The sequence below is a fragment of the Arthrobacter sp. MYb23 genome (assembly GCF_002979775.1).
In the GTDB taxonomy this organism is placed as follows: domain Bacteria; phylum Actinomycetota; class Actinomycetes; order Actinomycetales; family Micrococcaceae; genus Arthrobacter.
Genome location: NZ_PCPR01000007.1, coordinates 115,344 through 173,014 on the forward strand (window position 1 = coordinate 115,344; position 57,671 = coordinate 173,014).

The 57,671-nt window shown below is 61.5% G+C and carries 51 protein-coding genes and 1 tRNA gene (2 of these 52 cut by a window edge); 16 read left to right on the forward strand and 36 right to left on the reverse strand.

The annotated features are described in order from the left end of the window. The 3 genes from CQ020_RS10175 to CQ020_RS10185 all read right to left on the reverse strand — a co-directional run. Positions 1–76: the beginning of a tRNA (adenine-N1)-methyltransferase gene (locus CQ020_RS10175; protein ID WP_105691736.1), read on the reverse strand. 989 nt of this gene lie to the left of the window's left edge; the window shows 76 of its 1,065 coding nt (coding positions 1–76); its start codon is at positions 74–76; the stop codon falls past the left edge of the window. Positions 77–193: 117 nt separating this feature from the next. After that, complete coding sequence (locus CQ020_RS10180) at positions 194–1,360, reverse strand: site-2 protease family protein (RefSeq protein WP_105691737.1); 1,167 nt, start codon at positions 1,358–1,360, stop codon at positions 194–196. Further along, positions 1,361–2,173: an HAD family phosphatase gene (locus CQ020_RS10185; RefSeq protein WP_105691738.1), complete on the reverse strand. Its 813-nt coding sequence runs from the start codon at positions 2,171–2,173 to the stop codon at positions 1,361–1,363. A 30-nt stretch (positions 2,174–2,203) separates the two neighbouring features. On the opposite strand from CQ020_RS10185, the gene CQ020_RS10190 reads away from it, so the two are divergent. Next, positions 2,204–3,109 carry a PAC2 family protein gene (locus tag CQ020_RS10190; RefSeq protein ID WP_105691739.1) on the forward strand — a complete coding sequence of 302 codons (906 nt, stop codon included), beginning with the start codon at positions 2,204–2,206 and terminating at the stop codon, positions 3,107–3,109. A gap of 71 nt (positions 3,110–3,180) precedes the next feature. On the opposite strand, the gene mshC is transcribed toward CQ020_RS10190, so the two are convergent. Both mshC and CQ020_RS10200 read right to left on the reverse strand, forming a co-directional pair. Beyond that, entirely contained in the window at positions 3,181–4,458 is a 1,278-nt protein-coding gene (gene mshC, locus CQ020_RS10195; protein ID WP_105691740.1) for a cysteine--1-D-myo-inosityl 2-amino-2-deoxy-alpha-D-glucopyranoside ligase, read from the reverse strand. 15 nt (positions 4,459–4,473) lie between these two features. Further along, positions 4,474–5,307, reverse strand: a complete 834-nt coding sequence (locus tag CQ020_RS10200) for an undecaprenyl-diphosphate phosphatase (RefSeq protein ID WP_105691741.1) — start codon at positions 5,305–5,307, stop codon at positions 4,474–4,476. 52 nt (positions 5,308–5,359) lie between these two features. On the opposite strand from CQ020_RS10200, the gene CQ020_RS10205 reads away from it, so the two are divergent. Then, complete coding sequence (locus tag CQ020_RS10205) at positions 5,360–6,292, forward strand: aldo/keto reductase (RefSeq protein ID WP_105691742.1); 933 nt, start codon at positions 5,360–5,362, stop codon at positions 6,290–6,292. 6 nt (positions 6,293–6,298) lie between these two features. Here the strand turns inward: CQ020_RS10205 and rfbA are convergent, their stop codons facing one another. Continuing rightward, entirely contained in the window at positions 6,299–7,165 is an 867-nt protein-coding gene (gene rfbA, locus CQ020_RS10210) for a glucose-1-phosphate thymidylyltransferase RfbA (RefSeq protein WP_105691743.1), read from the reverse strand. 53 nt (positions 7,166–7,218) lie between these two features. Here rfbA and rfbB point away from each other — a divergent pair, with 53 nt between their 5' ends. From rfbB to CQ020_RS10230, 4 genes are all read left to right on the forward strand, one after another. Beyond that, the gene (rfbB, locus tag CQ020_RS10215; protein ID WP_105691744.1) at positions 7,219–8,217 is read left to right on the forward strand and encodes a dTDP-glucose 4,6-dehydratase; all 999 of its coding nucleotides are present in this window, start codon (positions 7,219–7,221) and stop codon (positions 8,215–8,217) included. Between the two features lie 3 nt (positions 8,218–8,220). Further along, positions 8,221–9,630, forward strand: coding sequence for a sugar nucleotide-binding protein (locus CQ020_RS10220; protein ID WP_105691745.1), 1,410 nt, complete (start codon positions 8,221–8,223; stop codon positions 9,628–9,630). A 191-nt stretch (positions 9,631–9,821) separates the two neighbouring features. Beyond that, a complete protein-coding gene (locus tag CQ020_RS10225; protein WP_258141820.1) occupies positions 9,822–11,720 on the forward strand; it encodes a WecB/TagA/CpsF family glycosyltransferase in 1,899 nt (632 codons plus the stop codon). Beyond that, on the forward strand, positions 11,717–12,553 hold the full coding sequence (locus tag CQ020_RS10230; RefSeq protein WP_105691747.1) for a glycosyltransferase: 837 nt from the start codon (positions 11,717–11,719) through the stop codon (positions 12,551–12,553). The genes CQ020_RS10225 and CQ020_RS10230 overlap by 4 nt, the downstream gene beginning before the upstream one ends. Here CQ020_RS10230 and CQ020_RS10235 read toward each other — a convergent pair whose 3' ends face one another. From CQ020_RS10235 to CQ020_RS10295, 13 genes are all read right to left on the reverse strand, one after another. Beyond that, complete coding sequence (locus CQ020_RS10235) at positions 12,554–13,891, reverse strand: hypothetical protein (protein ID WP_258141815.1); 1,338 nt, start codon at positions 13,889–13,891, stop codon at positions 12,554–12,556. Next, a complete protein-coding gene (locus CQ020_RS10240; RefSeq protein ID WP_105691748.1) occupies positions 13,888–14,766 on the reverse strand; it encodes a chain-length determining protein in 879 nt (292 codons plus the stop codon). Before CQ020_RS10240 ends, CQ020_RS10235 begins: the two co-directional genes overlap by 4 nt. Next, positions 14,748–16,217, reverse strand: coding sequence for an O-antigen ligase (locus CQ020_RS10245; RefSeq protein ID WP_105691749.1), 1,470 nt, complete (start codon positions 16,215–16,217; stop codon positions 14,748–14,750). The genes CQ020_RS10240 and CQ020_RS10245 overlap by 19 nt, the downstream gene beginning before the upstream one ends. Continuing rightward, positions 16,214–17,461, reverse strand: coding sequence for a glycosyltransferase family 1 protein (locus tag CQ020_RS10250; RefSeq protein ID WP_105691750.1), 1,248 nt, complete (start codon positions 17,459–17,461; stop codon positions 16,214–16,216). The genes CQ020_RS10245 and CQ020_RS10250 overlap by 4 nt, the downstream gene beginning before the upstream one ends. Then, complete coding sequence (locus tag CQ020_RS10255; protein WP_219844503.1) at positions 17,458–18,366, reverse strand: DUF6492 family protein; 909 nt, start codon at positions 18,364–18,366, stop codon at positions 17,458–17,460. The genes CQ020_RS10250 and CQ020_RS10255 overlap by 4 nt, the downstream gene beginning before the upstream one ends. Further along, positions 18,363–19,853, reverse strand: a complete 1,491-nt coding sequence (locus CQ020_RS10260; protein ID WP_105691751.1) for an oligosaccharide flippase family protein — start codon at positions 19,851–19,853, stop codon at positions 18,363–18,365. Before CQ020_RS10260 ends, CQ020_RS10255 begins: the two co-directional genes overlap by 4 nt. Then, positions 19,850–20,896, reverse strand: coding sequence for a glycosyltransferase family 2 protein (locus CQ020_RS10265; RefSeq protein WP_181151835.1), 1,047 nt, complete (start codon positions 20,894–20,896; stop codon positions 19,850–19,852). Before CQ020_RS10265 ends, CQ020_RS10260 begins: the two co-directional genes overlap by 4 nt. Positions 20,897–20,919: 23 nt before the next feature. Further along, positions 20,920–21,582 carry an acetyltransferase gene (locus CQ020_RS10270; RefSeq protein WP_105691753.1) on the reverse strand — a complete coding sequence of 221 codons (663 nt, stop codon included), beginning with the start codon at positions 21,580–21,582 and terminating at the stop codon, positions 20,920–20,922. Then, the gene (locus CQ020_RS10275; RefSeq protein WP_105691754.1) at positions 21,579–22,742 is read right to left on the reverse strand and encodes a DegT/DnrJ/EryC1/StrS aminotransferase family protein; all 1,164 of its coding nucleotides are present in this window, start codon (positions 22,740–22,742) and stop codon (positions 21,579–21,581) included. Before CQ020_RS10275 ends, CQ020_RS10270 begins: the two co-directional genes overlap by 4 nt. Beyond that, positions 22,739–23,746, reverse strand: a complete 1,008-nt coding sequence (locus tag CQ020_RS10280; RefSeq protein WP_105691755.1) for an NAD-dependent epimerase/dehydratase family protein — start codon at positions 23,744–23,746, stop codon at positions 22,739–22,741. Before CQ020_RS10280 ends, CQ020_RS10275 begins: the two co-directional genes overlap by 4 nt. Continuing rightward, entirely contained in the window at positions 23,743–24,852 is a 1,110-nt protein-coding gene (locus CQ020_RS10285) for a Gfo/Idh/MocA family protein (RefSeq protein WP_105691756.1), read from the reverse strand. The genes CQ020_RS10280 and CQ020_RS10285 overlap by 4 nt, the downstream gene beginning before the upstream one ends. Before the next feature lie 71 nt (positions 24,853–24,923). After that, positions 24,924–26,603 (reverse strand): sugar transferase, encoded by a 1,680-nt coding sequence (locus CQ020_RS10290; protein WP_105691757.1) that lies wholly within the window; start codon positions 26,601–26,603, stop codon positions 24,924–24,926. Positions 26,604–26,871: 268 nt separating this feature from the next. Next, positions 26,872–27,129, reverse strand: a complete 258-nt coding sequence (locus CQ020_RS10295; protein WP_105691758.1) for a hypothetical protein — start codon at positions 27,127–27,129, stop codon at positions 26,872–26,874. Positions 27,130–27,168: 39 nt separating this feature from the next. Here CQ020_RS10295 and CQ020_RS10300 point away from each other — a divergent pair, with 39 nt between their 5' ends. Then, positions 27,169–27,402: a DUF5703 family protein gene (locus CQ020_RS10300; RefSeq protein ID WP_024816711.1), complete on the forward strand. Its 234-nt coding sequence runs from the start codon at positions 27,169–27,171 to the stop codon at positions 27,400–27,402. 52 nt (positions 27,403–27,454) lie between these two features. Here the strand turns inward: CQ020_RS10300 and CQ020_RS10305 are convergent, their stop codons facing one another. Further along, a complete protein-coding gene (locus CQ020_RS10305) occupies positions 27,455–28,615 on the reverse strand; it encodes an acyl-CoA dehydrogenase family protein (protein ID WP_105691759.1) in 1,161 nt (386 codons plus the stop codon). A gap of 15 nt (positions 28,616–28,630) precedes the next feature. Beyond that, positions 28,631–29,935 (reverse strand): M20/M25/M40 family metallo-hydrolase, encoded by a 1,305-nt coding sequence (locus tag CQ020_RS10310; RefSeq protein ID WP_024816709.1) that lies wholly within the window; start codon positions 29,933–29,935, stop codon positions 28,631–28,633. A 268-nt stretch (positions 29,936–30,203) separates the two neighbouring features. Here CQ020_RS10310 and CQ020_RS10315 point away from each other — a divergent pair. Next, a tRNA-Leu gene (locus CQ020_RS10315) sits at positions 30,204–30,289 on the forward strand. A 162-nt stretch (positions 30,290–30,451) separates the two neighbouring features. Here the strand turns inward: CQ020_RS10315 and CQ020_RS10320 are convergent. Genes CQ020_RS10320 through CQ020_RS10330 form a run of 3 tightly spaced genes read right to left on the reverse strand, consistent with a single transcriptional unit; the run spans position 30,452 to position 34,090 of the window. After that, positions 30,452–31,378, reverse strand: a complete 927-nt coding sequence (locus tag CQ020_RS10320; RefSeq protein ID WP_105691760.1) for a MaoC/PaaZ C-terminal domain-containing protein — start codon at positions 31,376–31,378, stop codon at positions 30,452–30,454. Next, positions 31,375–32,727 carry a 3-oxoacyl-ACP reductase gene (locus tag CQ020_RS10325; protein ID WP_105691761.1) on the reverse strand — a complete coding sequence of 451 codons (1,353 nt, stop codon included), beginning with the start codon at positions 32,725–32,727 and terminating at the stop codon, positions 31,375–31,377. Before CQ020_RS10325 ends, CQ020_RS10320 begins: the two co-directional genes overlap by 4 nt. Positions 32,728–32,737: 10 nt before the next feature. Next, entirely contained in the window at positions 32,738–34,090 is a 1,353-nt protein-coding gene (locus CQ020_RS10330; RefSeq protein WP_105691762.1) for an acetyl-CoA C-acetyltransferase, read from the reverse strand. Between CQ020_RS10330 and CQ020_RS10335 the strand changes: the two genes are divergently transcribed. After that, positions 34,089–34,853 carry a TetR/AcrR family transcriptional regulator gene (locus tag CQ020_RS10335; protein WP_105691763.1) on the forward strand — a complete coding sequence of 255 codons (765 nt, stop codon included), beginning with the start codon at positions 34,089–34,091 and terminating at the stop codon, positions 34,851–34,853. The genes CQ020_RS10330 and CQ020_RS10335 overlap by 2 nt on opposite strands. A 46-nt stretch (positions 34,854–34,899) precedes the next feature. Beyond that, positions 34,900–36,999, forward strand: coding sequence for an acyl-CoA dehydrogenase (locus tag CQ020_RS10340; protein WP_105691764.1), 2,100 nt, complete (start codon positions 34,900–34,902; stop codon positions 36,997–36,999). Positions 37,000–37,119: 120 nt separating this feature from the next. Here CQ020_RS10340 and glgA read toward each other — a convergent pair whose 3' ends face one another. Next, positions 37,120–38,316, reverse strand: coding sequence for a glycogen synthase (gene glgA / locus CQ020_RS10345; RefSeq protein ID WP_105691765.1), 1,197 nt, complete (start codon positions 38,314–38,316; stop codon positions 37,120–37,122). A 93-nt stretch (positions 38,317–38,409) separates the two neighbouring features. Here glgA and glgC point away from each other — a divergent pair, with 93 nt between their 5' ends. Beyond that, positions 38,410–39,822, forward strand: a complete 1,413-nt coding sequence (gene glgC / locus CQ020_RS10350; RefSeq protein ID WP_181151837.1) for a glucose-1-phosphate adenylyltransferase — start codon at positions 38,410–38,412, stop codon at positions 39,820–39,822. A 73-nt stretch (positions 39,823–39,895) separates the two neighbouring features. Then, complete coding sequence (locus CQ020_RS10355) at positions 39,896–41,347, forward strand: SDR family NAD(P)-dependent oxidoreductase (RefSeq protein WP_105691766.1); 1,452 nt, start codon at positions 39,896–39,898, stop codon at positions 41,345–41,347. Between the two features lie 85 nt (positions 41,348–41,432). Here the strand turns inward: CQ020_RS10355 and CQ020_RS10360 are convergent, their stop codons facing one another. The 3 genes from CQ020_RS10360 to CQ020_RS10370 are packed head-to-tail and all read right to left on the reverse strand — an operon-like array spanning position 41,433 to position 44,819. Beyond that, positions 41,433–42,284, reverse strand: a complete 852-nt coding sequence (locus CQ020_RS10360) for a transglutaminase family protein (RefSeq protein WP_105691767.1) — start codon at positions 42,282–42,284, stop codon at positions 41,433–41,435. Continuing rightward, positions 42,281–43,207, reverse strand: coding sequence for an alpha-E domain-containing protein (locus CQ020_RS10365; RefSeq protein ID WP_024816699.1), 927 nt, complete (start codon positions 43,205–43,207; stop codon positions 42,281–42,283). Before CQ020_RS10365 ends, CQ020_RS10360 begins: the two co-directional genes overlap by 4 nt. A gap of 55 nt (positions 43,208–43,262) precedes the next feature. Next, positions 43,263–44,819 carry a circularly permuted type 2 ATP-grasp protein gene (locus CQ020_RS10370; RefSeq protein ID WP_105691768.1) on the reverse strand — a complete coding sequence of 519 codons (1,557 nt, stop codon included), beginning with the start codon at positions 44,817–44,819 and terminating at the stop codon, positions 43,263–43,265. Positions 44,820–44,929: 110 nt separating this feature from the next. On the opposite strand from CQ020_RS10370, the gene CQ020_RS10375 reads away from it, so the two are divergent. Both CQ020_RS10375 and pepN read left to right on the forward strand, forming a co-directional pair. Continuing rightward, a complete protein-coding gene (locus CQ020_RS10375; RefSeq protein ID WP_105691769.1) occupies positions 44,930–45,979 on the forward strand; it encodes a YeiH family protein in 1,050 nt (349 codons plus the stop codon). A 4-nt stretch (positions 45,980–45,983) separates the two neighbouring features. Continuing rightward, complete coding sequence (pepN, locus tag CQ020_RS10380) at positions 45,984–48,587, forward strand: aminopeptidase N (RefSeq protein WP_105691770.1); 2,604 nt, start codon at positions 45,984–45,986, stop codon at positions 48,585–48,587. A 27-nt stretch (positions 48,588–48,614) separates the two neighbouring features. Here pepN and CQ020_RS10385 read toward each other — a convergent pair whose 3' ends face one another. The 5 genes from CQ020_RS10385 to CQ020_RS10405 form a co-directional block, all read right to left on the reverse strand. Then, entirely contained in the window at positions 48,615–49,715 is a 1,101-nt protein-coding gene (locus tag CQ020_RS10385) for a biotin/lipoate A/B protein ligase family protein (protein WP_181151838.1), read from the reverse strand. 85 nt (positions 49,716–49,800) lie between these two features. Beyond that, on the reverse strand, positions 49,801–50,058 hold the full coding sequence (locus CQ020_RS10390) for a type B 50S ribosomal protein L31 (RefSeq protein ID WP_017200906.1): 258 nt from the start codon (positions 50,056–50,058) through the stop codon (positions 49,801–49,803). A gap of 141 nt (positions 50,059–50,199) precedes the next feature. Next, on the reverse strand, positions 50,200–51,009 hold the full coding sequence (locus CQ020_RS10395; protein ID WP_105691772.1) for an RNA methyltransferase: 810 nt from the start codon (positions 51,007–51,009) through the stop codon (positions 50,200–50,202). Between the two features lie 6 nt (positions 51,010–51,015). After that, positions 51,016–51,801 (reverse strand): sulfite exporter TauE/SafE family protein, encoded by a 786-nt coding sequence (locus CQ020_RS10400; protein ID WP_105691773.1) that lies wholly within the window; start codon positions 51,799–51,801, stop codon positions 51,016–51,018. A 19-nt stretch (positions 51,802–51,820) separates the two neighbouring features. Next, positions 51,821–52,606, reverse strand: a complete 786-nt coding sequence (locus tag CQ020_RS10405; protein ID WP_105691774.1) for an ABC transporter ATP-binding protein — start codon at positions 52,604–52,606, stop codon at positions 51,821–51,823. A 111-nt stretch (positions 52,607–52,717) separates the two neighbouring features. Here CQ020_RS10405 and serB point away from each other — a divergent pair, with 111 nt between their 5' ends. Continuing rightward, positions 52,718–53,605, forward strand: a complete 888-nt coding sequence (serB, locus tag CQ020_RS10410) for a phosphoserine phosphatase SerB (protein ID WP_105691775.1) — start codon at positions 52,718–52,720, stop codon at positions 53,603–53,605. 310 nt (positions 53,606–53,915) lie between these two features. Continuing rightward, a complete protein-coding gene (locus tag CQ020_RS24470; RefSeq protein WP_258141816.1) occupies positions 53,916–54,500 on the forward strand; it encodes a hypothetical protein in 585 nt (194 codons plus the stop codon). Positions 54,501–54,576: 76 nt separating this feature from the next. On the opposite strand, the gene CQ020_RS10420 is transcribed toward CQ020_RS24470, so the two are convergent. The 3 genes from CQ020_RS10420 to fabG form a co-directional block, all read right to left on the reverse strand. Further along, entirely contained in the window at positions 54,577–56,079 is a 1,503-nt protein-coding gene (locus CQ020_RS10420; protein WP_105691776.1) for an ATP-binding cassette domain-containing protein, read from the reverse strand. Between the two features lie 321 nt (positions 56,080–56,400). Then, on the reverse strand, positions 56,401–57,153 hold the full coding sequence (locus CQ020_RS10425; protein WP_105691777.1) for an SDR family oxidoreductase: 753 nt from the start codon (positions 57,151–57,153) through the stop codon (positions 56,401–56,403). 116 nt (positions 57,154–57,269) lie between these two features. Then, on the reverse strand, positions 57,270–57,671 hold the 3' portion of the coding sequence (fabG, locus tag CQ020_RS10430; RefSeq protein WP_105691778.1) for a 3-oxoacyl-ACP reductase FabG. It continues 324 nt past the right edge of the window; the window shows 402 of its 726 coding nt (coding positions 325–726); the start codon falls outside the window, past its right edge; it ends in the stop codon at positions 57,270–57,272.

Below are 57,671 nucleotides of genomic sequence, written 5' to 3' on the forward strand. Positions count from 1 at the left end.
TCGGCTGTACAGCCGAGCCGATGGCTGGCTTGTCAGTGCCTGTGCTTGCTGCGGGGGCGGCGGTTTCGCTGCTCATGTGGTGTTCCTCGCTCCTGTACGGCTGGGCCGCGATGTGTGACCGGCTGGTGGCCGCCAAAAAATTGATGGGTCTCTTCTGTGTAACCGCCGGCATGTAACTCTACCGGCAACGCAGTCAGGAGCGCCCGCTCCTGCGTGCTTCCTTACCTGTTATGGCAGTCACGACTGCTTGCTGCCGAAGCAGTCCGGTGACGATTCCGTTGTGGTCAACCACAGCGTATTCGCCGCCGTCCAGCCGAGCCAAGTACTGGATCAATTCCTGCCCCTTGGACCATTCCGGGACGTAAGCCCCGGCCGCCAAGGCATGCGCCACGGCGGTGACTGGAGTGGTGGTCGCGTTTGCGGCGGGCACACCCCGCGTTGCATCGAAGTCCACCACTCCCTGGGGCTTGCCGTCCGGACCGCAAATCACGACGGCGGGACTTCCGGCCGGTGAAATGTCCAGGACGTCAGCCACAGTGGCCGAGTTCGGCACGCCTACTGCTCGATCAGCCAGGCCTGCGGCACTCACGAGGTAAAGACGGCTGCGCAGCTTCGCGTGGTGAATGGAACTTGAAGCACCCATCCAAAGGAAACCACAGACGAGGACGGTGATGAGGGTGAGGCTGATGTCCAAGGGCGTGCCGTTGAGGAGCGGCAGGCCAATGACCCAGATCACCAATGCGGCGACGATGATGCGGCCGGACCAGCCAGCGGCGATGGTGCCTTTGTCCTGGCTGCCTGTGGCTTTCCACACTGCGGACTCCACCAAGCGGCCGCCATCCAGGGGCAAGCCGGGAAGGACGTTGAACAAACCGATCAGGAGGTTGGCCCACATCAGGATGTTCGCGAGGGTGTCCGGGACACCGCTGAGGGCGCCGGTGGAAAGCACGGCCCACATCCCGCCGGCCAGGACGAAATTAGAAGCAGGGCCGGCCAGTGCGACCACTACCGAGCGACCCGGTGAAGCCGTGAAACTCTCAAATTGAGTGTGGCCGCCCCAAAGGTTAAGCACGATTTTTTCCGTAGGCCAGTTGAAGGCCTTTGCACTGAGCGCATGCGCCAATTCGTGGACCAGCACAGACACGGCAAGCAGCAGGGCGTAGGCCAAGGCAACGAAGTATGCTCCGATGCCGAGACCGGGTGTCCGAACCAGCAACGCCGGGCCGTACACGATGACCGTGAAGCCAGCGATAATGAACCACGAATAGGCCAGGTAGACCGGAATGCCGGCAATCTTCCCAAGGGGGATGCCGTCCCGCTTTTTGCTTTGCGAGTGATGCGGTGTGGAGGGGTTGGTCACCTAGTTGGCCCCTTCAAGCAGGTTCGCTGCGGCAAAACGGTCAGCCACCAGCTGCTGCAGATCGGGTGCGGCACGGCCAACCAGCGTAGGCCACATGATCATTTGGGGGTGTTCCGGAAGGGGCACCTGATGGGGAATGCCCACAGTGATCACGCCCGATGCAATGGCCGCCGTGGCACCAGGGATGGAATCCTCAAGGGCGACGCAGTGGTGGATGCTCACAGAGGGGTCTTCCAGCCTGAGCCGTTCCACTGCCGTCAGGTACGCCTCAGGGTGTGGTTTTCCGTGGGTGACGGTATCGCCGGTGACCATGAACTCGAAGTAGGGCTTTGGAAGGCTCTCCACCACCACGCCGGCCAGTGGGCCTTCGGACATGGTTACCAAGGCGCAGCGAATTCCTGCCTCGTGGAGCTGATCCAGCAGTTCGCGGGCGCCGGGACGCCACGGGACCTCTTTGCGGACCTGCGCGATCACCTGTGCACTCAAGGTGTCAACGATTTCACGGGCCTCAAGCCTGACGCCGGCGGCTTGGAGGACTGCAGCGGAGTGCAGCAAGGACTGCCCCACCAGTTGCATGGCCTGATGGTGGGACCAGGTTCCGCCATGGGACTCCACCAGCTCCCGCTCGGCCGCGATCCAATAGGGTTCGGTGTCCACGAGTGTGCCATCCATATCCCAGAGCACGGCTTTGAGGAGGGGCTGGCTGGGTGAGGAATGCATGGTTTCCAGTCTACGTGGAACCTGACGGGCGGCCGTCCGCGGGTTGCGCTGTGGGCGAATCGCGGACACGCTTCGGCGTGAAATGCCATGCATCCATCAGGGTCTTGGACGTAGGGTGAGTGGATGAACAGTGTGGACGGGACCCCCGAAGGGCAGGACATCACCGCGGAGCCCGAGCGTTTCCTCAAGGAACCCGCGGACGGCCAGCGTGTCACCGTAATGCTCGCCGCGTTTGAGGGCTGGAACGACGCCGGCGAGGCCGCCAGCGATGCGCTGCACTACTTGAACAAGCTCTGGGACGGCAAGAAGGTTGCCACCGTTGACGCCGAGGAGTATTACGACTTCCAGTTCACTCGCCCCACCGTGCGGCGTACGTCCTCGGGCGCCCGAAAGGTGAAATGGCCTTCAACACGGATTTACAAGGCCGAAGTTCCTGACAGCAATGTGGATGTGTTGCTGGTCCTCGGTACCGAGCCGTCCTACCGGTGGCGCGCCTACACCACCGAACTGCTGGTTCATGCTGAAGCGCTCAAAGTGGACTCTGTGATTTTGCTGGGAGCTCTTCTTGCCGACGTTCCGCACAGCCGGCCTATTCCGGTGAGCACCACCACCGAGGACAGTTCCTTGCGGGAGCGCCTGAATTTGGAGGCTTCACAGTATGAAGGGCCGGTAGGCATTGTGGGCGTGCTCGCAGAGTTCGCGTTGCTGGCAGGGCTTCCGACGGTGTCATTGTGGGCTGCGGTTCCGCATTACGTTGCGCAGCCGCCCTCCCCCAAGGCGCAGCTGGCCATCCTCCACAGGATCGAGGACCTCTTGCAGGTTCCTTTGGACAGCCTGGCATTGGCTGAAGAATCTGAGGCCTGGGAACGTGGAGTGGACGAGCTCGCAACAGAGGACCCTGAGATTGCCGCCTATGTACGGCAACTGGAAGAAGCGAAGGACACGGCTGACCTGCCGGAGGCGTCAGGTGAGTCCATTGCCCGTGAATTCGAACGGTATTTGAAACGGCGCGGCAAAGAGCGTCCCTAAGCGAGCGATCCCCCCAACGAGCAACGGCCCTGACATGACGTCAGGGCCGTTGCCGTTTCCTTGGGTGTTTCTCAGAGTTCAACCCCGAGCAAAGCATCGATTGCGTCAGTAACAAGCGCGGCATCCTGCGCTGAGTTGTCCTCGGCGGAGCGAATCGCTTCTTCTGCCCAGTGGTCGACGACGGCGATGGCTCCGGGAGCGTTGAGGTCGTTGGACAGCTCGTTACGCACGGCGGCCACCAATGGCCCCGCCGAACCGGCCGGTGCGTGATCGATCGCTTCACGCCACCGTGCAAGGCGGTCCTTGGCTGCGGCGAACTCCTCATCGGTCCACGACCAGTCTGAACGGTAGTGGTTGGCGAGGATGGCAAGGCGGATGGCTGCAGGGTCCTCACCGGCCGCCCGGAGCTTGGAGACCAGAACCAGGTTGCCCTTGGATTTGCTCATCTTTTCCCCGTCCAGGCCCACCATGCCAGCGTGGGCGTAGTGGCGTGCCAGGGGGACGCCGGAAAGGGAGTACGCGTGACCGGCTCCCATTTCGTGGTGCGGGAAAATGAGGTCCGATCCTCCGCCCTGGACCGTGAAGGGCGCTGGCAGGTACTTCTGAGCGATGACCGTACACTCGATGTGCCAGCCTGGCCGTCCATCGCCGAGGGTCGCTCCGGGCCAGTTGGGCTCGCCGTCACGGGCAACACGCCAAAGCAGGGGGTCAAGGGCATTGCGTTTGCCCGGCCTGGCGGGATCACCGCCACGTTCCGCGAAGAGTGCAAGCATTTCGGTTTCGCCAAGCCCGGATACGTCGCCCAGGGTCCAGGCATCGGTGGCGTCGGAGCGTTTGCCGGCCATTTCGACGTCGTAATAGACGTCGCCGTCCGGCTCGCCATCGCCTCCTTGAACGCGGTAGGCAACGCCGTCGGCAATGAGGCGTTCAATGGCGGGGACGATGTCCGGAATTGCCTCGACTGCGCCGATGTAGTGATTTGGCGCCAGGACGTTGAGCGCGTCCATGTCTGTCTGAAACAGGTCGATCTGACTCTGCGCCAGTTCCCGCCAGTCCACACCGGTGGCCGTGGCCCGCTCCAGGAGCGGATCATCGACGTCCGTCACGTTCTGGACGTAAGACACCCGGATACCTGCGTCGCGCCAGACCCGGTTCAGGAGATCGAAAGCCACGTAACTGGCTGCATGTCCCATATGCGTCGCGTCATACGGGGTGATGCCGCAGACATACATCGACTGCTCCGGCTGTTTCTCAATGTCCACCACACGGCCGAGGGCTGTGTCATACAGCCGTAGTTGCGGCAGGCTGCCGGGCAGCTCAGGTACAGGGCGGGAGGTCCACGTTTTCACGACTTAACCTTAGTGCTAGGCGCTGATCACACCGAAACCGAGCAGGACATACAAAGCCAGGCCAAGGAGGATCCGGTACCAAACGAACAGCCGGTAGCTACGGGTGGAGACGAACTTGAGGAACCAGCCAATAATGACGTAACCCACCACAAAGGCAATGACCGTAGCCAACGCGGTCTCCGGAAGGCCGTACGGGCCGGACAAGCCGTCGTTGGAAACCGTCTTGTAGAGCTGGTAGAGCCCGCTGCCAAACACGGCCGGAATGGCCAAAAGGAACGAGTACCGGGCAGCGGCCTCACGGGTGTAGCCCATGAGCAGGCCGGCCGTTATGGTGCCGCCGGAACGTGACACGCCAGGAATCAAGGCCATGGCCTGGGCGAAGCCATAAAGGATGCCGTGCTTGTAGGTCAATTGGGTGAGATCCCTCTCCTGCCGGCCAATGGCGTCGGCAACAGCAAGGATCATGCCGAACACGATCAGCATGGTGGCAACGATCCACATGCTGCGCAGCACTGACTCGATCTGGTCTTGGAACAACAGACCGAGCACGATGATCGGCAGGCTGCCAAGGATGACCAGCCAACCCATGCGGGCATCTGGATTGTTGCGCTCCACCTTGCCTGTAAGGGAGCCGAACCAAGCCCGGACGATCCTTACGATGTCGCGCCAGAAGTAGACAATCACAGCGGTTTCAGTTCCCAGCTGCGTAATGGCCGTGAAGGCAGCGCCGGGGTCAGCGGCACCCGGCAGGAATGAGCCGACGATCCGCAGGTGTGCGCTCGAGGAAATCGGGAGGAATTCGGTGAGGCCCTGCACCAGGCCCAGCAAGGCTGCTTCTATCCAGTTCACGTGAATAGACCCTACGTCATGAAGTCCTCTAACTCCCCGTAAGCTAACTGCTATGCAGCAGCGTTATGTCGGAAACAGTGGATTCCGTGTGTCCTCATTGTCCCTTGGAACCATGTCCTGGGCCCAGGAGACCGACGAACAGGACGCTGCTGAACTGCTCCACGGGTTCGTTGCCGGCGGCGGCACAGTGGTGGACACGGCAGCGTCCTATGCGCAAGGCCGCGCAGAAGCAATGTTGGGATCCATGCTGGGTGATGTGGTGGCCCGTTCCGAGATTGTGATTTCCACCAAAGCCGGCGTGTCGTCGTCGGACTCCAGGCGAAGTGTCAACGCATCCCGCGGCGCGATGCTGTCCGCCCTTGATGCGAGCCTTGCCAGGCTTGGCACCGACTACATCGATATCTGGTTCGCTCACGAGTGGGATCCGAATGTGCCTTTGGATGAAACTCTCTCTGCCTTGGAGCTCGCCCAGCGAAGCGGGCGTGCACGCTACGTGGGGATCTCCAATTACAACGGCTGGCAGACAGCCAAGGCAGCGGCAGTGGCCGGCTTCACTCTCGTGGCAAACCAGTCCGAATACTCACTCGTTCAGCGCAAAGCCGAGGAAGAACTCATTCCTGCGGTGGAAGACGGAGGACTGGGGCTGATGGCCTGGGCGCCGCTGGGCCGAGGCGTGCTCAGCGGTAAATACCGTGGACAGATTCCTGCTGATTCCCGTGCCGCCCAAAGCCGGTTGGCTGGTTACGTAGAGCCGTATCTCGAGTCGCGGGCCTCCAGGGTAGTGGAAGCCGTGGCGATGGCAGCCCGCGGACTGGGCAGGACCCCGATGGACGTTTCCCTCAGCTGGCTGCTCTCCCGGCCAGGTGTTGCGACCACCATCGTGGGCCCAAGAAACGCTGTTCAGCTCAAGGAACTGATGGACGCGCAATTGACGGTTCTACCCGCTGAGATTGCCCGCGCCCTCGAAGACGTCTCAGCTGTTTAGTTCCGCCTATTGGCGGTCCAGAATGTCCAATAAATAGTTTCCATAGCCACTTTTGGCGAACTTGGCAGCCTGCTGGCGGAGCTCATCGTCGCTTAAGTAGCCCATGCGCCAAGCCACTTCCTCGGGTGCACCAATCTTCAAACCCTGCCGGTTCTCCGTGGTACGGACGTAGTTTGAGGCATCGTTGAGGTCACTGAAAGTACCGGTGTCCAGCCACGCGGTGCCCCGCGGAAATTTCTGAACATGCAAGCGGCCAAGTTCCATGTATTGCCTATTGATATCCGTGATTTCCAGTTCCCCCCTGGGAGAGGGCTGAAGGTCCTTCGCCATGGCAACCACGTTGTTGTCATAGAAATAAAGACCTGGAACGGCATAGTTGCTTTTAGGGACTGCGGGCTTTTCTTCGATGGAAACAGCCATTCCGTGATCGTCGAATTCCACCACCCCATAGGCGGACGGATCTTTAACCCAATAGCCGAAGATTGCACCGCCGTCGACGTCGGTATAGTGCCGGAGCTGGTTGCCCATGCCGGGTCCGTTGAAAATGTTGTCACCCAGGATCAGCGCCACGTTGCCGGTTCCGATGTGGTCCTCGCCCAGGATGAAAGCCTGGGCAAGCCCGTCCGGCGTCGGCTGCTCTGCATAGCTGAGGTTGATGCCGAACTGTGAACCATCTCCGAGGAGCCGCTGGAACTGCGCGGCATCTCCGGGGGTGGTGATGATCAGAATGTCTCGGATTCCCGCCAGCATCAGGGTGCACAGGGGGTAATAAATCATTGGCTTGTCAAACACCGGAACCAGCTGTTTGCTGATTCCGAGCGTGATGGGGTGAAGCCTTGAACCCGTTCCACCTGCAAGAACAATTCCTCGCAAACCTGCCGTCCTCACCTGTGCCCAGTATTGCCGTGGGCGGTTACTCTAGGGCCATGCAGAGAATCCTTGTCACCGGCGGGGCCGGATTCATCGGATGCAACTTTGTCCACTACATCATGGAGCACACTGGCCTCCATGTCACGGTGTTGGACAAACTGACTTATGCCGGAAACATCGAATCCCTCTCCGGGCTGCCGCCGGAGCGCTTCACTTTTGTCAAGGGTGACATTTGCGATGCCGGGCTGGTTGACGGGCTGACGGAATCAGTTCAAGCGGTGGTGCATTTCGCAGCAGAGTCACACAACGACAATTCGCTGCAGGATCCCCGCCCCTTTTTGGACACAAATCTTTTGGGAACGTTCACCTTGATCGAAGCGGCCCGAAGGCACGGCACGCGCTTCCATCACATTTCCACCGACGAGGTCTATGGCGACTTGGCTCTGGACGACCCCCACCGGTTTACGGAGAACTCCGTTTACCGGCCAACGAGTCCCTATTCGGCAACGAAAGCCGGCTCGGATATGTTGGTCCGCGCGTGGGTTAGATCATTTGGCCTTAAGGCGACCATCAGCAACTGCTCCAACAACTATGGCCCTTACCAGCACGTGGAGAAATTCATTCCGCGGCAGATCACCAACATCCTGGACGGGAACCGACCCCACCTTTACGGAAACGGGCGGAATGTTCGTGACTGGATCCATGTGGAAGACCATTCCTCCGCAGTGTTTGCCATCCTGGAGGGTGGCGGCGTAGGCGAAACCTATTTGATCGGTGCAGACGGTGAACGGAACAACCGGGAGGTGGTGGAGATGCTGCTTTCACTCGCCGGCCAACCCCGCGACGCCTATGACCTGGTGACGGACAGGCCAGGTCATGATCTCCGGTACGCCATCGATTCCAGCAAACTCCGACGCGAGCTCGGGTGGGCTCCCCGGTATTCAGACTTCGACGCCGGACTGGCTGACACGGTCCAGTGGTACAGGGACAACGAACAGTGGTGGAGGCCGCAGAAAGCGGCCACGGAGTCCAAATACGCCGGTCAGGGGCACTAAAGCGTGGAACAGGGACGTCAGCTACGTTCGAGAACCACACCCATCCCTGGCCTGTTGCTGTTTGAGCTTCCTGTTCACGGGGATGGCAGAGGCTGGTTCAAAGAGAACTGGCACCGTGACAAGATGCGGGCTTCCGGACTTCCGGACTTCGGCCCGGTGCAGAACAACATTTCCTTCAACGCAGTGCGCGGAACGGCTCGCGGAATCCATGCAGAGCCATGGGACAAGTTCATTTCGCTGGCCTCGGGACGGATCTTCGGGGCCTGGGTGGACCTGCGCGAGGGTCCAACATTCGGGACGGCATTCACCGCGGAGCTGACCCCGGGCGAGGCAGTCTTCGTCCCGCGTGGTGTGGGTAATGCTTTCCAAACACTGGAGGATGACACCGCGTACACCTACCTGGTCAACGACCATTGGACCGCGGAGGCACAGAAGGACTACACGTTCCTGAACCTTGCAGATGAGCACGCAGCCATTCCGTGGCCCATCCCCTTGGAGAACTCCATTGTTTCGGCACAGGATGGGAAGCATCCCCGATGGGCGGAAGTTGTTCCCATGCCGGCGAGGCGCACGCTGGTCCTCGGCGCGGACGGCCAGTTGGGAACTACCCTGCGGCAGGCCTTCGTGGGCGACCCGACCGTGGAGTTCGCCGGCCGCGCACAATTCGATATCACCGCCGAAGACTCGTATACGGCGGTGAACTGGCGGGATTACTCCACGATCATCAACGCAGCAGCGTTCACTGCGGTAGACGCCGCCGAAACACCGGAGGGACGTGCGGCCGCGTGGAGCATCAACGCAGTGGCCGTTTCCCGTATGGCACGTGCTGCGGTAGAACATTCACTGACTCTGGTCCACCTCTCCAGCGACTACGTGTTCGACGGCACAGCGGAGGTTCACTTCGAAGATGAGGTTCCCGCTCCCCTGGGCGTTTACGGCCAGAGCAAGGCCGCCGGCGATCTCGCGGCGGCCACTGTGCCAAGGCACTACATCATCAGGACCAGTTGGGTGGTGGGCGGGGGACGGAACTTTGTTCGCACCATGGCATCGTTGGCGGCGAAGGGCGCTTCGCCATCGGTGGTGGATGACCAATGGGGTCGGCTGAGCTTCGCGTCCGACCTCGCCTTGGGCATCCGTCATCTGCTCCTCAGCGAAGCTCCCTACGGGACGTACAACCTCAGCAATAGCGGGAAGCCACAGTCCTGGTACGAGATCGCCTGTGACGTCTACCGGCTTCTGGGCGCAGATCCAAACCTGGTGCGACCCATCAACACCGCTGACTACTCCAAACCCAACACTGCTCCGAGGCCGCGCAGCAGTGTCCTGGATTTGTCGGGAATCCGGGCCACCGGATTTGATCCACCCGCGGCAAGCCAGCGCCTGGCTGAATACCTCAGGGGCTTGGAGCTCTAGCGGAGTCCGGCGAAACGTCCTAAAGTAGCCGTACGGCAGCCTCTTGCAGGAGGCCGGGAGACAACTCAAATGAACATGTTGACGCGGCGGCACAGGTCCGCCACCGACGATCCAGGCAGTGCAGCAGCCTTGGATCGTCGGCCACATGGTGATGCCTTGAGTTGGAGCCGAGAATGCTGCTACCGAAGATTATGCCCGTGGGAGATCTCCTCCACAGGGCAGTCCCCCACTTTTACCCCCGACGCGGCACCGCCGTCGGCAAACTCCAAAGTAAGCGGCACCACAGTGTGGCCCCATCCGACGTGCCGAAGCCTGAGACGCCCTGGGTGAATCTGGGCGGAGTCCCGGTGAGGCTTATGGAGGCTGACGGCGCACTTCGGGAAATTTTTGCTCGTGCCAGCTCCACCGGTGGGCCACCTTTGGGCGTTTGCTCCGCAAATCTGGACCACGTCCGGCATTTTGGAGCCGGAAGCCGCTGGATTGGCACTTTGGACCAGCCGGCGCCCGTTGAATGGTTGACCCTGATCGACGGCGCACCCTTGGCCACCGAGGCCCGGCGCCTCACATCCAAAACGTGGCCCCGGCTTGCCGGAAGCGATCTCATACACCCCTTCCTGACCGCCGCAGCGGCCCGGGGGTTGCGACTCGGTTTCCTGGGTGGGTCTGAGGAGACTCAGAAACTGATTGCCGGGAAATTGGAGACAGAGCGGCCTGAGCTGACGGTGGTGGGATGGTGGGCACCTGACAGGTCCACTCTGGGCGATGCCGCAGCTTCCCGGAAGCTCGCCGGGGAGATACGCGAGGCATCCCCTGACGTTCTGGTGGTGGGTTTGGGAAAACCGCGCCAGGAATTGTGGATAGCCGAGTACGGTCACCTGACCGGCGCCAAGGTTCTGCTGGCGTTCGGTGCTGTGGTGGATTTCCTCGCGGGGAATGTCCGGCGCGCTCCCCAATGGGCCAGTTCGCATAGCCTCGAATGGGCATGGCGCCTCATGCTGGAGCCACGCCGGTTGGCGCGGCGCTATCTGGTGGAGGGGCCGGAGGCGTACGTGAAGTTGCGGACCTCGAGCAGCTGCGACATCGAGCCAAGCAGTCGGGTTTTCACCACTGCATCCGCCGTCCCGGAACCCGAGCCCAGCCGGGTTCCGGGATTGTTTGTTCCAGTCACCGAAGTGGCCGACGTCGCCGTCGTGGTTGTCACCTACAACAACGCTGAGGACGTCGGGCCGCTGGTGGCAAGCCTGCGCAAGGAAGCGGCCGGTGTTTCGATCAAAGTGGTGGTGGCGGACAATTCCCCGGACGATAGCACCGTGCTGGAACTCGCACATCACCCTGACATCACGGCGGTGCGAACCGGAGGAAACCTCGGCTATGCCGGCGGAATCAATGCCGCGATGGCCGTGGCAGGGGAAGCCGGAAGCTATCTCATCCTGAACCCGGACCTGCGTGTGGAACCTGGTGCGGTGGCCGCCATGCTCAAGCGCATGACCCACCAGGGCGCCGGTGTGGTGGTACCGGTCCTGTTGGACGACGACGGCAGCATCTACCCGTCATTGCGCCGCGAGCCGGCCGTACTGCGAGCGCTGGGAGACGCGGCTTTGGGTAGTCATGTAAAGGGCAGGCCCGGGTGGTTGTCGGAGATGGACTTTGACCCGGAGAGCTATTTGCACGGGCATCGGGTTGATTGGGCTACGGGTGCGGCTTTGCTGATTAGTGCTGCGGCAGCGAGGGTGGTGGGTGCTTGGGATGAGCAGTTCTTTTTGTATTCGGAGGAGACGGACTATTGCCATCGGGTGAGGGATGCGGGTTTTTCCATCTGGTTTGAACCCGCTGCCCGGATGTGGCACGAACGTGGGGGCTCGGGGGCCTCGCCGCAGTTGGCGGCTTTGATGTCGGTCAACCGGGTACGGTATGCGGTGAAGTATCTGGGGCGTGGGCGGGCGCTTGCTTTCCGTGGTGCTGTTCTGGCTGCCGAGGTGGCCCGGCTGAATAAGCCCGGGCATCGGGATGCGGCCTTGGCGGTTCTTAGCCAGCGTCGTTGGGAGGCGCTCCCCCATGCGACGCGGACAACCCCGGCAGTCATGTCATGACAGCGTCCCATCCTTCCGGTGCAGTGATCATCCCGGCACATAATGAGGCCGGTGTTATCAGCAGGACGCTTGAGGCCCTGCGGGAGGTAATCGGGTGGGGCACGGTTGATGTGGTGGTGGCCTGTAATGGGTGCATGGATGGCACGGAGGCCATTGCGTCCCGGTACCGGGGAGTTCTGGTGCTTCACGTGCCGGAGGCGTCCAAGACTGCGGCGTTGAACGCTGCCGACCAGGCGACGCACCGCTGGCCGCGTCTTTACCTGGATGCTGATATTGAAGTCAGTGCCCCTGCGCTTCGTGCGGTTTTTGTTGCTTTGGAAGGCGAGACTTTGCTGGCTGCCCGTCCGGCTTTTCGCTATGACACCCAGGGTGCTTCGGCTTGGGTGCGGGCGTACTACCGCGCCCGTTCCCGTATACCGGGCAACTCCGAGGGGCTGTGGGGTGCTGGTGCTTATGCGCTGAGTTTTTCAGGCCACCAGCGGTTGGGGACGTTTCCTGCGCTTACCGGTGATGACTACTACGTGGATCGGCTGTTCTCTGCCCATGAGAAGGCGGTGCTGCCTACAGAGCCCGTGGTGGTGCGGACGCCCCGGACGTGTTCGGCGCTTTTGTCCGTGTTGAGGCGTACCTATCGGGGGAATGCCGAGCAGGATCGCGTGTCCGGTGGTGCCTCTACGGCGGGGACCGCACGGCAGTTGCTTGCCTCGGTCAGGGGGCCGTTGAGTGTCTTTGATGCCGTTGTCTACATCGCGTTCGCTGGTGTGGGCCGTCGTCGTCCGCTGTTGGGCCGCAAGGCGGTTACCGCTTGGGAGCGGGACGATAGCAGCCGGTAGTCAGTGGCCGCAGCTGGTTCCGCCGTCGATGCTGTACAGATGGACTGCGTTGCCGTCGGCGAAGGTGTCGGTGAAGGTTCCGTCAACTATCGGAACGGTCCGGTTTTCGTTGATGACGACGGCGGTGCTGCCGCCGCATTTCACGGTGAAGGTCACCGTTCCGCCGGTGTTCTTGTTTGCTCCCGCGAAGACGTAGACCTTGCCGTTGTGGAGTTTGGTGGCGACGTCCACAGCTCCGGTGACTGTGGTGGCGCCGTCGAGGAAGGGGGCGTTGAGGACGGGGGCGAGGTCTTTGAGGTGTTTGTTCAGGTCTGTGACGGTTTGCCGGATGTCGCCTTTGCAGTCGCGCAGGACATGCTGGGTTGGGCACTGTCCGCCGAAGCTGTGATTGAAGTAGATGACTCCACGGGCGCCGTGGATGAGGCTGCTCCAGACGGCTGCACGGATTTGCGGCCCTGTGATGGTGGCGGCCTCCGGCGCGTCTTGAAAGGGGTGTCCGACCTCAACGAAGGCCCAGACGGGTGAGGCAGCTTTGTTCAGTTTCCTGATCCTTTCCACCGTCCAGCCGTAGTTGGCTGCGAGCCTGCACTCTTCTGGTGTGAGGTCGCGGGTGTAGCCGATGACTGCTCCACCTTCGGTCCGGGCGCAAATGTAGGGGTCGGTGAACCAGTAGGTATCGGCGGAGACCAGATCCTGGGTTTGGTTGAAAAAACCCAGGGCTTCTTCGTCGGATTCCCAGAAGGCGACGCCCTTTCCGTAGTTGGCGTAGAGCATGGCTCCGGGGGTGGCTGCCGCACGGCGTTCTTTTTGAATGGTGTAGCCGCACTCTGTGTTCTCTGCCGAGCAGATGGGTCCCTCTCCGGGGTATTTTCCGGACCAGGCTGCATTTCCAGGGCCGGCCCACATGTCCACTTCGTCGCTGAGGACGAATCCGGATGCTGCTGCGTGGGGAAAAGCCGGGATGGCGTACATGCCGGAGTCGCGGGCTAGTTGAACGTCGGAATCGGCGGTGAGTTCAACATAGGTGTTCAGTCCGGCTTCGGCGTCGAGTGTGACGTTGCTGCGGTCCACCACGCTTTCGAGCCAGACGCCAAGGGGGAAGAACGCCGGGTCTGTTGGCAGTCCCCCGGTAAACCGGGAGTAGTAGGCGGGGCCGCCGTCCACAGGGCGCAGGGTGACTCCGGCTGGGCTTGGTGCAGTGGACGGTGGTGCCGCAGATGCAGGAGCCGTGGCTGTGGGTCCTGTCATGGGCACTATGCCGCTGGCTGCGGCGGCGGCAGCGCCAAGGATTCCCACCACCACCGCTGCGCCGGCCAGTGCTGTCCGGGTTTTCATCATTTACCCACGGGGCTCTTCATTCCCGGGTAGCGTTTGGCATCCAGAACTCCGCGAGGCTTTCCTTCGTCCCGCTCGGTGTTTCTTGCCGGTGATTCATTGATGGTCTCGTTGTGAGGGAGGGGGCTTACGGCCAATCCTTCGAGCCCTTCGAGGCTGACTGTGGGCTGCTCCTTCTTGACCGAGTCTTCGGTGGTCCCCCGCCGTGCCTTGCGGTTCTCCCGTTGGGGGCGGCCGTCCGGGCGGGATTTGTTCCGGGCTGTCTCCAGGGCCCGTGCGGCGGAGACGGCACCGAAGGTCAGGACCAGGCCTCCAACCACCACCACGATCAGTGAGCGCAACCTGCTGGAGAACAGCTCGGTGGCGTTATCGGGTGATGTCACCATCAGTGAGGTGAAGAGGAAACGATCCGCTGCCCCGTTGACCACTTGGATTTGGCGGAGGTCCTCTTCCATTCTTGTGCCCAGGGCGCGCACTGTAGCGGTGGCGGTCTCCTTGTTCTCTGAAACAGCGGAGACATCTATGAGGAAGGAGTTTGGTGGACGTTCCACGGAGTAATCGGTGCTTAGCGATTGCCTGAGCAAAGCATCACCAGTGGAATCATCCTTCAGCCGTGTAGCCACTACCTGTGCGATCAGGGATGAGTCCGAGGACCGGAGGTAGGGGTTGTCTGAGTTCAGGTCCAGGAGTTGGGGGTCGCGCTCCAAGTCGCTGGCGCTGGGTAGCTTGGGATTGACGATCGCGTAGGTTGCCCGGGCCTCATATGACCTCGGAGCGAACGAATAAACGTAGACGGCGGCGAATGCCGTCAGGATCAGGACCGGCAGGACCACCAACTTGTGGTGCCAGAGTGCCTTGATTACTGCGAGCGGGTCCATTGCGTTCCCTCCATTCCAGGGCTTGTGGGTTTGTGGTTGTTTCCGGACTGATGGGGACTGCTGGTGTTGTGGACGGCTTCGTCTGCTGGCCGGAGTTCCAGTTCCCGGCGGACCATGATCCAGATCCCCCCGGACAAACCAACAATGAAGGGGTACAACAAGGCGAAGACGGGGAAGGACATGGAATCGAACGTCAGCGAACAGGCGGCTGCTACTGCCCCTGAGGCGGCAAGAGCGCCGGCGAGGGCACGCAGGGCGGGTATGCGGGAGGCTCGGGCTGCGAGCAGGGCCGAGACGGCTGGCAGCGTCAGGTAGGCGATGATCCCCAGGAGCCCGACGAGGCCCAAGGTCACCAAGGAGTTCAGGTACTGGTTATCCAGGATCTGCAGGGCATCTGTTGGCCGGTAGTTGCCCGGACCCAGGCCGAGGAAGGGAAGCTCGCCAAAGAGGCGGGCCACCCGGGGATAGTTGTTGGTCCGCGTACTGACCGAGAGGTCGCTGCTTCCGGCAGTGAATTGCGAGGTAAGGGTTCCGATCAAGCCCGGAACTGTGAGGAAAAGGGCTGCGAGCGCTGTGGGCGCCATGACCAGGGCCCAACGGCGTGCAGCTTTGGGCAGGAAGGGAGTAAAGACCACCATGCACACCACCAGCCCCAGTACCCCGGAGCGGGAGACCGTGGAGGCGATGGCAAAGACCAGTAGCGCGGTCCCTGCCCAATGGATCCATTTCCGGCCGGTCGTGTCATAGATTCCGCGCCATATGGACAGTGGGAGCAGCATGGAGCACACCACTGCCAGCTCTATGGAATGGAAGGTGCTGCCAGCGACACGTGTGAGGAGGCCACGGACTTGGAAGGCAGTCTCACCGCCGTTGTCGGTGAACCCCACCATGATTTCCTGTATCCACAGCATTGGATTGATGCGCAGGACGAACTGGACCATGGCTACGAGGCAGCAGAACAGGGCTCCTGCAAGAAGCGCACGCACCAAACCCATGGCGTCGTTAAGTGTCCGGAGGGCTTCTCCCACAGAGAGGACGATTCCGGCGCTGGCCAGGATGAGGACGAGCCAACGGTCGGCTGAGGCTTGGGAAGCGATGCTGGTGTTCCCGGTAAGGCCGGAGAACATTGCAACGTAGGAGGCACAGGTTCCCAACCACAACAGACCGATTCCCAACCGGCCCGGGTGCCTTGCCGCAAGGGGATGGTGCAGGCCGAACAGTACGGAGCAAAGCCAAAGCCCCAGAAGCAGGAGGGCAAGCATTAAGGGGACGGTGCCGATTGCCCCGAGCGGCTTCAGGACCATGTTGGCGGGGAAGAAGAAAATACTGAAGGCAGCAAACCTGACCAGGAGGCTGACTGTGGTCCCCTTGGCGGGCTGGATCTCCAAGTCGAGGGTATGGATCTCAGTGTGGGGCCGCAGGATCAGCGTTTTCGCCCTGAGTGTTTTCACGGTTGTCTGACCCCCCTGCGTGCACCGGCACAGGTGGAGTGGAGCACATCAGCGAATGCCTCCCCGGAGGCGTCCCAATCCAACCGTTTCCTGTTGGCTATGGTGGCCGCGCGGAGGTTGATATTCGGTGCCCTGACCACTGCGGTGAGGGCGGCGGCGAGACCGCCCGGAGTTGATGGAGCCCAGACAGCGTCCGGGTCTGTGAGGAGGCCTGAGGCGAAGGGCGCCTGGTTGAGGACCGGGACGTTGCCGGAGGCGAGCAATTCTCCCGGCACCAAGGAGATGTTGGTGAAAGAGATCGCCAGCCCTGCAATGGTTTGGTTGTACAAGCTGTTGAGTTGCTTGGGCGGGAGGTTTCCGTGGTTGATGACCGGGACCTGCCACCCCGTGACCACGTCACCGTAGACGTGGATCTCTTGTTCGGGACACTTTTCGTGGAACAGTTCCAGGGCCATTTTTGCTAAGAGGTAGCCCCTGCGGTCCACGGTCTTCTTGGCGTAATAGACCACTCCCGATCGCGGGGTCTGCTTGTCTCCGCGGATTAGATGGTAGGTGGTCGTATCACAGCCATAAGGAACAACAGCTTCAGGTGCTTGTCCCAGCTCGAACCGCATGACCTCTGCAATCATCGCGCCTAAGGCAATGTTGGTGAATCCGAAGCGGTAGCTGTCCTCCGCCAAAGCGTAGAGGGCCCCCCGCGGATAAAAATAGGGTTCGTAGTCCTGGATGAAATAGAAAGGATGGACACTGCGTGGTGCCCGCGCAGCGATAACGTGGGCCGATGCCCATGAACTCGCGACGATGGCGTCCACCCCGTCCAGCCCGCGAGTGGCGCTTCGCACATCAGCGTTCAGGGCCGGCCAGTACCGCCTGATGGTTTCCTCGTGTCGTGAAGGATCATCGGAGTTGCGGTCATAGAGAAACAAGGTGCAGTGGTGCCCTCGGGTTTCCATGGCACGGACCATGCGAAACAAGGTGGTGTGCCCTCCCGAACCCGGGCCGGGGGGTGCACACACCCATCCGATGCTCAGCGGTCCTGTTGCCGGGTCCGCGTTGTAGCCACGGATTTCCTGGGCGGAATCAACAATATCCCCGGGGCGCAGAGGCAGCTCAGGTTCGGCCAAGGCCCATTTGTCCAGCAGCAGGCGCGCAACCTTTCGCGTTGCCTGGCGGCCCGCGGAAGCCCAGCCATCCTGCTGGATCCTTTGACTGATGTGCCGCACCGTGGCCTGGGAGATGATCATTGCTCGGCCGTCCTGCTGGCGTCACTGAGTTGATCCAGGAATTCCTGGATTGCCTGACGCCGGGTTGCCAGGGAAATGCCGGATTTAGCGGACAGCATCACCAGCAGTTTGTTGCCCGTAGCGGAATTCAGCAGCTCCCTTACCTGGGGCAGGTCCAAGGCAACCTCGTCGCTATGCACAATCCCATGCATCTCAGTGAAGGTGGCGTCCTTCCCACCCAGGACTTCATCGACGTAGACCCCGTAGAGCATCATTTCGGAGAAGCGCAACTGCCTGGCCACTGCCGTGGTCCAGCGCATCCCCGTGGTTTCCTCAATGTGGTCAATGAGGCCACGCACTACCGCAGGTTCCCAGAGGCAGGGCCAGCAAATGTAATCAGCCAAATCCCCCTCCGGCGGCGGGGCAAGGCCAAGGAGCTCACGCGCCGAGCCATGCCACAAACGGTGGCCGGGAAGGGACTGGTCCACTCCTGCCGGGAGGCGGTACATGCCGATCCGGCCGTTGATGCGGAAACTATCCAGAGTCACCGGCCTGACGAGGACACTGTCCGAGTCCAGCAACAGTGCACCTTGGACATCCAAACGGGCAACGATGGCCAGTTTGACCACCTGCTGGGTGATCCACCCCCGGACAGGCGGCCATGGCCTCGCAGCGTTGACCCAAACGTTGACGCCAGGGGCCTTGAAGAACGAGCGGGGCAAGAACTCCCGGACGTCATGAATCTGCGTGCGGGCACTGGCCAGATGCCTGAAGGCTGGAAGATCCTTTGCCGGGACAATGATGTGATGCGTCACCTCCCTGGCTGTCAGCTCCATCACCGAACGGTTCAGGTCCCCACAGAGGTCCAGATCAGGCAGATAGCTCGGCGTGACAACCGCCAGTTCCGCAACCGCGCCGCTGTTCATAGTGCACCTTCCCCGGCCGGCTGCTGCAAGGCAGGATGGTGTGGCTTCACCAGGATCCGGACTTCTGCGACCAGTTCCTTTCCCTGACGGAAAGTCACCAGGCCGTACACGGCCGCTCCCAGCAGGAGGCCGGCGCCCAGGGCAGCCCAGGGCTGGTCCATCCAGTGAGTGCCCCACCACGCCGCCATTCCGGCCAAAGCCGCGCCAATCAGCGACCTGAGACTGCCCTTGAGCAGATTCCAGGAACTGATATGCAGCACCGAGGTCAACGCCCTTACATAGAGCGGAATGACCACCAAAGAGGCCACCACGGCATGGGCTACACCGGCTCCGGCGATCCCCCACCACCGGATACCGAAATACAGGGCGGGTGTCAGGGCAACAAGCCAGGCCACTTGAACCCAGAAGAGCCACACCGTCTTGCCGGCGCCCACGCTCAGATCGGCAAAGAGTTCCACAAGAATGCGGGTGGCTCCAAAAACCCCAAGGGTGGCCAGCGCGATGCCTGCCGGCGCCCAAGCCTGCCCGTAGGCAGTGACAATCAGAGGTTGTGCAAGTGCAATGACCATCGCCGAAATAGGGAACGCGCAATAGCAGACTCCGGTCACAAACCGGCCCGCCAACTCCCCCAGGGTGCCTTCAGCGAAGAGCCTGCCAAACGTAGGCACGGCCGTTGCCCGGATGACCGCGGTAATCACCGAACTCGGAAGACCGGCCAGGTTGAAGGCCAGAAGGTAGAGACCCAACGCGGCCGGATCCATCATCCGGCCGATCAGAAGATAATCCACGTTCAGCGTCACAAACACCACCAGGTTGGCCATGGCGAGTGGCATCCCAAGCTTCAAGATCTCCGCTGCCACGCCACGGTCAAACCCGGGAGCGTACCTCGCGGGGGTGATGATCCAATACCCCACCATGACAACAAGTTGCCCTCCGACTCTGGACCACGCCAAAGCCATGGCACCCCAGCCATCCAGGGCCATGGGAACCACCAATACCAGCACTGTCACCAGGCCACACAGGTCAACCACCACACGCGGCTTCTGCAGGAACTCACGCCACACCATAGTGGACGGAACGGCACCAATACCTTGGAGCAGGATGGTCAAAGAGAGCACCTGGATCACGGGAGTAGCAGCGGGGTCGTCAAAGGCCGCGGCCAAGGCCGGAGCCAAGGCAAAAGCTCCTGCAGTCATCACTGCACTGGTCACCAAAGAAATGGTGAAAACAGTCGGAGCGATCCGGTTCGGATCCCCATTGCCCCTGGCCAAGGCTGCCGTAGCACCCAGCTCAGCCATGTTCGTGGCAATGGTCTGCACCACAATAGCTACGGCAAGCGCACCGAAGTGCTCCGGAGCGATGAGCCTGGCCACGATGATGGTGGTGGCAAACTGCACCACTCTGCCCAGGGCCATGTTCACCCCGCCCCAGAGTGTGGCGCTCGCGGACCGCGCACCCAAAGTAGTCCCGCCGCTGGCCGTCGTCATGAAATTCCTGTCATGGCCCACAAACGCCAGCGGACGCGCTCAAGCTGGCTCCGCACATACTCGGCGGCAGACTGTGCCGGCCCAGGCCTGCCGCCACGTGAGACCCGGGTGATCCGGGCCTGCAGCGCATTCGCCCTATGGACGTTCCCGGGGACATCCTGCAAGCACTCAATGAACTTGCGCAATTCAACGGCCGTCTCCAACGAGCCGCCACGGATGACTTCCCTCGCCCCCAGATGCGAGGCTTCCTTGCTGAGCGCACCCTTGGCCCGCCGCAACTGACGCACCCGCTTTTCAGGGGTAATGGGAAACCGGGCGTCTTCAAGAACACGGAAAGCCTCCAGCCGATGCTGGAGGTCCACCGCCGCCGCAGCGAACTCAATTTGGTGCATGTTGTTCCCATGAACCCGGTAGAAAGCCTGCACAGGCCCGTTGATCCGCCCGACATCCCAGGAAGCAGCCGCACGCAACCAATACTCCAAATCCCCCGAATGCGGCAGCGAAGCACTGTAAGCACCAACGCTCAAAACCGTCTCGGTCCGCATCACAACCTCAGGGGAAAGAATGAAGTTACGTCCACGGGCACAAGCAAGCGCGATCCACCGGCTGCCCTCCCACACCGTCCACGTGGAGCGCCCGCCCAGGGCAACTGGCGGAGGCTGATCCACGAAGTCCTTCGGCAACCCATAAACCATCCCCACCCTCGGATGAGCCTCCATCAAGGCCACAGCACGGCCCAGCGCGCCGGGAGCGATCACGTCATCGGCAGAGAGCAACGTCACGTACCTGCCCTTGGCCCGTGAAAGCCCGTCATTGTAGGTGGCAATATGACCCTGGTTCCGCCCATGATGAACCACCGAAATCCGCGGATCCGCCGACGCAAGCCCCCACGCAATCGCGGCGCTGCCATCCGTGGACGCGTCATCGACCACGATGACGTCCACGTCCACCTTCTCCTGCGACAGGGCACTGTTTACAGCCTCCGGCAAGTACCGGCCGTAGTTGTAGCAGGGAATGACCACCGTAACGCCCGGCCTGTTCACAAGAGGCCTTGGCCGCATCACCTTCACAGGACCCCCTCCAGTTCCGGACTGTTTCCCCGCCGGATCACCCTGGCGGGCACACCCGCCCAGGTTTCATCCTCAGGAACATCGGCCAGGACAGCGGCCCCCATCCCTATGGTCGCTTTCGCGCCAATGCTCAGGCGCTCGCGGACACTGGCGTTCATTCCGAGATAGGCGGCCCTGCCGATGTGGACGTTGCCTCCCAGGGATACGCCGGAGGCCAACGTGGCGTAGTCCCCGATCACGTCATCGTGGGTGAAAGTGACCCCAGGCATGGCCACAACGTGGTTGCCGATGGTCACGGACGCTGTCATGCTCACGTGGGCGAGGATGATGCTTCCCCGGCCAATCACGCAGCCCTCGGGAACGTACACCGAAGGATCGATCGCTGTGGCATAGCGGTCCTCAGCAAGACCCAGGGCACGAAGCCTCATCACGACGCTTTCCCGGCCGCTCCCTGATCCAATGCAGATCAGCAGCAATGCGTGGGGATAATTCATGGCCTCACGGACCGGGCCCAGGACGTGGGCCCCGTCCACGACGCGGCCGAGCTTGTCTTCGTCGTCGTCAAGTATTCCTACGACGTCGAAGGGCCCGCTGCTGCGGACCATGGCAAGTACCTCCCTGGCCAGGCCGCTTGCAGCAATGAGCAGTAGCTCGGTCATGGCTGTCCCGCGGCGCGTAGCACGGAGTCGATCACGCGGACTTGATCGTGCAATGCCAGTTCGTGGTATAGCGGGAGGATGAGTGTGTGATCCGACAACCATTCCGTGACTCCCAGCTCAGCGGCTCCCGTGTCCGCGCCGGCATACGCGGGTTGCCGGTGCGCCGCCATGATTCCGCGCCGGGCAGAGATACCGTCCGAGGCCAAATGTGCCATGAGACCCTCACGCCCTAGCGGGAACGCCGGCCCCACCTCCAGCCAGCACGACTGGAAATTGCCCATGCCGTACTCCGGATCGCCCACCAGACGGAGGCCCTCCACGCCGGCAAAGGCGCTTGCGTAGGTGGCGGCGAGCTCGCGCCGCCGCCTGACAGCCCTTTCGAGGCGGCCCAGCTGGACGATTCCGACGGCGGCCTGAAGATCGGTCATGCGGTAGTTGAAACCGATTTCGAGGTACTCCTCCGAGGGTGCCAGCAGACTGGCGTGCCGGTCAGTGGCCGAAACGCTCATGGCATGTTCGCGGAGCCGCCGTGCCCTGTCGCCGAAGTCCTGACGTGCAGTGGTGAGCATGCCACCCTCTCCGGTGGTCAGGATTTTGCGTGGGTGGAAGGACCACGCAGCCAGCTCAGCGTTGGAACCCACCGGTTGTCCGCGGTACCTTGAACCGATAGCGCATGCCGCGTCCTCCACCACCATGATCCCGAGCGGATCGCAGAGAGCCCGGATGGGTTCCAGATCAACCGGGACTCCGCCCTGGTCAACAGCAATCACCGCCCGGGTAGCGGGAGTCAGGGCAGCCTTGATGGTTGCAGCCGTGACGCAGCCTGTATGAAGATCGACGTCGGCGAAAACCGGCCGTGCGCCCACGTAGGCAGCTGCATTCGCAGTAGCAATAAAGGAAAATGACGGCACCACGACGTCCTCGCCCGCTTGAACGCCGGCGACGACGAGCGCCAAATGCAATGCCGAGGTGCAGCTCGAGGTTGCGACGGCAAATCCAGCATGTTGAGTGGCCGCGAAGGCTTCCTCGAATTCCCGTACCTTGGGACCCTGGGCTACCCAACCGGACGCAATCACTTCAGCAAGCGCTTGTGCCTCTTCTTCGCCGAGCCACGGCTTCATGACATCGATGCGGCCCACCTGGGTTTCGGAGATGGTCATCGCGCACCAACTGCCGGAGCTGCCGGGCGGCTTGCGGCGATCTCTTCCCGAAGCGGACTCCACCATGAGACCAGCGAGCGCAAACCGTCTTCCAAACCCACGGCAGCCTCGAACCCCAGGTCTTCGCGGGCCGCGCTGACATCCGCCAGGCGCCTGGCAACTCCGTTAACGGCCCGTTCCGGGCCATGTTCCAGATGAAGAGGCGAGTCCATGACCTTGAGTAGCGTTTGTGCCAGTTCGGCGAGGCTGGTTTCGGTGCCACTGGCCACGTTATAGACGCCTTCGCGTACATTGCTGACGGCAGCGAGGACATTGGCCCTGGCGACATCCGCGGTATGGATGAAGTCCATGGTCTGCTGTCCGCTGCCGAAAATCAGCGGGGGCCGGCCATCGACTATCCGCTCCATCCAGCGGACCAGGACTTCGGTGTAGAGGCCGTGCACGTCCATGCGGGGACCGTAAACGTTGAAGTACCTCAGCAGGACGTAGTCCAGCCCCGACATGGCACGGAAGCTCCTCGCCATACCTTCGTTGAAGGACTTTGCCGCGCCGTAGAAGGTGTCGTTGTTGTGATGGTGGTGGCTTTCCTTGGTGGGAAACTCCTCGGCCATGCCATAAACGGAGGCACTTGATGCTGAGATGAGCCTTTCCACTTTGTGAGCTGCGGCAGCCTCGTAGACGGTGAAAGTCCCGTCCACCAAGACTTCAAGGGCCAGCCGTGGTTCTTCCGCGCACTGGGTGATGCGAATGGCCGCCTGATGGAAGATCAGGTCCTTGCCCCGAGTGAGGTCGTGGACGAGGTCGCGGTCACGGAGGTCGCCTTCGACCAGCTGCACTCTTTCAGTGGCGAGGGCTTCATCCAGGTTTGCGCGGCGGCCCCGCACGAGGTTGTCCAGCACGTCCACGTGCGCCGCACCGGCGTCGAGCAGTTGGTCAACCAGCGTCGATCCTATGGTCCCGGCGCCTCCTGTAACCAGAACGCGTGCCCCTAGCAACTCTTTCATTGTGCAACCTGGAGAGAGACTTCATTTCCGGCCACAATGGTGGATTGGCCGTCAGTACCCAAGCTTCGGGTGACGGCTTCGAGGACGGACAAGACCCGGAGCCCGGATTCACCGCTGGTCCGGGGCGTTGTCCCGTTGCGGATTGAGGAGGCTAGTTCGCCGACCACCTGGCCCAGTGGCTCCCGTTCCTGCAGGGCCGGGGACCACGTGTCCCCCAGCCGGTAGGAGATGGCTGAGGTCCGCTTGTCGGCGGCGGACCGGGGCTGATGCTCCAGGCTTACGCCGCGGTCGTACACGCTCAGACGCTGCTGGGGATTGAGATCGTCCCACACCAGGGTCCTCTTTGAGCCGCCGATGATCATTTGCCTGATTTTGGTGGGGCTGAGCCAGTTCACGTGAATATGGACCATGGCATCGTTGGGCAGGCCGAAGGTGAGGTGTCCTACACAGTCCCTGCCGGTTCCCAGGGGATCAGCGCCGTGGGCGGATATTTCAGTCGGGTGCAGGCCGCCGGGGAGGACGAAGTCCAGGATGGACAGGTCATGCGGGGCCAGGTCCCAAAAAACGTTCACGTCCGGTTGGACGAGGCCGAGGTTGATGCGGACGGAATCGACATACAGGATGTCGCCCAGTGCGCCGCTGGCCACCAATTCCTGGATCTTGAGGACTGCAGGAGTGAAGCAGTAGGTATGGTCCGCCATGAGGACCAATCCCCTGGCTTTTGCTTCTTCCACCATCTCCAGGCCCTTGGCGCGGCTGTCCGCCAACGGTTTCTCCACCAGGACGTGTTTGCCTGCCCGCAGTGCCGTCATCACCACCCCATGGTGGGTATGGGCCGGAGTTGCTACCGCTATGGCGTCCAGGTTGTAGGTATCCAGAAGCTCGTCCAGGGATTCGACGACGGCCACCCCACCTACTGTCTCGGCAAGCTTCAGGCCCCGCTCGACGTCGAGGTCGCAGATAGCAACGAGATCCCAGTCCGGGCTGGCCTTGAGGTTCCGGGCGAGATTGGGACCCCAATACCCTGCTCCCACCACAGCGATGCGGAGCCTGGGCAGTAGTCCGTGGCCGTTCAGTTGTCCTGATGGAATGGTTCGTATGGTCATTTCCCGCTCTGCTTCTGTGTTGAGAATCCGATTCGTTGGGTGATGCTCAGCTCTTGGCCAGTAGCTTTTGGCTAGTAGGCTCCGGTGGGTTGGATCATTGCCCTGAAAGTTCGCCACATGATCATGAGGTCGCCGGCTATGGACCAGTTCTCGACGTAGTAGAGATCCAGCCGAACGGCTTCCTCCCATGGCAGGTCGGATCGCCCATTGATCTGCCACAGCCCGGTGATACCGGGTTTGATGAGGAGCCGACGATGTGTGTGGCGTTCATAGCCGCTGACTTCCCGGGCCAGTGGCGGACGCGGCCCCACCAGGCTCATATTGCCCACCAGGACATTCCAGAACTGGGGCAGCTCATCGAGGGAGTACTTACGCATCCAACGTCCGCATCGGGTGATGCGTGGATCCCCGCGGATCTTGAAAAGGACACCGGCGCCCTCATCCTGGGTGTTGAGCTCCTCCAAACGGGATTCGGCGTCCACCACCATGGAACGGAACTTCAGCATGTGGAAGGTGGTGCCTCGCCTGCCAACACGTTCCTGCCGGAAAAGTACAGGCCCGGGGCTGTCGTAGTGAACTATGGCCGCGAGGAGCAATAGAATCGGTGACAGGATCAGCAATGACGACGCCGAGACTGTGAGGTCCATCAACCGCTTAAGCGTGTGCTTCCCCCCGGAGTAGTGCGGAATATCCACGTGCATCAAAGGAAGTCCCTCGACCGGCCGCCAATGGATACGCGGGCCGGCAACGTTGGTCAGGGCAGCCGCAAGGACAAGTTCGGCCGCATTCTCCTCCAACCGCCACCCCAGCTCCTGAATGAACTGGTTTCCCCCTGGCACGGGACCGGCCACAATCACTGCGTTGGCTCCTGTATCCCGGACGGTCTCGGCAATGCCGTAGATCGAGGACAGGACAGGAACGCGAAGGTGGTCCACTTTCAGGACTGCACCACGCCGGGCGCCCGGGAGGCATGCTCCGAGGATGTCGTAGGCAGCGCCTGACTTTCGATTGATCTGTTTGATGACGTACCGGACGTCTTGGGGTTCACCCACCACGATCGCGCGGGAAAGACAACGGCCCCGTGACTTTTCGTGGCTCAACCACCGGCGGAAACTCCACCGGCTGCCGGTCAGCGCCACCAAGCCAAGTGGCAGGGAAACGAGAACGAATGAACTGACGGCATCAAGACGGAACACCACGGCCACAATGCCCAGGAAGCCAAAGACCCGGAAGCTGGCTGACAGGACGCGCTTGTACTCTTCGGGCCCAACGCCGAGGACTTTGGGATCCCGGGTGCGGTAGACCTCCAATGACCCCAACCAGAGGAGGCCAAGTATCAAGCCCATCACCAAGTGGCGTGTGTAACCAGGACTTTCGGCAGCCAGGGACAGTCCGTCGGTGTTAAGAACAAAGCCGGCGAATACCGCTGCGGCGACCAAGGCAGTGTCCGTCATGCGGAGACTGTTGGTCAGTGAGTGTGTCCAGTCGGAGCCGCCACGTCGGGCGGGTGTGATTCGAGGAGCCTTGCGGGTGACTGGCGGCACGAAGTCCAGGGTTACCTCGGATCTTAGCGCCGCCAGTCCCGCCTTTTCAGCCCGTTGTGCAGCAACGGACTTGTCAATCCAGGGAGACGCCGGCGGATTGACGTCGACGATGGCAGTTTGTGCAGGAAAGACTGACTGCGCTGCGGCATGGTCCGCACCGTGGGGTGCCGCTACCTTGCCTCGACGCATCACTGGAACTTTCACCATGTCAGCCTTCTTTGCAGACCTGTCATTGCCTACTCATCAGTGAACCGGCGGCGCTCTGGTGGCGCACCAGTAGTCGGTACTCAAGTTTGCGCAGGATTACCCATCACCCCTACGTGCGAGTACCTAGCCAGCGGCAGCGCGACTACGTGTTTTTGTGCCTGTTCATGAGGGGAAATCAGCCGAAGTATGGTCCGGAAACGGCACCTTTATTGCCGGGAAATGGCACAAAAAAACCGGCCACCCCAGGGTGGCCGGTTCATCAGGGTGTTCAGTCCTCCACGATTTCCAAATCTTCGTCCAGGACGTCGTCGTCTTCTTCATCCTCGTCATCAAAGACCTGCAACGGAGTAACCTCGGAGAAGGCTTCGTAGAGTGCGTCTTCGTAAACTTCGAAGGCATCAGCGACAGCGAAGAATGCCGCCTCGACGTTGGGGTCGCCTTCACCTCGTCGGGCCGATGCAGCAGCCAGATGTTCTTCCAGGGCGGCGGTCAGTGATTGAAGCGCGACACGCGGATCGATGCTCATGACTTCACGTTAGCCGGAAAAAGACGAAAATGGAGAGGGATGAGAGAACAATTTCCGGGCAGCTCCGTTGAGCGCCAAAGAGACTATGCGCGTCAGTACGAGTACCTCGTTCTGACGGTGGCCCCTGACGATTCGCTGCCGGAAGCCCGGCGCCGGCTCGCCGAACATTCCGAATACGGCAAGTGGGAACTCGAGCGCAGTGTGCTCTACCTTGGGGGCGGGCGGCGCTTCTGGCTGCGCCGTAAAGTCTATTCCGTCCAGCGGACCGTCTGAACCCGGCGGCACCGTCTGAACCCGGCGGCACCACCTGCCCTGATGGGAACAGCTAGTCCTCCAGAGGTCCCAACCAGGCGGTCGCCACAGTGTTATGGGCGGATTCGTCGTTGGAAGGATGGAAGATTCCCGCCAGGACATCGCGGTACAGCCGCTCCATCTCAGAGCCGCGGAAGTAGCTGGATCCTCCCGTGACGCGGATCGCCAAATCCACCACGTGGCGTGCATTCTCCGTAGCCCGGGATTTGAGTCCTACGAGTTTGGGGAACCACTGGGCGCCGTGGTCCACCAGGTTGTCCACGTCACGGGCCAGCGAAGAAATTTGCGGTGAGATCCCGTCCATGGCCAAGGCTGCATCTGCCACCTTCCAACGGATATCAGGGTCTTGGGCGTAGCTCCGGCCCCCGTGTTTTGCCGAAACCCTGCGCTTGACGTTGGCCACACCGAGGGTGAACGCGCGCTCGGCAACGCCCGTGTACACAGCGGCGAGCAACGTCTCGAAGCATGCGAAGATCGCGAAGAACATGAGGTCCTTGCCGGGTCCCACGGGTAGTTTGCGGAAGATCCGCTCCGGCGGGATCACCGCCCCGTGGAGGAGGGTGGTGTTGGACGCACTGGCCCGCATACCCAGGGTGTCCCAATCGCTCAGGGTTTCATGGCCCGGCTCATCACGCCGGAGGAAGCCAAAGACCAGCTCGCCCGCGCCGTCCCGGGCGTCAGCATCCTTGCCGAATGTCCCCAGCCGTGTCCAACCCCGGGAGAGGCTGGTGAAGATCTTCCGGCCAGTGAAACGGTAGCTTCCGTCAGGCAGCGGTTCGGCAAGCGTGCCCGAATCGAACAGCATGGAATCGTTGCCGGCCTCGGAAATACCAAAAGCGAAGATCTCGCCCTGTCCCGCCTCCTTCAAGACGAAGTCCAGGGACGAGTCCCCGCGCGCGGCCATGACCTGCGCGACGCCGGTCCATACCAGGTGCATGTTGACGGCCAACGCTGTGGCGGGCGCTGCCGTAGCGAGACGTTGCTGCAAGGCAGCCACCGATTCGAGCCCAAGCCCGAAACCGCCGTCGGCCTCCGGAACGAAGAGCTTCAGGTAACCAGCGGCGGCCAGCTCTTCAAGGTCTTCATGGAAGAACTGGTTATTGCGGTCGTAGCCGGCGGCGCGGCCACGGAGCCGTTCGAGCAGTTCATCGGGAAGGATCTCTTCGGGAGTCATGGCGGGGAGCTCCTCTTAGTAGTTGCTGAGCAGGGTGTTCAGGACCCGGGCGCCGAACTGAAGGGACTCGGCCGGCACACGCTCGTCAACGCCGTGGAACATTCCTGTGAAGTCGAGCTCATCGGGCAGCATCAGGGGGGCGAAACCGTAGCCGGTGATCCCGATCTTGCTCAACGACTTATTGTCGGTACCGCCCGAGAGCGTGTAGGGAAGGACTTTCGCGCCCGGATCCTCGGAGTGGAGTGCATCGATCATGGAATCCACGAGGTTTCCCGCAAAAGGCACCTCCAAGGACACATCCTTGTTGACGTAGCTGATCTCAATGCCGTCGCCGGCGAGTTCCTTGATGGTCTCGAACACCAGTTCCTGCTGGCCAGGAAGCGTGCGGCAGTCAACGAACGCCTCCGCTGACTCCGGGATGACGTTGTGCTTGTAGCCCGAGCGCAGGAACGTGGGGTTGGAGGTGTTCTGCAGTGTGGCACCGACGAACCGGGCTACAGTGCCAAGCTCTTTCAGAAGGATGTCCGGGTTGTCGGCGTCAAACTCGACGCCGGTCAGTTCAGTGACGCCGTCCAGGAACTGTCGGGTGGTGGGCGTCAGTTCCACAGGCCATTTGTGTTCCCCGATCCGGGTAACGGCTGCTGCCAACCGGGTAACGGCGTTGTCAGTATTGATCTGTGAGCCGTGGCCAGCCCGCCCATGCGCAACCAAACGCAACCATGACAATCCCTTCTCGGCGGTCTGCAGCAGGTAGGTCCGCTGACCACCGATAGTGGCTGAGAAGCCACCCACTTCCGAGATCGCTTCGGTAGCGCCGTCGAAAAGTTCACGTCGGTGTTCGACAGCGTACCGCGCACCATAGGTGCCGCCGGCCTCTTCGTCGGCGAAGAAAGCAAAAATGATGTCGCGCTTGGGCTTGCGCCCCGTCCTGGCGAAGTTGCGCATGACTGAAAGGATCATGGCGTCCATGTCCTTCATGTCCACGGCGCCGCGACCCCAGACCAGGCCGTCTTTCAGTTCGCCGCTGAAGGGATCCACGCTCCATTGGTCCTTCAGGGCAGGAACAACGTCCAAGTGCCCGTGAACCACTAACGCGTCGGCTGACGGATCCTCACCGGCCATGCGGGTCACCACGTTCGCGCGGCCCGGGGCAGACTCGAAAATCTCGGCTTCGAGTCCCACTTCGGTGATCAGCCCGGCTGTGTACTCTGCGGCTGCCCTTTCCCCCGGGCCGGTGTCGTCGCCAAAGTTGGAGGAGTCGATCCGGATGAGCTCCTGGCAGATCCGGACAACTTCGTCTTCAGGGCGGATGACAGACATGGAAACTCTCCTCGCGTGGCTGGGCTGCAGGTCCGGGGACGAAGGCTGCGGTCTTCGCGGTCTCTGACGTCCCCTTTTCCATCAGCCTACCTATCAGTGGTCGCCGACGTCCCGAAGATGCACCCATGCAAGGGACCGGGGACGGACCGTGTACGCCCGGACCAGTGCCGATTTTTCAGCGACCTGAAACCGTGTTAGAGTTTTTCTCGCTGCTTCGGAGGAAAGTGAAGCACCGCAAGGTGCAAAACCAACCATCTGAACACCACCTGCGCGGGTGGCGGAATGGCAGACGCGCTAGCTTGAGGTGCTAGTCCTCGAAAGGGGGTGGGGGTTCAAGTCCCCCTCCGCGCACCATCGCAAGGCCTGGAATCCATGGATTTCGGGCCTTGTTTTGTTTGTAGGCATCGAAGCCCCACCATCGTGATGCGAGCTTCATCACAACTGTTTCTTCAGTTGTCGTTAACAAGGAATGGCGGCGATCACCTGTTGGTGGACGCCGCCATTCCTTTCCTTGACTCAGGTCAAGGCAGCAACACTTCCGGTGAAGTGCCGCCTGCCGCTGCGGGGATTCCACGCGACGTAGTCCGAACGTTCCCAGTTTCCCGAGTCCGCCTGCACCGTGGTGATGTCCAGGGCAACACGTGCTGGAAGGAAGACCGGCGCTTCGAACGTAACGTTCCAGGCAAACGATTCCGCTTTGACGGCTCCGACGTCAGCCAGTGCACGGGAGGCCAGGTACATGCCATGGGCGATGGAGCCCCGCAAGCCCAGAGCCTTTGCCGAGAGGACACTCAAGTGAATCGGATTGAAGTCGCCGGACACCGCGGCATAGTTCCGGCCTGCGTCCAGATTCACTTGCCACAACGCGGTGGGATCCGGCGGGACAAATTCACTTGCGCCGGTGGCGCCATTGGGACTGCCGGGCTTGTCGATGCCGGGCAGGAAGACGCCTTTCGCCAAATAAGTGGAGACCCCGCGCCACAGCACGTCATTGCTCGAATGGGCCCGGACCTCGGACACTATGTCCAGTTGCGTACCGGCTCTGTGCCCGGCAAGGTTCTCCGCCCAGGATCGGACATCCAGTTCTTGCGCGAACTGAATGGGCACCAACTGTTCAATGCGGTTTTTCAGATGGATCATGCCAAGAAGCGGCAGCGGAAAGTCTTCGCGGTTCATGACGCTCATGGATACGGGAAACGCCAAGGAATGCACATAGCCGGCGGGGAGAGTATCGCTGGCTGTCTCCCCTACCAGGTGTTGGTAGGCGGTGAGATTTTCGACGTCTGCCCGCACTCCCCTGACTTCGTGGCTGACAGCAGGAAGCCGCGTCTTGCCGCTGGATCCTCCCAGGAGCCGACGGCGGGCTGCCGAGGCCGCTGCATTGACATACAGCTTGGAGAGAGATGGCATCTCGCCAAGGACAACGGGTTGGGAATGGTTCATGCCCCCACCAATTGTTGCCCGCACACGCGCAGTACCTCTCCGGAGATCCCGCCGGCGGAGTCACTTGAAAGGAAGGCAATGGCTTCGGCCACATCCTGGGGCTGGCCGCCCTGCTTGAGGGAGTTGAGCCTGCGGGCCGCCTCGCGGATGGCAAAGGGCATCTTGGCAGTCATCTCAGTTTCGATGAAACCCGGCGCTACCGCGTTGATGGTCCCGCCAAAAGGTTCCATCAGTGCTGCCGTCGACCTCACCATGCCTATGACGCCGCCCTTGGAGGCGCCGTAATTGGTCTGACCCCTGTTTCCAGCGATGCCGCTGGTAGAAGCAACTGAAACGATGCGGGGCGATTCCTTGAAGTGCTCCGATGCCAGAAGCGCTTCGTTGATTTTCAGTTGAGCTGTGATGTTGACGGCGATGACTGACTGCCAGCGGCTCTCGTCCATGTTGGCCAAGAGCCTGTCGCGGGTGATTCCTGCATTGTGGACCACGATGTCCAGCCGGCCATAGCGTTCCACTGCGTGTTCTATGATGCGGTGCCCGGCGTCATCCCGGCTGATATCGAGCTGCAAGGCTGTCCCGCGAACCTCGTTGGCTACGGCCGCCAGGTGATCCCCAGCGGCCGGGATGTCCACGGCCACAATCCTTGCTCCGTCGCGGTGCAGGGTGCGGGCGATCGCTGCACCGATTCCCCGGGCCGCCCCGGTAACAACTGCCACTTTGCCGGCGAGGGGCTTGTCGGCGTCGTTCGGCAAGCTGCCTGACGCTGAGCCGATGGTGAGGAATTGTCCGTCCACGTAGGCGGACCGGCCCGAGAGGAAGAACCTCAGTGCACCCAGCGCTGATGGACTGGTTGTTGCCAGATGCTCATCCTCGTGCTCGTCCAGGAGAATGCCGTTGGCAGTGGAGCCCGCACGCAATTCCTTGGCAAGGGAGCGCAACAGCCCGTCAATGCCCTGCCGCGCGGCAGCCGTAGCCGGGGTCCTGGCCGACTGTGATGTCCGGGAAATGGTGATGACGCGGGCATTGGGCGAAAGGTCCCGCAAGGAGGCGCCGGCGGTAAGGACGGGTTTGCCCAGATCAGCTGGATGCTGGACGGCATCAAGGACCAGAATGATGGCCCCCAGCTTTTCCTTGGGCAGCGCGTTGCGTCGGACGTCCAAACCCCATCCGAGCATGGTGGTGGCGAGGTCGTCTGCCCCCGCGCTGTCGCCGCTGACCAGAACCGGGCCGGTAACGAGCGGTGCGCCGGGCTGGTGACGTCGAAGCACCACTGGCTGAGGCAAGCCGAGCTTCTTGGCGACGTCCTTCCCTAATCCTTGGCTTACGAGCTGTGTGTACTTATCAGTCATCGCGTTCCCCCTAAGCTGCTTCCAGAATCGCGACGACACCCTGGCCGCCGGCGGCGCACACTGAAATCAGGCCCCGGGCAGGACGGCCGTCAACGGTCCCCTTCTCATGCAGCATTTTCGCAAGAGAGGCTACGATCCTGCCACCTGTTGCGGCAAACGGATGGCCAGCGGCCAGCGAGGATCCATTGACATTGAGTTTGGCGCGGTCCACCTTTCCCAGCGCGCCACCAAGGCCTAAACGCGTCCTGCCGAACTCTTCGTCTTCCCACGCCGCCAAAGTGCTGAGCACCGTTCCGGCGAAGGCCTCGTGGATTTCGAAGAAGTCGATGTCCTCGAAAGTGAGTCCGTGGCGGGCCAAAAGGCGGGGAACCGCGAAGACTGGTGCCATGAGGAGACCGTCCTTGCCATGCACGAAATCAACGGCGGCCGCTTCGCCGTCCAAGACGGTGGCCAGCTTGGGCAGGCCGTGGGCGTCCGCCCATTCTTCCGTTGCCAGGAGGACCGTTGATGCGCCGTCGGTCAGGGGTGTGGAGTTGCCTGCGGTCATGGTTGCCTCAGAACCGAGGGTCTTTCCGAAGACTGGCTTGAGAGTGGAAAGCTTCTCCAGTGTGGTGTCCGCGCGCAGATTTGAATCTTTGTTCAGGCCGCGATACGGCGTGATGAGGTCATCAAAGAAGCCCCGCTCGTACGCCGACGCCAGGTTGCGGTGGCTGTTGTAGGCAAGCTCGTCCTGGGCTTCCCTGGAGATTTTCCACTGGGCGGTTGTCAGGGCCTGGTGCTCACCCATGGACAGCCCAGTGCGGGGCTCCCCTGTGTTCGGTGCATCGGGAGCGAGGTCCTTGGGCCGGATCCGGCTGATGATCTTCAGTTTCTGCACTGTGGTCTTTGCCCGGTTCAGGTCCAACAGGATGTCGCGGAGCCCCTCGCTGACGGCGATCGGGGCATCGGATGCCGAGTCCACTCCACCGGCGATTCCTGAATCAATCTGGCCCAACTTGATCTTGTTGGACAACCCGATGACCGTTTCCAGGCCGGTTGCACAAGCTTGCTGGAGGTCATAAGCCGGGGTTTCAGGTGACAATGCCGAGCCGAGCACGGCCTCGCGGGTGAGGTTGAAGTCCCTCGAGTGCTTGAGCACCGCCCCTGCTGCGACCTCGCCGATGCGTTCGTCCTGCAGCCCGAACCTGGCGATCAAGCCATCCAGTGCCGCGGTGAGCATGTCCTGATTGGAGGACTTCACGTAGGCTCCGCCTGTCCGGGCGAACGGAATGCGGTTGCCGCCCACGATGACCGCGGAGCGCGTTGTTCGAGGGTGGGTAGCCGATTCCAAGGGCCCGTCCGTGGTCATGTCTTCTGCAGCCATGCTTGTCTCCTTCGATCAATGCCAGTTACTGATACCCAGCGTACCTGATACGCTGGGTATCGTGAACAGTCGCCACGAAGTATTCACCAACGCCGCCGATGCCCCGCAGGACACCGCCACGGCGGCCGTCGACGGACGGGCCGCCCGCTGGCAGTCCCACCGTGAGGAACGGCGTCGCGAACTCATCAAGGCAGCGCGCAAAGCCGTCCACCGGCTCGGCAGTGACGCCTCAATGGAGGACATCGCCGGCGTAGCTGCAACCTCCAAATCCGTCTTCTACCGCTATTTCGGTGACAAGGCCGGTCTTCAGCAGGCCATGGGCGAGGTTGTCTTGGGCCAAATGCAGCGGCGCATGCTTGAGGCCACCCAGCTGGCACAGACCCCGCGCGAGGGTTTGTTGGCCATGGTGTCCGCTTACCTCCAGATGGCAGAATCCAGCCCCAACGTGTATGCGTTCATCACCCGGCTCAGTCCCGGGGAGGCATCAGCACAGGACGCCATTGCGGCATCCGGAGCGCTGGGCAACTTTTTCGAACAGATCACGGACATGATCGCGACGCCCATGCGGGCACACCTTGGGGGCGAGAAGGAAGCGGTGATCGTTTATTGGCCTACCGCCGCCATCGGACTCGTTCGGAATGCCGGCGAGATGTGGTTGGGCACTCCCGACGGGAGCGGGAAGCCCGATCAGGCAACCATGGCCGGGCAGATCACCGATTGGCTGTGCCTGGGTATAGCCCCGGCGCTCAAGACCACCACCTGACACCAGCAATGACTCATCAGTTATAGGAACCAAAGAAGGAAGCAACATGACTGAAGTAGTGGACCGGGCATCATCGGCCCAGCAACCCTCCGGCCGGGATGACGCCACCGCCGGCGCGGATCCGGTGGTGGACGTTGCCGCCCTCGGCGAACAACTCCTTGGAAAATGGGCCCATATCCGCCATGAAGCCCGCAAGGTGGCGGGCAACCCGGCGGTCCAGAAGATTGAAGGCCTGCACCACACCGAGCACCGCGCCCGGGTGTTCGAGCAGCTGAAGTTCCTCGTGGACAACAACACTGTTCACCGCGCGTTCCCCACCCGCCTGGGAGGTTCGGACGACCACGGCGGCAACATCGCCGGCTTCGAAGAGATCGTCACCGCCGATCCGTCCCTTCAGATCAAGGCCGGCGTGCAGTGGGGCCTGTTCGGCTCGGCAGTGATGCACCTCGGCACAGTGGAACATCAGGACAAGTGGCTCCCAGGGATCATGAACCTGGACATTCCCGGTTGCTTCGCCATGACCGAAACCGGCCACGGCTCCGACGTTGCCAGCATTGCAACCACTGCCACGTACGACGAAGCCAGCCAGGAATTCGTCATCAACACTCCCTTCCGTGCGGCGTGGAAGGACTACATCGGCAATGCTGCCAACGACGGCCTTGCTGCTGTGGTGTTTGCACAACTCATCACCAAAAAGGTCAATCACGGTGTCCACGCTTTCTATGTGGAACTCCGCGATCCTGCCACCAAGGAATTCCTCCCGGGGATCGGCGGCGAAGATGATGGCATCAAGGGTGGACTGAACGGCATAGACAACGGACGGCTGCACTTCACCGAGGTCCGGATCCCCCGCACCAACCTCCTGAACCGCTACGGAGACGTTGCCGTGGACGGCACGTATTCGTCCACCATTGAGAGCCCGGGCCGCCGATTTTTCACGATGCTTGGAACGTTGGTCCAAGGGCGCGTTTCCCTCGACGGCGCCGCAGTGGCTGCTAGCAAGGTGGCACTGAAGACGGCCATTCAGTACGCCACCGAGCGCCGTCAGTTCAACGCTTCCTCCAGCACCGACGAAGAAGTACTTTTGGACTACCAGCGGCACCAGCGCCGCTTGTTCACCCGGCTGGCAACCACCTATGCGGCCAGCTTTGCGCACGAGCAGCTGCTGCAGAAATTCGATGACGTCTTCTCCGGTGCCCACGACACCGATGCCGACCGCCAGGACCTGGAAACGCTGGCCGCCGCGCTCAAGCCACTGAGTACCTGGCATGCCCTGGACACGTTGCAAGAGTGCCGCGAAGCATGTGGCGGTGCCGGCTTCCTGATCGAAAACCGTTTTGCTTCGCTGCGTGCTGACCTGGACGTCTATGTGACCTTTGAGGGCGACAACACCGTCCTGTTGCAGCTGGTTGCCAAGCGGCTGCTTGCCGACTATGCCAAGGAATTCCGGAGCGCTGACTTTGGCGTCCTGGCCCGCTACGTGGTTGATCAGGCGGCCGGTGTGGCTCTGCATCGAACGGGCCTCCGGCAAGTCGCCCAGTTCGTGGCCGATACCGGTTCAGTCCAGAAAGCGGCTCTGGCTTTGCGGGATGAGGAAGGCCAGCGCACCCTCTTGGCTGACCGTGTTCAGTCGATGGTGGCCGAGGTCGGTGCCGCGCTGAAGGGAGCCAACAAGCTTCCCCAGCACCAGGCCGCCGCGCTCTTCAATCAGCACCAACATGAACTCATCGAGGCTGCCCAGGCACATGCGGAACTTTTGCAGTGGGAGGCCTTCACCGAGGCCCTTGGGCAGGTATCGGATGAGGGAACCAAGCGGGTCCTGACCTGGCTTCGAGACTTGTTCGGCCTCTCCCTGATTGAGAAGCACCTGTCCTGGTACCTCATGAACGGCCGCCTGTCGATGCAGCGTGGCCGCACTGTAGGAACGTACATCAACCGCCTGCTGGTGAAGATCCGCCCGCACGCAGTGGACCTCGTTGACGCCTTTGGCTATGGCCCTGAGCACCTCCGTGCCTCCATTGCCACCGGCGCGGAAGCAACTCGGCAGGATGCTGCCCGCGAACACTTCCGAGAGCTGCGGGCCAGCGGTAGTGCCCCGGCGGACGAAAAAACACTGCTTGCCCTTAAGGCCGCCAAGGCCCGCTAGCAGACCTCCGCTGCCATGCGGTGAACAACTGCGGAACCTTTGTAAAGTGCGACGGCGCCGTCCCCACCAAGGGGGCGGCGCCGTCGTGGTTTGGCTGCTGTCAGAACATCAAGCGTGAGTTCAGCGAAGCACTGATCGGTAGACCTCGAGAGTTGTTTCCGTGATGGACTCCCAAGAGAAGTGCTCTTCGGCCCGGCGTCGCCCTGCCTTGCCCATTTCACGGGCACGGGCAGGGTCGGCAACAACCTCGTTGAGGGCAGCAGCGAAATCGCTGACGAACTTTTCCGGATCCAAGGGGGTGCCGGTTCCGTCAGTGACCTGTTCCAATTGCACCAGCAACCCGGTCTCACCGTGTTGAACCACCTCCGGGATGCCTCCGGTGGCGCTGGCCACAACGGCGGCACCGCAAGCCATGGCCTCGAGGTTCACGATGCCCAAGGGCTCGTAAATCGACGGGCAGGCGAACGCCGTAGCGTGGCTGAGGACCTGGATGAGTTCCTTTCGCGGCAGCATCCGCTCGATGAGGATGACGCCCTCACGCTTTGCCTGCAATTCCTCAATGAGGCGTGCAGTTTCGGCGGCGAGCTCGGGAGTGTCCGCTGCTCCAAGGCACAGGACCAACTGGACATCCTCAGGCAAGCTTGACGCTGCGCGCAGCAGGTACGGCACCCCCTTCTGGCGGGTATTGCGGCCCACAAAGACGACGCTGGGCTTGGCGGGATCGATGCCCAGCGCACGGATGGCATCGTCCTCCTCGTCACGTTCCCAGAGGGAGACATCGATGCCGTTGTGGACCACACGGACTTTGTCCGGATCCACGTTGGGGTAGCTGCGGAGGATGTCCTGGCGCATGCCATCTGAGACGGCAATGATCGCCGCGGCCGCCTCATACGCCGTCTTCTCAACCCAGGAGGACAACGCATAGCCACCGCCCAGCTGTTCAGCCTTCCACGGGCGCAGGGGCTCCAGGCTGTGGGCGCTGAGGACGTGCGGGATACCGTGCAGCAGCGAAGCGAGGTGGCCGGCCATGTTGGCGTACCAGGTGTGCGAGTGGACAACGTCCGCTCCCGCAATGTCCGGAACAATCCTCAAGTCCACGCCGAGGGTCTGGATGGCGGCGTTGGCATCGCCGAGGTCTTCGGGCGTGGCGTAGGACGCCACCGTAGCCCCGTGATAGTCGGCATCACGGGGCGCTCCAAACGCCCGGACGTGAAGGTCGACGTGCTTTGCCAGCACCCGGCTGAGCTCGGCAACGTGGACACCGGCACCGCCATAAATTTCCGGAGGGAATTCTTTAGTCACAATGTCTATTCGCACGCTAACCAACGTAGTCGTTCCGGCGTATGTGTTCTAGTGTGAAAGAGTCCGGAAAATCGGACTTTTGGGGGATACGAAGACGTACGGGGAGCTGTGACCATGGCGTTGAAGAAAGTTCTGGCAATCGTATTGGCAGGCGGAGAAGGCAACCGACTCATGCCGCTGACGGCGGACCGGGCCAAGCCCGCGGTTCCGTTTGCAGGCGGCTACAGGTTGATTGACTTTGCACTATCCAATCTCGTTAATTCGGGATATTTGAAAATCGTTGTGCTGACGCAGTACAAATCGCACAGCCTTGACCGGCACATCTCGGAAACCTGGCGTATGTCAACGCAGCTGGGCCGTTACGTGGCTTCTGTTCCCGCGCAGCAGCGCGTGGGCAAGAGCTGGTTCCTTGGCAGTGCCAATGCAATTTATCAATCGTTGAACCTCATCCATGATGACGCCCCGGACATCGTGGTAGTGGTCGGCGCTGACCACGTGTACCGCATGGATTTCTCCCAAATGGTGGAGCAGCACATTGCCAGCGGTGCCAAAGCGACAGTTGCTGCAGTCCGGCAGCCGTTGAACATGGCCAACCAGTTCGGCGTGATCGAGGTTGACCAGAACGATCCCCAGAAGATCGCCGCCTTCGTGGAGAAGCCGGCCAGCACCCCCGGGCTGGCAGCTGACCCCACGCAGTTCCTGGCTTCCATGGGCAACTACGTCTTCAACGCAGACGCCCTGGTTGAGGCTCTGCATGTTGACGCGGAAAGACTCGATACCAAGCACGATATGGGCGGAGACATCATTCCGTATTTCGTGGATCAAGGCGAAGCCGGTGTTTACGACTTCACTCTTAACGACATCCCGGGCGCCACCGATCGCGACCGGACGTACTGGCGAGACGTCGGTACCATCGACTCGTTCTACGACGCACATATGGACCTCATCTCACCTGTGCCGATCTTCAACCTGTACAACTCCGAGTGGCCCATCTATACACGCCAGAGCATCTCCCCGCCCGCGAAGTTTGTCCGTGGTGATAACAACACCGTGGGCACGGCGCTGGATTCCATTGTGGCCAGTGGTGTGGTGGTTTCCGGCGGCATCGTTGAAGGATCCGTGATCTCCAACGATGCCTATGTGGCCGCGGGCAGCCGGGTCCAGGACTCTGTGTTGATGGATAAGGTTCGTGTGGGCGAAGGCGCTGTGATCAAGCGGGCAATCCTGGATAAGAACGTGAAGGTCCCCGCCGGCGCGGCTATCGGGTTGGACCCCGCTCTGGACAAGGCCCGGGGTTATAAGGTCACGGAGTCCGGCATCACCGTTCTGGCAAAGGGCCAGGTTGTCCCCGAGCCCGGTGAGGCAGAGCTCGCGTTGTCCGCACAGCATCGCCGTGCGCTGCCGGAAGCGGTCAGGGCGGCCACCCATGACGATCCCGACATCCGCGACTCAGCGGAAAAGGTGGCGGCCGGCATCCAATCACGCGTGGCGGACGCCGCGGCGCAGGGTGCCTCCCGTTAGCCGGTAGGGCGCACCCCGGCACTATCAGAACCCGAGGCAGGCCACTGGCTCCCAAGGCTGTAAAATCAGGTCAATGAGCTCCACCGATCTGACGCCTGAAGAGATCCAGGCCTGCCTCAAGGTTCTGACCACGATCCACGTCTACGACGAAGAGCACCCGGACTACGTTGCTGTCCGCCGTGCCACCGGAAAGATGTTCAAAGCCGTCAAGCGCCACCGCCGTGTCACTAAACGCGACTCCATCGCCGAGGCTGACCGGGCCGTTATTGCGCTCACTGCCACGGCCGCGCCGGACCGCATTGACGACGAAACCCGCGGCAACAAGCTGGCCCCCTCGGCCACAGGCGAGGTAGCAGGCCACCTTATCCGCTCGCGGCCCTGCTATATCTGCAAGAAGCACTACACGCAGGTTGACGCTTTCTACCACCAGCTGTGCCCTGAATGCGCGGCCTTCAGCCACAGCAAGCGCGATGCCCGCACGGATCTCACCGGTCGCAGGGCCCTGCTGACCGGCGGACGCGCCAAGATAGGCATGTACATCGCCTTGAGGCTGCTCCGGGATGGCGCTCACACCACTATCACCACCCGCTTCCCCAAAGACGCTGCGCGGCGTTTCGCTGCGATGGAAGACAGCGGCGAGTGGCTGCACCGGCTTCGGATCGTTGGCATTGACCTCCGCGACCCGGCACAGGTGATGGCCTTGACAGACTCACTTAACGAGGCCGGTCCACTGGACATCATCATCAACAATGCGGCCCAGACCGTGCGGCGCTCGGGCAACGCTTACAAGCCTTTGGTTGACGCAGAGGACGAGGCCTTGCCTGCGGCCCTCGAAGTTGCCAACGGCGGACCCGAGCTGGTGACTTTCGGGCACGCACATGACAAGCACCCGCTTGCCCTCGCCAGCAGTGTCACCGAACACCCCGTGCTGGCCGGCGATGCGATCACCTCCCTGGCCCTCTCCACAGGATCGGCGTCACTGGAACGGATTGAGTCGGGAACGGCGATCGACGCCGGCGGCCTCGTTCCTGACCTCGCCTCGATCAACAGCTGGACCCAGGTGGTGGACGAGGTGGATCCCCTGGAAATGCTCGAAGTGCAGCTGTGCAACGTCACGGCGCCCTTCCTGCTGGTCAGCCGCCTTCGCGAAGCCATGAAACGGTCCACCGCCAACAGGAAGTACATCGTCAACGTCTCGGCCATGGAGGGACAGTTCTCCCGCGCCTACAAGGGCCCCGGACATCCCCACACCAACATGGCCAAAGCTGCACTGAACATGATGACGCGCACCAGCGCCCAGGAAATGCTGGATTCCGATGGCATCCTCATGACCGCCGTGGATACCGGCTGGATCACCGACGAACGCCCGCACTACACCAAGGTCCGCCTCATGGAAGAAGGATTCCATGCTCCCTTGGACCTGGTGGACGGTGCCGCGCGTGTCTACGACCCCATCGTGATGGGTGAAAAGGGTGAGGACCAGTACGGTGTCTTCCTCAAGGACTACAAGCCGTCGCCCTGGTAGAACCCCTCGAGTTTGAGTACAGATAAGGCCCTTAAGAACTGTTCTTAAGGGCCTTATCTGTACTCAAACTCCTGGAACCCGGTTCCTAGGCGAGGCGGGTAATCTCCACGGAAACCGAAAGCCCCGAACCGCCTCCACCTGACAGGACCCCCTTCAGCGGGGGAACATCGCGGTAGTCACGGCCGCGGGCCACTGTGACGTGGTAGTCCCCTGCGGGCTTGTGGTTGGTGGGGTCCCAGCTGCGCCATTCTCCATCCCACCATTCCAACCAGGCGTGGGATTGGCCGGCGACAGTCTCGCCGATGTCCGCGGAGGAACGGGGGTGGATATACCCGGACACGTACCGTGCTGGAATGCCGCTGCACCGAAGGGCACCGATCGCCAGGTGCGCCAGATCCTGGCAAACGCCCTGACGCTGGGACCATGCTTGTTCGGCATTCGTGGTGACCCCTGTAGTGCCCTTCATATAGGTCATCTCACCGGCCATCCACGCGAATACTGCAAGCGCAGCCTCGTGAGGGTTCTTCCCCTGGACAACACCCGGAACGATCTCCAGGACTTCCTCTCCCGGCCCGCTGAGCCGGGACTGCGGCAGCCAGTCGCTGAATTCGTCCTGGACCTTCTCCGAGGCGATGACGTCCCATCCCACAATGTCGTCCTCAGTTGCCACCCGTTCGGTGCGGTGTACTTCAACCGTGGCTGTAGCGAGGACCTCAAGGCTCTCATGTGGCATTTGCATGTCGAACGCTGTGACCCGAGTCCCCCAATAGTCACGGTAAGTACTGACAGAGGCCTGATGGGGCGAAACTTTGAGCGAGGCTTCCAGGACCACCTGTTGGCCGTCGGTCAGCGGCGTCATCCGGGCTTCGTTATAGGACAGGGTTACACGGCGGTTGTACTTGTAGGCGGTCTTGTGAACAATGCTCAGCCGGGTCATGAAACTTCTCCCACCCAGGCGTGCTCATCAGCCTGATTGAAGTACTTACGGGAAATTGCGTCCGATGCTTGAGTAACTGCCTTCTGCACACGTTCCATATGCTCGGGCAGTTCGGACATGAGATCGTCCGTGCGGTGGAACTCAAGGAACGTGCGTGCCTGGCCCACGATCCGCCGGGCATCATTGATGAATCCGACGCGTTGCGCCGAAGGATCCAACTTGGCGAGGCATTCATCGGCATCACGCAAAGCGTAGACAATCGAACGCGGGAACAAACGGTCCAGGAGCAGGAACTCCGCTGCGTGCTGGTCCCCGAACGCAGCCCTGCGGGTCCGGATGAACGACTCATATGCTCCCGCGCACCGCAGCATGTTGACCCACGACATTCCAGCGGACTGGACATCACGGGTGGACAACATGCGGGCAGTCATGTCGGCGCGTTCCAGGGAGCGGCCCAGCACCATGAACAACCAGCTCTCATCATGGCTGACCGTTGTGTCCGCGAGCCCACGCACCATGGCGGTGCGTTCCAAAACCCAATTGCAGAAGCGATAGGTTCCCACAACATCCTTGCGATGTTGATTGAGGCCGTAGTAGGTGGTGTTGAGGCTTTCCCAAAGGGACTGGGAAACAGTCTCGCGGGCCCGCCGCGCATTCTCACGGGCAGCGCCCAGCGAGCCTGCAATGGAAGACGCGCTGTGCTTGTCGTAGGCAAGCGCATGGAGGAGCTCAGGGAGGCCGAACTCTTCACCTTGGGGCTTGGCGCCCATCACGGCAAGGAGGTCCCGGGCGACGCTTCGCTGTTCCTCAAGGGGCAGGTGGTTCAAGCGCTCAAGGTGTACATCCAAAATCCTGGAGGTACCGTCGGCACGCTCAACGTAGCGTCCGATCCAGAAGAGTGACTCAGCAATGCGGCTCAGCATGGAACTGCCTCCTTCGCGTTGTGCATATCGAAGTTCAAGTATTGGTGGAGTGCTTTCACTGCTGCTGCTCCGTTTGGCGGTCACGCCAGTTGCTTTCCACGGGCCAGACGGATACTTGCTCACGGACCGTGACGGACTGGCGGGGAATGATCTCAGCGGGCAGTTGCGGTGAGTCGGCCAGAACCCAGGTGTCCTTGGAGCCGCCGCCCTGGCTGGAGTTCACAATCAAGGAACCTTCCTTGAGCGCCACCCGGGTGAGGCCACCGGGCAGGACCCAAACGTCGTCGCCGTCGTTGACTGCGAAGGGCCGCAGGTCCACGTGGCGTGGTCCGAATTTGTCTCCGGAGAGTGTGGGCACTGTGGAGAGCTGCAAAACCGGCTGTGCGATCCAGCCCCGGGGATCGGCAATGACGCGCTTGCGCAGGGCGTCCAGCTCTTCCTTGGTGGCGTCCGGTCCAATGACCAATCCCTTACCGCCGGAACCGTCCACGGGTTTGACCACCAGTTCGTCGAGGCGGTCCAGAACATGCTCCCTGGCTTCCTTTTCCTCAAGCCGGAAAGTGTCAACGTTGGCGATGATCGGCTCTTCGTGAAGGTAGTACCGGATCAGGTCAGGCACGTAACTGTACACGAGCTTGTCGTCGGCTACGCCGTTGCCCACAGCGTTGGCAATGGTTACTCCGCCGGCGCGGGCGGCGTTGACCAATCCCGGGCAACCGAGCATGGAATCCGAGCGGAACTGCAGCGGATCCAGGAAGTCGTCATCAATGCGCTTATAGATGACATCCACTCGCTGCTCGCCGGCAGTGGTCCGCATGTAAACACGGTTGCCACGGCATATGAGGTCACGGCCTTCAACGAGCTCCACGCCCATGAGTCCTGCAAGGAGGGTGTGCTCAAAATAAGCGCTGTTGAAGACGCCCGGTGTCAGGACAACCACGGTGGGATCGTCCACGCCTGCGGGAGCAGTCTTGCGCAGTGCGGAGAGTAGACGCCGGGGGTACTCCTCCACGGGCCTGATGTGCTGTTGGCCGAAAGCTTCCGGCAAGCCCTTGGCCATGGCGCGCCGGTTCTCCAGGACGTAGCTGACGCCTGAGGGAACGCGGACGTTGTCCTCAAGCACGCGGAATGTCCCGGCTGCATCCCGAACAACGTCAATGCCCGATACATGGACGCGAACGCCACCCGAGGGCTCAAAGCCGTGCACCGCGCGGTGGAAATGCGCGCTGGTGGTCACCAACTGCCGCGGAATCACGCCGTCGGTGACCACGGCCATTCGTCCGTAAACGTCATTGAGGAAAGCTTCCAGAGCTTTGACGCGCTGGGCCACGCCGCGCTCCAGTACATCCCACTCATCGGCGGGAATAACGCGCGGGACAATGTCCAGGGGAAACGGCCGCTCCTCCCCCGCGTAGTCGAAGGTCACGCCACGGTCCAGGAAGGTGCGTGCCATGGAGTCGGCACGGGCGGTGACATCCGCCAGGGAAAGCTCGCGGAGAGCCCCGGAAACCTGACCGTAGGATCTTCTGGCGACGTGGCTTTGGGTAAACATCTCGTCGTAGGCGCCACTGCGGGCTGCGGCCTCGGAGTAATCCTGGAATAGGTCAGACATGGGATTCAGGTAATCACCTTTTTGAGTCGAGCGCATTACGCGCTGGTTGTGTCGCTGTTTCCGGGTCCTCCCGGTTCGCCTTCCGTGCCCCCATCCGGCAGGGTTGAGGCATGCCCTACAAGAGTTTCGCGCCCCAGCTGTCCCGGCTGGGGCCCGGGTTGGTCCTGAGCATCGCCGCCACGGGTCTTGCCTTCGCCATTCACGGCGTTTTTCCGGCGGTACCGGCCATGACACTCGCTGTGGCCTTGGGTTTGCTCTCAGCCAATATACCGGGCACGGCAGTCTTGACCGCGGGGCGCGCCCGGCCGGGCTTGGACTTCGCCGGAAAGCACCTCATGCGTGCCGGGATCGTGCTGTTGGGACTCAAGATCAGCATCGGGGACGTCCTTGGCCTGGGCTGGCTGTCCCTGCTCCTGATCGCCGGTGTTGTCCTGGTCAGTTTCGCGGGAACCTATGGGCTGGCGCGCTTGCTTCGTCTCCCCGGCGAAGCTGCCATCCTCATCGCCACCGGCTTTTCCATCTGCGGCGCCTCGGCGATTGGCGCGATGGCAGCTGTGCGCCGCATCAAGCATCAAGACACAGTGCTCCCCGTGACGCTCGTAACGCTGTGCGGAACACTTGCCATCGGTGTACTGCCACTGCTCATGCACCCCCTGAATCTCAATCCCGAGCAATTCGGGGCCTGGACGGGCGCCTCGGTGCATGACGTCGGCCAGGTGGTGGCCACGGCGCAAACCGCAGGTACATCGGCGCTGGCGGTCGCCGTCGTCGTCAAATTGACGCGCGTAGTCCTGCTGGCGCCGATTGCCGCTGCCGCCGGGGTGCACCAACGAATCGTCCATATGAGGAAGCGCGCCAACGGTGGGGACGATTCGGCTGACGGCGTCGACGGGCGGTTCCCGCCGGTTGTCCCCCTGTTCGTCGTCGGATTCCTGGCCATGGTGGCACTCCGTTCACTGGGTTGGGTACCGCAGTCTGGCCTGGAAATTGCGGCTGTTGTCCAGGACATTCTCCTGGCAACGGCCCTGTTCGGGCTGGGTTCGGCGGTGCGGGTACGCACCCTGATTCACACGGGAGGCCGCGCTGTCCTGGTGGCATTGGGCTCTTGGCTGCTCATCGCCTCCTTGGGCCTTGGGGCCGCGTGGATCATGATTAGATAGCTGTGTGTCGAATCACAACCTCTCGCGCGATGACGCCGCAATCCGTTCAGCCCTGATCACCACCCACAGCTATGACGTCACCCTCGATGTCCGCGACGCGGCAGATCCCGCCGTCGCCGGGTACCCGAGCACCAGCACGGTCACCTTCTCAGCCGAACCCGGCTCCGCCACCTTCCTGGATTTCATCAGCGGCGGCGTCCAGTCAGTGGTGCTGAACGGCCGGAGACTGGACGTGGAGTCAGTGGTGGACCGCGACAGGATCATCCTGGAAGGCCTCGCCGCCGAGAACACCGTGACGGTGACCGGGACGGCGCTGTACAGCCGCTCCGGCGAGGGCATGCATCGCTTCGTGGACCCCGCGGATGGCCAGTGCTACCTCTACACGCAGTACGAACCTGCGGACAGCCGCCGCGTCTTCGCCAATTTCGAACAGCCGGATCTCAAGGCCGAATTTACTTTCCACGTGATTGCCCCTGCCGGTTGGGAAGTAGCCTCCAACGGAGTTGAGGAGGCACGCACACCGGTACCGGGCCACCCCACCGCCGCTCAGTGGGATTTTGCCGTTACCCAACGAATGTCCACCTATATCACCACCGTGCTGGCCGGTCCCTACTTCAAGGCCACCGATCACTGGGGAGCAAAGCTCGACGACGGCACCCGGCTGGACGTGCCGCTGGCACTTTTCTGCCGGGCTTCCCTGGCTGGCTCCTTCGACGCCGAGGAACTGTTCCGGTTGACCAAAAGCGGGCTGGAATTCTTCAACAACCTCTTCGCCTACCCCTATCCATGGGGCAAATATGATCAAGCGTTTGTGCCCGAATACAACCTCGGTGCCATGGAAAACCCCGGCCTGGTGACGTTCACCGAGAAGTACGTCTACGCCTCGCGGGCCACCGACGCCCAATACCAGGCCCGTGCCAATACCCTCATGCACGAGATGGCCCACATGTGGTTCGGGGACCTGGTGACCATGAACTGGTGGGATGACCTCTGGCTTAAAGAGTCGTTCGCGGACTACATGGGGACTCTAGGCGTGGACCGCGCCACCGACTGGGATACCGCGTGGGTGAATTTCGCCAGCAAGCGCAAAGCCTGGGCCTATCTGCAGGATCAACTGCCCACCACCCACCCGATCGTGGCGGATATACCGGACCTTGAGGCAGCCAAACAAAACTTCGACGGCATCACCTACGCCAAAGGTGCTTCGGTCTTGAAGCAGCTGGTGGCCTATGTCGGTTTTGATGCCTTCATCGCGGGGTCCCGCCAATATTTCCGGGATCACGCCTTCGGAAACACTTCCCTTCAGGATCTTCTCGCTGCCCTCAGCGCCGCCTCGGGAAGGGATCTGGCCGGATGGGCGCGGCAATGGCTGCAGACATCCGGCATCTCCACACTTTCGGCCGAGATGGTGGAAGACGACGGGACACTCGGTGCGGTAACGCTCCGGCAGGATGCCATCGACCCCCTCACCGGTCACCAGGAACTCCGTCCGCATCGTCTGCGGCTGGGCCTGTATGACGCCGACGAAACCGGTGCCTTGGTGAGGACCGAAAGCATCGAGGTGGACGTTTCAGGTCCCAGCACACTGGTGACCGAATTGCAGGGTAAGCGACGGCCGGCGCTGCTCCTGGTCAATGATGATGACCTCAGCTACGTCAAAGCCCGGCTGGACAGCGGGTCTGAACACACGGTGAGGACGTCGCTGAACAGGATTTCGGATCCTATGGCACGTGCTCTCTGCTGGACTGCGCTCTGGGATTCGGCCAGGGATGGCGTCACGCCGGCGGCCCGCTACGTGACCGCCGTCGAACAGTTTGCGCCTTCGGAATCGGGCATAGGTGTCCTGCTCAACGTGCTGGGCAACGCTGCCAGCGCGATCGAGCGCTACGTCCCCGCGGACACGCGCGAGGGTGTGCGGAAGGATTTTCTGGTCGTGGCCGCTGAGCAGTTGATGGCTGCTGTTTCAGGCTCAGACCAGCAACTTGCCTGGGCCAGGACCGTGGCCGAGGTTTCCAGGCATGGTGACAGCCAGCTGCCCCTGGTGCGGGGAATCCTGGAAGGGAGCACCGTGGTGGAAGGCCTTGCCGTGGACGCTGAACTGCGCTGGAGCCTGTGGCAGGCGTTGGCAGCCCATGGGCAGGCGACCCTCGTCGAGCTGGACCGGGAGCTTGACGCTGATACCACGGCATCGGGAAAGGAAGGCCATGCTCTGGCCTCGGCCGCCCGTCCGGAGGCATCAGTCAAGGCAGCGGCCTGGGATTCCACCGTCAACAGCACTGGTCTTTCCAACGAGATCCTCAGCGCCACCATCGCGGGGTTCGTTGCTGCTCCGGGAATCCTCCTGGAGCGTTATATCGAGCCCTACTTTGAGTGCCTTGAACGGGTATGGTCCGAACGCAGCATTGAAATCGCAGGTCGGATTGTCCGTGGCCTCTTTCCCGGAGCCCAGAATCTGGGCGAAGGCATGCGGCCCGCCGAGCACCCGGTACTGTTGCGGACGGACCGTTGGCTTCATGAGCACCCTGACGCTCCCCGCGCTCTGCGCCGGATCGTCATCGAGCAACGGAGCCACCTGCTGAGGGCGCTGACCGCCCAAGCGGCTGGGTGACCGCACAGGCGGCTTTGCGGCAGTGTCCTAGGGAACCCGGTTCAACCATTCCTCTGTGCCGAATTTTTCCTCGACGCGCTTCCTGGCTTCGTCGAGTTCGTTTTCGGTGAGCCGCGATTCAACCGCACCATAGCGCTCGGTGAAGACTTCCGTCATGGCGTCAATGATTGCCGAGCGTGCAAGACCTGTCTGGCGACGCAAGGGATCCACGCGCTTCTTGGCGCTCCGGGTTCCTTTGTCCGAGAGCTTCTCCTTACCGATGCGCAGGACGTCCACCATTTTGTCAGCGTCGATGTCGTAGCTCATGGTGACGTGATGGAGCATTCCGCCGTTGGCGAGGCGTTTCTGTGCCGCGCCACCGATCTTGCCTTGATCCGTGGCAATGTCATTCAGGGGCACGTAGAAGGCTGTAATGCCCAGCTTCTTCAGTGCGGCCATGACCCAGGCATCCAGGAAAGCGTACGAGTCAGCAAAGCTGATGCCGTCCACCAGGGTCTGCGGCAGGTACAGCGAATAGGTGATGCAGTTGCCAGCCTCCATGAACATGGCACCGCCACCACTGATGCGACGCACCACGGAGATGCCGTGCCGCGTGACGCCGTCCGGATCCACCTCGTTCCGAACGGATTGGAAGCTGCCGATCACCACGGAAGGCTCCTCCCAGTCCCAGAACCTCAGCGTGGGGTTTCGCAGCCCCGCGCCCACTTCCTCGGTGAGGACTTCGTCCAGGGCGACATTAACCTGTGTGGGCAGGACTGACGGCGGGATGACTTCCCACTGATGGTCCGCCCAGCTTGTGGCCTTGGACAGTGCCCGGCGCACAGTGACAGCCACGGCTTCCGCGGAGAACCCAAAGAGCACGGCCCCTTCAGGCAGCCCTGCCGCCACCGCCGCGGCAATGTCTGCTGCTGTTGAGGCTTCCGGAAGACCTGTCAACGCCTGGTTGATGTCCTGCAGCGCCTCATCAGGCTCGAGGAAAAAATCCCCGCTCACTGAGACGTTGTCGAAACGTCCGCCCACCACGTCCAGGTCCACTACAACGAGTTTCCCCCCGGGAACCTTATATTCCCCGTGAAGGCGGGTGCCGTCGTCGTGATGGTGTGCTTGCTTTGCGGGGTGGGAAGTCATGGTTCCCATCTTGCCGGAAAACACAAAGGCCCGCATTGCCGGAATCCGGCGATGCGGGCCTTCGATAAGCCTTGGGGTGAAGTGGTTACTTCTTGCCGCCGAAGCCCTTGAAGCGAGCGTTGAAGCGCTCGACGCGGCCAGCGGAGTCCATGATGCGCTGCTTGCCCGTGTAGAACGGGTGGGACTCCGAAGAGATTTCGACGTCGATAACCGGGTAGGTGTTTCCGTCTTCCCACTCGATGGTCTTCGAGGAAGACACGGTGGACTTGGTCAGGAACTGCGTACCGGAGGCCAGGTCGTTGAAGACAACAGCTTCGTACTTCGGGTGGATATCAGACTTCATAATGGGACCTTTTGTTCACGCAACTGGATTTTGCCAGCTGCCAGGTATGAATGGAGGTGGTCCTTGGCTGCAATGTGAACATTCCAGCGGGCGGGCCAACAACCAATCATAGCGGAAACGGCCAAGCCAGACGAACCGGACTCAGTCCTGCGGCCGAAGCTCCCAAAACGCCACTGCCGAGGCGGCCGCCACATTGAGTGAGTCCACACCTGCGCGCATGGGAATCTTCACAGCGAGGTCGACGGCGGCCAGCGTTTCCTCACTCATACCGGCACCTTCCGTTCCCAGCACCAAGGCAAGTTTCGGGTAGTTTCTGGCGGCGAGTTCGTCCAGGTTCAGCGCATCATCTGTCAGCTCCATGGCAGCCACCTTGAAGCCCTGCTCCTGCAGGCTGGCCAAGCCGTCAGGCCAGCTTTCCAGGCGCGCCCACGGTATTTGGAAGACCGTTCCCATGCTGACGCGGACGCTGCGCCTGTACAGCGGGTCGCCGCATCTGGGCGACACGAGCACGGCGTCCACACCCAGTGCCGCAGCTGAGCGGAAGATGGCGCCCACGTTAGTGTGGTCCACGATGTCCTCAAGCACCGCCACGCGTTTCGCGTTGCCAAGAAGCTCCGACAACGGAACGGGGGCTGGCCGGTGCATTGCGGCCATCGCTCCGCGGTGCAGGTGGAAGCCAGTGATCTCTTCCAGCAGTGAAGCTTTGCCAATGAAAACCGGAACGTCAGGATGGGCCTTGAAGACGTCGTCGAGGTCTTCCAGCCACTTCTCCGCCAGGAAGAAGGAACGGGGCTGATGGCCTGCTGCCAGTGCCCTGCGGAGGACCTTGGAGGATTCGGCGATGTACATGCCTTCCCGTGGCTCGCGCAACTTCCGGAGGTGTACATCCGTGAGGGTGGTGTAGTCCGTCACCCGGGGGTCGTTGGCTGACTCGAGATAGTGGAAGGTCACGGTTGATTATTTCAGCAGGTTGGCGATCATGAAGCCGAGGGCCACGATGCCGAGGGTGAAGATGACTGCCCTGAGAACCTTGGGCGACAACTTGCGGCCCACTTTGGAACCCACCAGCCCGCCGATGGTGGAGCTTACGGCGATGAGCAGGACAACGAGCCAGTTGATGCGATCAAAGGCGAAGATGAGGTAAGAGATGGCAGCCACCATGTTCACGCCCAGCACCAGGAAGTTCTTCATGGCGTTGGCATTTTGCATGGTCCCTGAGAGGAACACACCGAGAATCCCCACCAGCAGGATCCCCTGCGCAGCAACGAAGTAGCCGCCGTAGACGCCGGCCAAGTACACAAGAACCACAAGGAGGACGCCATGGCTGCGGTCCCGGATGGCATGCTCAGGGTTCTGTTCCCGGCTGCGAACCCAGGCCTGCAGCTTGGGCTGGAACAGCACCATCAGGAGGGCCAGCACCAAGAGGACGGGGGCCACGTAATGGAAGACCTTCTCCGGTAAATGCAGCAAGAGCCATGCGCCCGTTATGCCGCCCAGCAGGGAGGCCGGAAGCAGCTTCATCAGCTGCCTGCCCCTGCCTGCCAACTCACGCCGATAGCCCCATGCCCCTGCGGCCGTCCCAGCCACCAGGCCCATGGCGTTGCTCATGGACGCGACAACGGGTGTCACACCCAGTGCTATCAATACGGGGAATGTAACAAGGGTGCCGGAGCCTACTACGGCATTGATGGTGCCGGCCCACAAGCCCGCGAAAAAGACCAGGATGCTGCTAAGAATCTCCACAGTAAGTTACCTAAATCGCCTAGCGTCGGGCCGTGGCCGTGTAGCGGCCGGCGTTTTCCGAAACATCCAAGGCGAGGCCGAAGGTGTTGCTGAGGTGCTCGTCGGTGAGGACATCCTTGATGGGGCCGGCAGCGACCACTCCCCCCTCGCGGAGCAGCATGGCATGCGTGAAACCAGGGGGAACCTCTTCAAGGTGATGAGTGACAAGAACCATGGCAGGCGCTGCTTCGTCACTGGCGAGTTCACCGAGCTTGTGGACAAGTTCCTCTCGGCCACCAAGGTCGAGGCCTGCCGCCGGCTCATCCAGGAGCAAAAGTTCAGGGTCGGTCATCAGTGCACGGGCAATCTGGACGCGCTTGCGCTCACCCTCGGACAGGGTGGCAAAGGTCCGGTTCAAGAGGGGACCCATCCCCCAGTCGTTGAGCAAAGCGAAGGCGCGGCGTTCGTCGTCGCGTTCGTAGCCCTCACGCCAGCGGCCGGTGACGCCGTACGCAGCTGTGACCACCACGTTCAAAACGTTCTCGTGCTCGGGGATCTGGGTGGCAAGTGCCGCCGAGGAAAGTCCGATCCGGGGGCGCAACTCAAAGACGTCCACGCGGCCCAGGGTCTCGTCCAGGATCCCTGCCTTGCCGCTGCTTGGGTGCAGGCGGGCGGCGGCAATCTGGAGGAGGGTGGTTTTGCCTGCTCCATTGGGTCCCAGGATGACCCAGCGTTCGCCTTCGTTGACCTGCCAGTCAACCTTGTCCAGCAGGGTCTTCTTGCCTCGGACAACGCTGACGGAAGCCAATTCCAGAACATCACTCATAGCAGTAGACACTAGGACAAAAATCCATGTGACTGATAACCGGTCACGGTGCAGGCATTATGTCGCGAAACGAATTCGGGTGCGTGCGGCGCCCTCAGTAGGATTGGGGCCATGACTTCGAACTTGGCTGCAGTCAGCTATGGCGTGAACTTGTCCCCCGAATCCCTCGACAAGGTACGGAAGGCGCTGGCCGAAGCCGGCGCCGCAGTGTCATCGGAATCACAGGGTGGAGACGATCGCTTCGGCGTTCACACGGCCGGTCTCCTGGTGGGCGGGGACGCGGACCTCGGGACCATGCGGCGGCTGGTGGCCGAGGCCGCAGAAGCAGGGGTGGATACAGCCATAGTGCCTGAAGACCTGCGCCAGGCCACCCGGAAGCTCTTGATCATGGATGTTGATTCCACGCTGATCCAGCAGGAGGTCATCGAACTGCTGGCTGCGCACGCAGGCAAACGCGAGGAAGTCGCTGCCGTCACCGAAGCTGCGATGCGCGGCGAGTTGGACTTTGCCCAGAGTCTCCACGCCCGTGTTGCCGTCCTCGCGGGACTGCCTGCCGCCGTCGTCGATTCTGTTCGCCAGGAGGTGCGCCTCAGCCTTGGCGCGGCAGAACTTGTGGCGGCCTTCAAGAAGGCTGGCCATGTGGTGGCGGTTGTCTCCGGAGGATTCAACCAAATCCTGGGTCCTATCGCTGATCAGCTCGGCTTGGATTACTGGATCGCCAACGAGCTTGAAATCGTCGACGGCGCGTTGACCGGTAAGGTGCTGGGCGCGGTGATCGATCGGGCCGCCAAGGAAAAGTACTTGCGCGAGTGGGCGGCTGCCGAAGGCATCAGCCTTGAGCACACCATTGCGGTGGGTGATGGTGCCAATGACCTGGACATGCTCAGTGCAGCTGGCATCGGAGTCGCCTTTAATGCCAAACCCGCTGTCCGCGCGGTGGCCGACGCAGTGATCACCATGCCGTATTTGGACGCCGTCCGGCATATAGCCAACGTCTGAAGCCGCGGCGGCGCATCCTGACGCTGCCATATTTTCCTTTCGCTAAGCACCGGCGCGGTTCCCCGCCGGTGCTTTGGCGTACCCGGAGGCCGCGGCACATCCGCCCGCAGTATGAATGCCCTGCGAAAACAGTAAAACCAATTTCATGACGCAGAAACCGCAATAATTTATTAAATTGTCACTTATTCTTTGCTGGAATCATTTCGGGCCACTGTTGCAATAGTATTTTGTCTTGATGAGATAAAAGTTGTGTAAAGTGAAGAACCTTATCAGTATCTCCGCATCGTAAGCGGCAGCAAGGGATGACGAAATGCGAGGGCAGGAAGTGAACCGTTCGGAGCGTGCATGGAAATGGTGGAAACGCGAGAACGTATTCGAAGCAACTGCCTCCGAGCAAGGCGAATCTGAAGGATATGCATCGCCCCTCCATGAGATTCTCCACCCGGATCTCTACGACGATGACGTAACCCGAATTGCCAACCTCCCGAGCACCGCGGATTACTCAACAGAACAGGAACAACCCGATATGAGCACATTGGATGAAGCCATAAAGCAATTGCTGGCCATCGAAGGATCCACTGGTGCAGCTGTGGTGGATTACTCCAGCGGCATGGCTTTGGCACAAGGTGGAAGCCCGGGCTTCGACCTCGGCGTTGCTGCTGCGGGCAACTCAAACGTGGTGAGCGCCAAGTTGCGTACCATGGCCGACTTGAGCCTTGACAGCGACATCGAAGACATCCTTATAACCCTGGGAAGCCAGTACCACCTCATCAATGTACTGAACTCAGCCGGGTCCAAAGGCCTTTTCGTCTACCTGGTGCTTGACCGCACCTATGCAAACCTGGCGTTGGCCAGGCACAAGCTAAAGAACCTTGCTAAAGACATCACCATCTGATTCCCGGTGTGAGGGCGAAGGGGGCGGTGGCGCTTGATGCGCTACCGCCCCTTTTCCGTAGCAGCAATCCGTGGCGCTACGTCCTCACGCGCCGGGCCTCGCTGCGGCCTGATTCAAACTTCACGCCCAGCATATGGTGTACAAGGACGTCCTCATTCGTGTTGGCATTGGCCTCAATAGTGACGAGTTCTCCATCGCGCATCACACCCACCCGGTGGCACCAGCTGATCAGTTCGGACAAGTCAGAGGACAGGAGAATGACGGCAACGCCCGTCAGACTGAGCTCGGTGAGCATCTGGTAGACGGCTTCCTTGGCGCCGATGTCGATGCCGCGGCTCGGATGGCTGAGAATCAAGAGGTCACAGTCTGCGGTCATCCACTTGGCGAGCTGTACCTTCTGGCGGTCGCCCCCCGATAGCGTGCTGAGGTTTCCATGGATGTTGGTGGTGCTGATGCGCATGCGTCGAATGACGTCGGCAACTCCTCGGAGCTGTGTGATCTCTTCCCGGAGATTCGGCTCGTCCCCATCACCGCGTCGCTGGAGGCCTTCAACAATGGTCCCCGTAGCCTCGCCGTCGTCGACAGCATCGGACAGGTATCCGATTTTCAGGCTCCGGGCGTCCTGGGCGTTCCTGATCTGTACTGCCTGACCGTGCATGAGGATCTGCCCCGAGGTGCTGGGGCGGATGCCAGCCAGAGCTTCAACCAACTCGTAGACGCCTGAGCGGTGCGTCCCCACCAAACCAAAAATCTCGCCCTTGGCCACATTGAAGGTAACGTCCCGAACCCTGGCCGCCGTGCTGAGGCTCACTACCCTCAGGAGCTCGTGACCTTCAGCGGGGTCGCTGGGCCTGGCGCTGCCCTCCAGTTCGTGTTGGAGGAGCAGAAAGGCCAGTTCGTCAACGTCAGTGTGGCTGGCCTCAAGAATTTTGTGCACCTGGCCGTCCCGCAGGACAGCAATGCGGTGCGCAATGGAGCGGACCTCATCCAGCCGGTGCGTGATGTAGATGATGGCCCGACCCTGCCTGACCAGCATTCGCAACACCTGATGCAGCACTGCGACGTCATGGTCCGGAAGTGAGGCGGCAACCTCGTCCATGATGACCAGCTGGGCCTCTTCGGCAACCATCCTCAGGACCTCCACGAGGGCCTGTTCGGCACGAATGAGCGATCCCACTTTGGCGTCAGGGTCCAAGTTCACGCCAATATCCCGGATCAGCTTACTTGCTTGGTCACGGAGTTCGTCGTGGGGTTTGGCCGCTTGAAAAGTTCCTCGAAAAATGGCACTTGCAATGGTTAGCTGGGGATCGATCCTGAAGTTCTGCGGAATGAGGCCGACGCCGCAGGCCTGCGCTTCCTCAATGGTTTCAGGTCCGTACTTTTCTCCCGCGAGGGTCATCACACCGGCGTCGACTCGATGCGAACCGGCCAGAACTCCCATCAGCGTGGTTTTTCCAGCACCATTGGTTCCAATCAACCCCAGGATTTCGCCGCGACATACCGAAAGTGAGACTCCTTTAAGGATTCGCCGATGATCATACGAGGCATGAATATCATCTGCGTGCAATAAAAGGTCCAAGAAAGCTCCTAAGGCAAAGGGACAAAAATCGCCCCTGAGTCAACCCCGAAGCTTCCACCTGCTGCCTGGGGTGGCCTAGGTGGCATAAACTTCCCGCCCGGGTTTGGGCAGCCTGCTGATAACCAAGGACGAGGGCGCCTTTGAGAGTCAATCAGAAGAAATGCCTAAATGCAAAGCGACATTAGTGGAACAACAATTCGCAATTCGTGACGCGAAAAAGTGAATAATTTATGAAATCGTCATTTTCGTACGCCCAGGCCTGTGAAACAGCAGCGGCCCGGGACACATGTCCCGGGCCGCTGCTGATGTGGTTTGTGCTGGCTATTCTGCCGTCTTGGCGAAGTAGTCGGAGCCACCCACATATTCAGTGTGGCCGGATTCGACGTCGGCGGTCACCATCTTGGCAACCTCGGCCGCGAACTCCTCTACGGAGTAGAGCTTCCCGGCCTCCGCGCGGCGCGCCTCGATGGCTCCCGGGTTGGAGCGGTCAAGCAAAGTAGCTGTAACAGTGCCCTCGATCATGTCGCCGGACACGACCACCAGTGAGATGCCCTTGTCAGCGAGGTTGGGCAGGAGCGCGCGCAAGGCGTCCTCACCGGCGCGCTTGCTCTTCGCCACAGGCTCGTACTCGGGCATGGTGGGCACGGTCTCCACAAAGTGCGCCTGATGGCTGGTAACAAAGACCACTCGGGAACCTTCGGGCATGAGGGGAACTGCCGCGTTAAGCATGTTGATCTGTGCATCGCGGTTCAGTTTGAGGGCATACCCTTCCTCCATGCCGGATTCCATGCCTCCGGAGGCATTGAGTACCAGGACATCGAGGGAGCCGAATTCCTCCATGGCGGTGCTTGCCAGTGCGTGAACACCTTCATCGGTAGTGAGGTCTGCCCCTACCGCGGCGGCACGCCCGCCCGCTGCCTGGATCCCGGCCACTACTTTGTTGGCGCGAGGCGCCTTCTGACGGTAGTTGACCACGACGGCGGCACCCTCACCTGCGAGGATCTTGGCAACTTCGGCGCCGATTCCGCGGGATGATCCCGTGACGATTGCGGTCTTGTTATCCAGAATTCCCATTCGTGCTCCTTTTGTTCACTTCATCCATATTCCATGGGCCTGGGTTCCATCATGCCAGCGGCACGTACGAAATCCGTTGTCGGTCCCGAACAAAAACTGCTGTGCGTGCTAGTTGCCTAGTGGCCCATCCCCAGGCCGCCATCTACCGGGATCACGGCGCCGGAAATGTACGCAGCCTCGTCACTGGCCACCCAGCGCACAACGTTCGCTACCTCCGAAGCTTCGGCAAAGCGTCCCGCCGGAACGTTGGCCAAGTAGGACTTCTGGGTATCCTCCGGCAATTCAGCAGTCATGTCTGTGTTGATGAAACCGGGAGCAACGACGTTGGCCGTGATGCCGCGGCTTCCGAGTTCACGCGTCAGGGAGCGTGCGATGCCCACCATGCCTGCCTTGGAAGCTGAGTAGTTGATCTGTCCGGGAGCGCCGTACAAGCCGGAGACGGAGGAAATGAGGACAACGCGGCCTTTCCGCAACCGGATCATGCCCTTCGAAGCGCGCTTGATCACGCGAAAGGCGCC

Excerpts from the sequence above, each read along its gene's own strand:
- CQ020_RS10185 (WP_105691738.1), bottom strand. The coding sequence starts at position 2,173 with ATGCATGGCATTTCACGCCGAAGCGTGTCCGCGATTCGCCCACAGCGC.
- CQ020_RS10190 (WP_105691739.1), top strand. The coding sequence starts at position 2,204 with ATGAACAGTGTGGACGGGACCCCCGAAGGGCAGGACATCACCGCGGAG.
- CQ020_RS10205 (WP_105691742.1), top strand. The coding sequence starts at position 5,360 with ATGCAGCAGCGTTATGTCGGAAACAGTGGATTCCGTGTGTCCTCATTG.
- rfbB (WP_105691744.1), top strand. The coding sequence starts at position 7,219 with ATGCAGAGAATCCTTGTCACCGGCGGGGCCGGATTCATCGGATGCAAC.
- CQ020_RS10225 (WP_258141820.1), top strand. The coding sequence starts at position 9,822 with ATGCCCGTGGGAGATCTCCTCCACAGGGCAGTCCCCCACTTTTACCCC.
- CQ020_RS10230 (WP_105691747.1), top strand. The coding sequence starts at position 11,717 with ATGACAGCGTCCCATCCTTCCGGTGCAGTGATCATCCCGGCACATAAT.
- CQ020_RS10235 (WP_258141815.1), bottom strand. The coding sequence starts at position 13,891 with ATGATGAAAACCCGGACAGCACTGGCCGGCGCAGCGGTGGTGGTGGGA.
- CQ020_RS10240 (WP_105691748.1), bottom strand. The coding sequence starts at position 14,766 with ATGGACCCGCTCGCAGTAATCAAGGCACTCTGGCACCACAAGTTGGTG.
- CQ020_RS10250 (WP_105691750.1), bottom strand. The coding sequence starts at position 17,461 with ATGATCATCTCCCAGGCCACGGTGCGGCACATCAGTCAAAGGATCCAG.
- CQ020_RS10255 (WP_219844503.1), bottom strand. The coding sequence starts at position 18,366 with ATGAACAGCGGCGCGGTTGCGGAACTGGCGGTTGTCACGCCGAGCTAT.
- CQ020_RS10260 (WP_105691751.1), bottom strand. The coding sequence starts at position 19,853 with ATGACGACGGCCAGCGGCGGGACTACTTTGGGTGCGCGGTCCGCGAGC.
- CQ020_RS10270 (WP_105691753.1), bottom strand. The coding sequence starts at position 21,582 with ATGACCGAGCTACTGCTCATTGCTGCAAGCGGCCTGGCCAGGGAGGTA.
- CQ020_RS10275 (WP_105691754.1), bottom strand. The coding sequence starts at position 22,742 with ATGACCATCTCCGAAACCCAGGTGGGCCGCATCGATGTCATGAAGCCG.
- CQ020_RS10280 (WP_105691755.1), bottom strand. The coding sequence starts at position 23,746 with ATGAAAGAGTTGCTAGGGGCACGCGTTCTGGTTACAGGAGGCGCCGGG.
- CQ020_RS10285 (WP_105691756.1), bottom strand. The coding sequence starts at position 24,852 with ATGACCATACGAACCATTCCATCAGGACAACTGAACGGCCACGGACTA.
- CQ020_RS10290 (WP_105691757.1), bottom strand. The coding sequence starts at position 26,603 with ATGGTGAAAGTTCCAGTGATGCGTCGAGGCAAGGTAGCGGCACCCCAC.
- CQ020_RS10295 (WP_105691758.1), bottom strand. The coding sequence starts at position 27,129 with ATGAGCATCGATCCGCGTGTCGCGCTTCAATCACTGACCGCCGCCCTG.
- CQ020_RS10300 (WP_024816711.1), top strand. The coding sequence starts at position 27,169 with ATGAGAGAACAATTTCCGGGCAGCTCCGTTGAGCGCCAAAGAGACTAT.
- CQ020_RS10305 (WP_105691759.1), bottom strand. The coding sequence starts at position 28,615 with ATGACTCCCGAAGAGATCCTTCCCGATGAACTGCTCGAACGGCTCCGT.
- CQ020_RS10310 (WP_024816709.1), bottom strand. The coding sequence starts at position 29,935 with ATGTCTGTCATCCGCCCTGAAGACGAAGTTGTCCGGATCTGCCAGGAG.
- CQ020_RS10320 (WP_105691760.1), bottom strand. The coding sequence starts at position 31,378 with ATGAACCATTCCCAACCCGTTGTCCTTGGCGAGATGCCATCTCTCTCC.
- CQ020_RS10325 (WP_105691761.1), bottom strand. The coding sequence starts at position 32,727 with ATGACTGATAAGTACACACAGCTCGTAAGCCAAGGATTAGGGAAGGAC.
- CQ020_RS10335 (WP_105691763.1), top strand. The coding sequence starts at position 34,089 with ATGCTTGTCTCCTTCGATCAATGCCAGTTACTGATACCCAGCGTACCT.
- CQ020_RS10330 (WP_105691762.1), bottom strand. The coding sequence starts at position 34,090 with ATGGCTGCAGAAGACATGACCACGGACGGGCCCTTGGAATCGGCTACC.
- CQ020_RS10340 (WP_105691764.1), top strand. The coding sequence starts at position 34,900 with ATGACTGAAGTAGTGGACCGGGCATCATCGGCCCAGCAACCCTCCGGC.
- CQ020_RS10355 (WP_105691766.1), top strand. The coding sequence starts at position 39,896 with ATGAGCTCCACCGATCTGACGCCTGAAGAGATCCAGGCCTGCCTCAAG.
- CQ020_RS10360 (WP_105691767.1), bottom strand. The coding sequence starts at position 42,284 with ATGACCCGGCTGAGCATTGTTCACAAGACCGCCTACAAGTACAACCGC.
- CQ020_RS10365 (WP_024816699.1), bottom strand. The coding sequence starts at position 43,207 with ATGCTGAGCCGCATTGCTGAGTCACTCTTCTGGATCGGACGCTACGTT.
- CQ020_RS10370 (WP_105691768.1), bottom strand. The coding sequence starts at position 44,819 with ATGTCTGACCTATTCCAGGATTACTCCGAGGCCGCAGCCCGCAGTGGC.
- CQ020_RS10375 (WP_105691769.1), top strand. The coding sequence starts at position 44,930 with ATGCCCTACAAGAGTTTCGCGCCCCAGCTGTCCCGGCTGGGGCCCGGG.
- CQ020_RS10385 (WP_181151838.1), bottom strand. The coding sequence starts at position 49,715 with ATGACTTCCCACCCCGCAAAGCAAGCACACCATCACGACGACGGCACC.
- CQ020_RS10390 (WP_017200906.1), bottom strand. The coding sequence starts at position 50,058 with ATGAAGTCTGATATCCACCCGAAGTACGAAGCTGTTGTCTTCAACGAC.
- CQ020_RS10405 (WP_105691774.1), bottom strand. The coding sequence starts at position 52,606 with ATGAGTGATGTTCTGGAATTGGCTTCCGTCAGCGTTGTCCGAGGCAAG.
- serB (WP_105691775.1), top strand. The coding sequence starts at position 52,718 with ATGACTTCGAACTTGGCTGCAGTCAGCTATGGCGTGAACTTGTCCCCC.
- CQ020_RS24470 (WP_258141816.1), top strand. The coding sequence starts at position 53,916 with ATGCGAGGGCAGGAAGTGAACCGTTCGGAGCGTGCATGGAAATGGTGG.
- CQ020_RS10425 (WP_105691777.1), bottom strand. The coding sequence starts at position 57,153 with ATGGGAATTCTGGATAACAAGACCGCAATCGTCACGGGATCATCCCGC.